The 57,671-nt window shown below is 47.0% G+C and carries 46 protein-coding genes, 1 pseudogene and 1 riboswitch (2 of these 48 only partly in view); of the genes and pseudogenes, 29 read left to right on the forward strand and 18 right to left on the reverse strand.

Annotated features, from left to right (window positions below; all coding sequences use genetic code 11):
* From NSQ57_RS02150 to NSQ57_RS02170, 5 genes are all read right to left on the reverse strand, one after another.
* Nucleotides 1-715, reverse strand: the 5' portion of a protein-coding gene (locus tag NSQ57_RS02150) for a TatD family hydrolase (RefSeq protein ID WP_342426110.1). It extends 98 nt beyond the left edge of the window; 715 of the gene's 813 nt are visible here — the first part of the coding sequence; it begins with the start codon at nt 713-715; its stop codon lies beyond the left edge, outside the window.
* A gap of 55 nt (nt 716-770) precedes the next feature.
* Nucleotides 771-1,721, reverse strand: a complete 951-nt coding sequence (locus tag NSQ57_RS02155; RefSeq protein ID WP_069010756.1) for an ABC transporter ATP-binding protein — start codon at nt 1,719-1,721, stop codon at nt 771-773.
* Nucleotides 1,722-1,765: 44 nt separating this feature from the next.
* Complete coding sequence (locus NSQ57_RS02160; RefSeq protein WP_029514693.1) at nt 1,766-2,542, reverse strand: ABC transporter permease; 777 nt, start codon at nt 2,540-2,542, stop codon at nt 1,766-1,768.
* Nucleotides 2,539-2,832, reverse strand: coding sequence for an MTH1187 family thiamine-binding protein (locus NSQ57_RS02165; protein WP_016818835.1), 294 nt, complete (start codon nt 2,830-2,832; stop codon nt 2,539-2,541). Before NSQ57_RS02165 ends, NSQ57_RS02160 begins: the two co-directional genes overlap by 4 nt.
* Nucleotides 2,833-3,371: 539 nt before the next feature.
* The gene (locus tag NSQ57_RS02170) at nt 3,372-4,415 is read right to left on the reverse strand and encodes an ABC transporter substrate-binding protein (RefSeq protein WP_342425570.1); all 1,044 of its coding nucleotides are present in this window, start codon (nt 4,413-4,415) and stop codon (nt 3,372-3,374) included.
* Between the two features lie 193 nt (nt 4,416-4,608).
* Nucleotides 4,609-4,718: riboswitch (TPP riboswitch) on the reverse strand.
* A 270-nt stretch (nt 4,719-4,988) separates the two neighbouring features.
* On the opposite strand from NSQ57_RS02170, the gene NSQ57_RS02175 reads away from it, so the two are divergent.
* The 6 genes from NSQ57_RS02175 (at nt 4,989) to NSQ57_RS02200 (ending at nt 12,572) form a co-directional block, all read left to right on the forward strand.
* On the forward strand, nt 4,989-5,423 hold the full coding sequence (locus NSQ57_RS02175) for a pyridoxamine 5'-phosphate oxidase family protein (protein ID WP_029514695.1): 435 nt from the start codon (nt 4,989-4,991) through the stop codon (nt 5,421-5,423).
* Between the two features lie 224 nt (nt 5,424-5,647).
* Complete coding sequence (locus tag NSQ57_RS02180; RefSeq protein WP_340931228.1) at nt 5,648-7,750, forward strand: bifunctional 2',3'-cyclic-nucleotide 2'-phosphodiesterase/3'-nucleotidase; 2,103 nt, start codon at nt 5,648-5,650, stop codon at nt 7,748-7,750.
* A gap of 269 nt (nt 7,751-8,019) precedes the next feature.
* A complete protein-coding gene (locus NSQ57_RS02185) occupies nt 8,020-9,081 on the forward strand; it encodes an EAL domain-containing protein (protein ID WP_029514697.1) in 1,062 nt (353 codons plus the stop codon).
* Between the two features lie 359 nt (nt 9,082-9,440).
* Nucleotides 9,441-10,454 carry an NAD(P)-dependent alcohol dehydrogenase gene (locus tag NSQ57_RS02190; protein WP_069010760.1) on the forward strand — a complete coding sequence of 338 codons (1,014 nt, stop codon included), beginning with the start codon at nt 9,441-9,443 and terminating at the stop codon, nt 10,452-10,454.
* A gap of 153 nt (nt 10,455-10,607) precedes the next feature.
* Entirely contained in the window at nt 10,608-11,765 is a 1,158-nt protein-coding gene (locus tag NSQ57_RS02195) for an SMP-30/gluconolactonase/LRE family protein (protein ID WP_029514699.1), read from the forward strand.
* Between the two features lie 18 nt (nt 11,766-11,783).
* Nucleotides 11,784-12,572 carry an SDR family oxidoreductase gene (locus tag NSQ57_RS02200; RefSeq protein WP_342425571.1) on the forward strand — a complete coding sequence of 263 codons (789 nt, stop codon included), beginning with the start codon at nt 11,784-11,786 and terminating at the stop codon, nt 12,570-12,572.
* Between the two features lie 301 nt (nt 12,573-12,873).
* On the opposite strand, the gene NSQ57_RS02205 is transcribed toward NSQ57_RS02200, so the two are convergent.
* A complete protein-coding gene (locus NSQ57_RS02205) occupies nt 12,874-13,965 on the reverse strand; it encodes a hypothetical protein (RefSeq protein WP_029514701.1) in 1,092 nt (363 codons plus the stop codon).
* Between the two features lie 261 nt (nt 13,966-14,226).
* On the opposite strand from NSQ57_RS02205, the gene NSQ57_RS02210 reads away from it, so the two are divergent.
* Entirely contained in the window at nt 14,227-15,927 is a 1,701-nt protein-coding gene (locus NSQ57_RS02210; protein ID WP_342425572.1) for an alpha-glucosidase, read from the forward strand.
* A gap of 152 nt (nt 15,928-16,079) precedes the next feature.
* Here the strand turns inward: NSQ57_RS02210 and pdaA are convergent, their stop codons facing one another.
* Nucleotides 16,080-16,877 (reverse strand): delta-lactam-biosynthetic de-N-acetylase, encoded by a 798-nt coding sequence (gene pdaA / locus NSQ57_RS02215; RefSeq protein ID WP_342425573.1) that lies wholly within the window; start codon nt 16,875-16,877, stop codon nt 16,080-16,082.
* 261 nt (nt 16,878-17,138) lie between these two features.
* On the opposite strand from pdaA, the gene NSQ57_RS02220 reads away from it, so the two are divergent.
* The gene (locus tag NSQ57_RS02220; protein WP_025722905.1) at nt 17,139-18,161 is read left to right on the forward strand and encodes an ATP-binding cassette domain-containing protein; all 1,023 of its coding nucleotides are present in this window, start codon (nt 17,139-17,141) and stop codon (nt 18,159-18,161) included.
* The gene (locus NSQ57_RS02225; protein ID WP_029514704.1) at nt 18,158-18,823 is read left to right on the forward strand and encodes a methionine ABC transporter permease; all 666 of its coding nucleotides are present in this window, start codon (nt 18,158-18,160) and stop codon (nt 18,821-18,823) included. The genes NSQ57_RS02220 and NSQ57_RS02225 overlap by 4 nt, the downstream gene beginning before the upstream one ends.
* Here NSQ57_RS02225 and NSQ57_RS02230 read toward each other — a convergent pair.
* Nucleotides 18,820-19,115 (reverse strand): annotated as a pseudogene (locus NSQ57_RS02230) (MerR family transcriptional regulator). The gene NSQ57_RS02225 and the pseudogene NSQ57_RS02230 overlap by 4 nt on opposite strands.
* Nucleotides 19,116-19,214: 99 nt before the next feature.
* Nucleotides 19,215-20,195 carry an aldo/keto reductase gene (locus tag NSQ57_RS02235; RefSeq protein WP_342425574.1) on the reverse strand — a complete coding sequence of 327 codons (981 nt, stop codon included), beginning with the start codon at nt 20,193-20,195 and terminating at the stop codon, nt 19,215-19,217.
* A gap of 275 nt (nt 20,196-20,470) precedes the next feature.
* Here NSQ57_RS02235 and NSQ57_RS02240 point away from each other — a divergent pair, with 275 nt between their 5' ends.
* The 3 genes from NSQ57_RS02240 (at nt 20,471) to NSQ57_RS02250 (ending at nt 28,447) form a co-directional block, all read left to right on the forward strand.
* Entirely contained in the window at nt 20,471-23,833 is a 3,363-nt protein-coding gene (locus NSQ57_RS02240; protein ID WP_342425575.1) for an S-layer homology domain-containing protein, read from the forward strand.
* Nucleotides 23,834-23,992: 159 nt separating this feature from the next.
* Entirely contained in the window at nt 23,993-27,139 is a 3,147-nt protein-coding gene (locus tag NSQ57_RS02245) for an ATP-binding protein (RefSeq protein WP_342425576.1), read from the forward strand.
* A 156-nt stretch (nt 27,140-27,295) separates the two neighbouring features.
* Nucleotides 27,296-28,447, forward strand: a complete 1,152-nt coding sequence (locus tag NSQ57_RS02250; RefSeq protein WP_342425577.1) for a response regulator — start codon at nt 27,296-27,298, stop codon at nt 28,445-28,447.
* A gap of 141 nt (nt 28,448-28,588) precedes the next feature.
* Here the strand turns inward: NSQ57_RS02250 and rpoN are convergent, their stop codons facing one another.
* Nucleotides 28,589-29,908: an RNA polymerase factor sigma-54 gene (rpoN, locus tag NSQ57_RS02255; protein ID WP_342425578.1), complete on the reverse strand. Its 1,320-nt coding sequence runs from the start codon at nt 29,906-29,908 to the stop codon at nt 28,589-28,591.
* Between the two features lie 251 nt (nt 29,909-30,159).
* Between rpoN and NSQ57_RS02260 the strand changes: the two genes are divergently transcribed.
* From NSQ57_RS02260 to NSQ57_RS02285, 6 genes are all read left to right on the forward strand, one after another.
* Nucleotides 30,160-32,952, forward strand: coding sequence for a sigma 54-interacting transcriptional regulator (locus tag NSQ57_RS02260; protein ID WP_340931236.1), 2,793 nt, complete (start codon nt 30,160-30,162; stop codon nt 32,950-32,952).
* A 200-nt stretch (nt 32,953-33,152) separates the two neighbouring features.
* A complete protein-coding gene (locus NSQ57_RS02265; RefSeq protein WP_013369099.1) occupies nt 33,153-33,572 on the forward strand; it encodes a PTS sugar transporter subunit IIA in 420 nt (139 codons plus the stop codon).
* A gap of 2 nt (nt 33,573-33,574) precedes the next feature.
* Nucleotides 33,575-34,063, forward strand: a complete 489-nt coding sequence (locus NSQ57_RS02270) for a mannose/fructose/sorbose PTS transporter subunit IIB (RefSeq protein WP_013369100.1) — start codon at nt 33,575-33,577, stop codon at nt 34,061-34,063.
* Nucleotides 34,064-34,094: 31 nt separating this feature from the next.
* Nucleotides 34,095-34,865 (forward strand): PTS mannose/fructose/sorbose transporter subunit IIC, encoded by a 771-nt coding sequence (locus NSQ57_RS02275; protein WP_013369101.1) that lies wholly within the window; start codon nt 34,095-34,097, stop codon nt 34,863-34,865.
* Nucleotides 34,866-34,876: 11 nt separating this feature from the next.
* Nucleotides 34,877-35,719: a PTS mannose transporter subunit IID gene (manZ, locus tag NSQ57_RS02280; RefSeq protein WP_275041127.1), complete on the forward strand. Its 843-nt coding sequence runs from the start codon at nt 34,877-34,879 to the stop codon at nt 35,717-35,719.
* A gap of 447 nt (nt 35,720-36,166) precedes the next feature.
* Nucleotides 36,167-36,319 carry a hypothetical protein gene (locus NSQ57_RS02285; protein WP_176715694.1) on the forward strand — a complete coding sequence of 51 codons (153 nt, stop codon included), beginning with the start codon at nt 36,167-36,169 and terminating at the stop codon, nt 36,317-36,319.
* A 130-nt stretch (nt 36,320-36,449) separates the two neighbouring features.
* On the opposite strand, the gene NSQ57_RS02290 is transcribed toward NSQ57_RS02285, so the two are convergent.
* Entirely contained in the window at nt 36,450-38,252 is a 1,803-nt protein-coding gene (locus NSQ57_RS02290) for an alpha-glycosidase (RefSeq protein ID WP_342425579.1), read from the reverse strand.
* A 151-nt stretch (nt 38,253-38,403) separates the two neighbouring features.
* On the opposite strand from NSQ57_RS02290, the gene NSQ57_RS02295 reads away from it, so the two are divergent.
* The 5 genes from NSQ57_RS02295 to NSQ57_RS02315 are packed head-to-tail and all read left to right on the forward strand — an operon-like array spanning nt 38,404 to nt 42,926.
* Nucleotides 38,404-39,078, forward strand: a complete 675-nt coding sequence (locus NSQ57_RS02295; protein WP_029514713.1) for a response regulator transcription factor — start codon at nt 38,404-38,406, stop codon at nt 39,076-39,078.
* Nucleotides 39,078-40,508 (forward strand): HAMP domain-containing sensor histidine kinase, encoded by a 1,431-nt coding sequence (locus NSQ57_RS02300; protein ID WP_029514714.1) that lies wholly within the window; start codon nt 39,078-39,080, stop codon nt 40,506-40,508. Before NSQ57_RS02295 ends, NSQ57_RS02300 begins: the two co-directional genes overlap by 1 nt.
* 59 nt (nt 40,509-40,567) lie before the next feature.
* The gene (locus tag NSQ57_RS02305; RefSeq protein ID WP_069010774.1) at nt 40,568-41,485 is read left to right on the forward strand and encodes an ATP-binding cassette domain-containing protein; all 918 of its coding nucleotides are present in this window, start codon (nt 40,568-40,570) and stop codon (nt 41,483-41,485) included.
* Nucleotides 41,482-42,198: an ABC transporter permease gene (locus NSQ57_RS02310; RefSeq protein WP_342425580.1), complete on the forward strand. Its 717-nt coding sequence runs from the start codon at nt 41,482-41,484 to the stop codon at nt 42,196-42,198. Before NSQ57_RS02305 ends, NSQ57_RS02310 begins: the two co-directional genes overlap by 4 nt.
* Nucleotides 42,198-42,926: an ABC transporter permease gene (locus NSQ57_RS02315; RefSeq protein WP_340884178.1), complete on the forward strand. Its 729-nt coding sequence runs from the start codon at nt 42,198-42,200 to the stop codon at nt 42,924-42,926. The genes NSQ57_RS02310 and NSQ57_RS02315 overlap by 1 nt, the downstream gene beginning before the upstream one ends.
* 71 nt (nt 42,927-42,997) lie before the next feature.
* Here NSQ57_RS02315 and NSQ57_RS02320 read toward each other — a convergent pair whose 3' ends face one another.
* Nucleotides 42,998-43,954, reverse strand: a complete 957-nt coding sequence (locus NSQ57_RS02320; RefSeq protein WP_029514718.1) for an L-lactate dehydrogenase — start codon at nt 43,952-43,954, stop codon at nt 42,998-43,000.
* Between the two features lie 534 nt (nt 43,955-44,488).
* On the opposite strand from NSQ57_RS02320, the gene NSQ57_RS02325 reads away from it, so the two are divergent.
* From NSQ57_RS02325 to NSQ57_RS02335, 3 genes are all read left to right on the forward strand, one after another.
* On the forward strand, nt 44,489-45,310 hold the full coding sequence (locus NSQ57_RS02325) for a MerR family transcriptional regulator (RefSeq protein ID WP_029514719.1): 822 nt from the start codon (nt 44,489-44,491) through the stop codon (nt 45,308-45,310).
* A gap of 139 nt (nt 45,311-45,449) precedes the next feature.
* Entirely contained in the window at nt 45,450-46,016 is a 567-nt protein-coding gene (locus tag NSQ57_RS02330) for an RNA 2'-phosphotransferase (RefSeq protein ID WP_318627652.1), read from the forward strand.
* A 146-nt stretch (nt 46,017-46,162) separates the two neighbouring features.
* A complete protein-coding gene (locus NSQ57_RS02335) occupies nt 46,163-46,282 on the forward strand; it encodes a hypothetical protein (RefSeq protein ID WP_013369112.1) in 120 nt (39 codons plus the stop codon).
* A 162-nt stretch (nt 46,283-46,444) separates the two neighbouring features.
* Here the strand turns inward: NSQ57_RS02335 and gntK are convergent, their stop codons facing one another.
* The 3 genes from gntK to NSQ57_RS02350 all read right to left on the reverse strand — a co-directional run bounded on the left by gntK (nt 46,445) and on the right by NSQ57_RS02350 (nt 50,225).
* Entirely contained in the window at nt 46,445-47,992 is a 1,548-nt protein-coding gene (gene gntK / locus NSQ57_RS02340; RefSeq protein ID WP_341071562.1) for a gluconokinase, read from the reverse strand.
* Between the two features lie 41 nt (nt 47,993-48,033).
* On the reverse strand, nt 48,034-49,395 hold the full coding sequence (locus NSQ57_RS02345; RefSeq protein WP_318627650.1) for a GntP family permease: 1,362 nt from the start codon (nt 49,393-49,395) through the stop codon (nt 48,034-48,036).
* 131 nt (nt 49,396-49,526) lie between these two features.
* Nucleotides 49,527-50,225 (reverse strand): GntR family transcriptional regulator, encoded by a 699-nt coding sequence (locus NSQ57_RS02350; RefSeq protein WP_165147990.1) that lies wholly within the window; start codon nt 50,223-50,225, stop codon nt 49,527-49,529.
* A gap of 193 nt (nt 50,226-50,418) precedes the next feature.
* On the opposite strand from NSQ57_RS02350, the gene map reads away from it, so the two are divergent.
* Together map and NSQ57_RS02360 are read left to right on the forward strand one after the other, a co-directional pair.
* A complete protein-coding gene (map, locus tag NSQ57_RS02355) occupies nt 50,419-51,165 on the forward strand; it encodes a type I methionyl aminopeptidase (RefSeq protein WP_013308498.1) in 747 nt (248 codons plus the stop codon).
* 642 nt (nt 51,166-51,807) lie between these two features.
* A complete protein-coding gene (locus tag NSQ57_RS02360) occupies nt 51,808-52,770 on the forward strand; it encodes a glycosyl hydrolase (protein WP_342425581.1) in 963 nt (320 codons plus the stop codon).
* Nucleotides 52,771-52,926: 156 nt separating this feature from the next.
* On the opposite strand, the gene NSQ57_RS02365 is transcribed toward NSQ57_RS02360, so the two are convergent.
* Nucleotides 52,927-53,424, reverse strand: coding sequence for a cytochrome c biogenesis protein CcdC (locus NSQ57_RS02365; RefSeq protein WP_029514725.1), 498 nt, complete (start codon nt 53,422-53,424; stop codon nt 52,927-52,929).
* A gap of 167 nt (nt 53,425-53,591) precedes the next feature.
* A complete protein-coding gene (locus NSQ57_RS02370) occupies nt 53,592-54,068 on the reverse strand; it encodes a disulfide oxidoreductase (protein WP_039270297.1) in 477 nt (158 codons plus the stop codon).
* 236 nt (nt 54,069-54,304) lie between these two features.
* On the opposite strand from NSQ57_RS02370, the gene NSQ57_RS02375 reads away from it, so the two are divergent.
* Entirely contained in the window at nt 54,305-54,931 is a 627-nt protein-coding gene (locus tag NSQ57_RS02375) for a nitroreductase family protein (protein WP_069010781.1), read from the forward strand.
* 104 nt (nt 54,932-55,035) lie between these two features.
* Here the strand turns inward: NSQ57_RS02375 and mprF are convergent, their stop codons facing one another.
* A protein-coding gene (gene mprF, locus NSQ57_RS02380) for a bifunctional lysylphosphatidylglycerol flippase/synthetase MprF (protein WP_029514728.1) crosses the window boundary here: on the reverse strand, nt 55,036-57,671 show its 3' portion. The gene runs 7 nt beyond the window's last position; only the last 2,636 of its 2,643 coding nucleotides appear in the window; the start codon falls outside the window, past its right edge — the gene reads right to left on this strand; the stop codon is at nt 55,036-55,038.

Here is a 57,671-nt window from a genome sequence, read left to right on the forward strand (position 1 = left end):
TGACGTCGGCAGTCATCCGGGGATGTGTCTGTTGTCCGGTAAAAGGACCCTCGAACGGCCAGGGACCGTCTGTCTCTGCCATGATCTGATCAGACGGATACTGTCTTGCCAAACTGCGGATCTCTTCTTCGTACAGGAGATCCGGTGTGAAGGAGACATAATAGCCGTTCCGGGCGATACGTTCGGTCGTGGCGGCAGAGCCTTTAAACCAGTGAAAATGCGCCTGCATGACGCCGTGACGTTCCAGAAGGTCACAGGCGATGTCTGCGTCTTCATAAACGGCGTGCAGGACAATGGGCTTGCTATGCTTGCTTGCAAACTGGATGAAACGCTCCAGTAGCACTATGTAGGGAGCGAGGTCAAAAGGAGCTCCGCTCTGCGAGGCTTCTAGCCGATTGTAATAGGGTAAGCCGACTTCACCCACGGCGACCATCTGCTGTACATGTTCGTCCATCCAGTCGAACAAGAGGTCAAGCTCAGTTTGCGGTGGAAGGACCTGTTCGGGATGAAAGCCAAAGGCTGGCCGTACTAGCCCAGGGTAACGCTCGGCTAACCGTAGATTGGCTCGGCTGGAGTCCAGATGCATCGACACGGCTATCACAGCTTGGACGCTGCTATCAGCAAGTGAAGCGAGCAATAGCTTCTGTTGCTCGGGCGGGTAGCTGTCTACATGAATGTGCGCGTCGATTAATGGAGCGGGTCTTGTTGTGGTCAAATCCAAGCCTAGCTTTGTTTGGCTGTTCCATTTCGATGCACATCGAACTTTTACGTCACTCATGCCGATTCAATCCATCTTCCGGGATATTCTTGTGAACGCTCTGAGCATTGTCCATGTCGCCGTCCAGTTTGTACTTTTCCTCACGCATCCAGCCGGTCATGGTTCGCTTCCATTCAATAAAGAGAGGATCGAGGGTGATTTCTTCCCTACGCGGGCGGGGAAAAGGGACATCTACGACATGCACCACCGAAGCAGGTCGCGCTGACAGCACATAAATGCGGTCGGAGAGCAGCAGCGCTTCTTCAATGCTGTGGGTAATGAACAGCACAGAGCGGCGGTTCTTCTCCCACATCCGCAGTAACCATTGCTGCATATCTGCACGTGTCAGCGCGTCGAGTGCGCTGAACGGCTCATCCAGCAGCATTAATTCCTGCGGGCTGAGCAGTGCGCGAAGAAAGGCTGCACGCTGTTGCATTCCACCAGACAGCGTATGTGGATACGCCTTGGCGAATTTGCCTAGTCCAACCTGCTCGAGCCATTGCAGGGCTTCTTTGCGACGTTCGCGTTCACTGGCGTACTGAGGGGGGACTGCTGTATTTTTACGTGGAGCATTTTCCTGCCCAAGCAGTACATTATCCAGCGTGGTGCGCCACGGGAAAAGGGCGGGCTGCTGTGGCATATAGCTGATATGCCCACGTTCACCAGTCATGTCTCGTCCGTGCATACGGATACGTCCCTGCTGTGGTTTGAGTAGCCCGCCGATGATGTGAAACAGCGTACTTTTGCCGCTGCCTGACGGACCGATGAGAGAAACGAATTCTCCCGGCTTGACTGTGAGGGATACATCCTGCAGCACGGGCAGTAAGCTTCGCTTTTCGCGGAAGGCGAGGCTGATCCCGTCCAATTCCAGAGCAGAAGGGGCAGTCGAAGGACTCTGCTGGTCCCCGGCTCGTTGTTCATTAGCCACGTTGTGTGATGATAAGTCAGTCGGATGCAGACTCATATGTGCCACGTCCTTTCTTTGCTGTATTTAATTCAAGGAGGAAGCTATTCCTGATCCGGTTTCCAGCGAACCAGCCATTTTTCCAGTAGTACTATGATGACAAACATCAGTAAACTGAGCGCGACAATGATGCCGATGGCGGCAAAAATGAGGTCCGTGCGATAGGCCGATTTTTGCAGCAGCATATAATATCCGATTCCTTCGCTCGCACCAATCCATTCGGCAATAATTGCGCCCATCACACTGTAGGTGGCAGCAATCTTGATGCCGGAGAATACTTGCGGCAACGAGTGTGGCAACTCCAGCTTCATAAAAATAGCCATGCGACCTGCACCCGACATCTGCATATAGTTCATCATCATACGGTCCGTCCGTGTCAGCCCGTCCATGGTCGCTACAGCCACGGGAAAAAAGCATACTAAGGTAATGACCATCAGCTTGGGCAGCATGCCAAAACCAAACCACACCATGAGCAGCGGCCCCAGGGCGATGATCGGAATGTTTTGGCTCAGGATAAGCAGCGGATACAGGGCGGATTTGAGAAAAGGAATGGTATGAAGAACGATGGCGATCAACAGTCCCGTTGCTGTCCCTATAGCGAATCCCACAAGTGTCAGGCGAATTGTAGCCCATGTATGGGCACCAAGCAGCGCCGTCTGGGCCATGCCCTCCTGTACGATGAGGGATGGAGCTGGCAGTAGCCAGGATTCAATATGTAAATAGGAAACCGCCCCCTGCCAGGCTGCTAAAAAGAAGAGGACCGCCACAAGGGGCGGCCATACGCTTTTCCACCAGGATGCGTTCTTGCCTTTCGGATTCATGGGCGATATTTCTCGGTCAGCTTGTTCATGCTGATGCCTTGTGGGTTATGTGCGATTTTGATCTGTGAAATGACGCTGGGACTGCCCGCTTCCGTCAAAGCCTCATGCATTTCTTTAACCACTTTCAGCAACTCGTCGAGCTCGCCCTCCATGGTCGTATCCAATGGGTTCACCTGATGTTTGACACCGGAGCGCTGAATGACCTCAATCGCCTTATCTACATACGGGTAAGAGTCCTCGTTATTAGGAGTTTTAGGGATTACTTGAATACTGAGCAGTGTATTAGCCATGCAAATTCACCTGTCCTTCATTTGGAGTGTTTTAGAGAAAATAGGGTGGTTTAAGGCGTTTGAGACCGCTCCGCGTTTCATTTGGTCTTACGATCGCTGTTGCAGGGGGATTCTTGGATTATTTAAGTTTTCAAAGGTAAGAATTCCCCTGCAAAGGCGAACGCTCCGCTTCTCCAGATTCAAATGAACCGCTCCGCTGCTGCCCGCCTTAAAAGCACCCTATTTTTAAAGCTGGTTTGTGCGGCATTTTTAACACACAAGCGCACCTACTTAGCGCTTAGATAATATGAAACTAAAGAATAAACCAAGTTGAACGAGAACGAAGTGGGCGGAATGGTGCTGTACAAGCGTTAGCGTTCGCTTTAAAAGCTTTCCGTAGGAAAGCTCGCTTCGGAAGCATAACCTCCGCGGATTTCTACATTAATCATAAGTTTTTATTAAGAAATCCGGGGCGGTGGCGATGGGAAGCACCATCCGACTGCGTAGTGGCGCTTCGTTCACTTCTCTAGTTCAGTCTTATTTAGCGTTTTAACAAATGGTCAGCGCTTGGGCAAGAAGTCGTTTGTGAAGGCTTTATCGACTTCCAAAGGCTTGCTGAGCAGCTTGCGTTCGTACATCCAGTCCGAATAGTTTTGCCATACCTCCGCTTTTTGCACACCCCATTGTGCGGCATCGTCCTGATAACGCGGGCTCAGCCATTTTTGGCTGGCAATTACCAGTTTTTTATCCAGCTCCGGTACAGCTTTGCTTAAAATGTCCGCGGCTTCTTCCGGATGAGCGATAGTGTATTCATAGCCTTGTGCGGTAGCATCCATGAACGCTTTAACCAGCTCGGGATCATTTTTTATCGTTTGTTCGTTGCTCACAATTACAGGCGTATAGTAATCGAGGCTTTTGGAATAATCTTTTACATACAGCATATCCAGAGGCTCACCTCGAAGCTGGGCCTCGATTCCGGTCCATGCGTAGAAAATCCAGGCAAAGTCGATATCCCGCTTCACGGCTGTAAAATAGTCTGCATTGCCCATGTTGACGATCTTCACTTTGCTCACATCGCCTTTGTCTGAATCCATGATGGATTTCATGACCGCTTCTTCTACGGGAGAGCCCCAACCGCCGTATTTTTTACCTTCAAAATCTTTCGGGCTTTTAATTCCGCGATCTACCGGGGCTGCGAAGCCTGAGGTATTATGCTGAATCACCGCAGCGATGGATACAAGCGGCACACCTTGCGTGCGGGCCTGTGTGACGCCTTCTTGGTAGCTGATACCAAAAGGTGCAGCATTAGAAGCAACCATTTGATCGGCTCCGCCTGAACCAGGTTGAACAATTTGGACATTCAAACCTGCTTTTTCGTAAAATCCTTTGTCCTTGGCGACATAGAGTCCCGTATGATTCGTATTGGGTGTCCAGTCGAGCACGATTTTAACATCTTTGAGCCCCTTTGCCGGAGTAGACGTTTGAGTGTCGGTAGCGGAAGCTGCTTCTTGGGATGTAGGGGGACTTCCACCGCAAGCGGTCAGGGTCAGGGCCATGAGCCACAGACTGATCAGTCCCAGGCTTAATATTTTCATGCGCTTCATCGTTAGTGTTCTCTCCTTTTGATTACCCGTTATCCATCCAATCAGACAGCTTAAGTTTCCCATTTTCATAAAAATAACATCTGCCGGACGCGATCTTTCCAACAACTTAATCCTCAACAAAAAAGCGCCCCGAGTTTCCGGGACGCTTGCGCTTGTATATACCAAAGTAAGGGATGGTCCTATGTAAAGAAGGCACATCTTGCTTAAGCATTCCTACGCTGGCATTACCCAGATCAGGTTGTAAGGGTCAGTGTCTTGGGACACACTCTCAGCCGGCCGATTCCAGCACCCCTGGCATTGTATGGTTTAATGGGTTCATTTATTCGGGTTTACTACGACGATTATATGCTTTGAATGCGGGTCTGTCCAGCATGAAGGGAGAGATAACGGTTCATTTGCCGAACGACAGGGTACACTTTTACTGTGAGCTTTGATCTGAAAATGAGTATGAATCAATCCGATTCGATCCGGTCATGTTATTTTCAGAACAGCTGCGCAGGTAGGTTCAGATGGGCTGGTGCCCAATGGCATGGCCGTAGAGAATTCTAATTCGTGAAAAGGAGTTGTTGTACTGTGGGTAAAACGGAAACATTGGATCGCAACCAACTGGAACAAGCCATTGTGAAGGCTTTGGATAACAACAAATTTTGTTCGTTAGGTACGGTAGAGGGTGGCAAACCGAAAGTACGCTATATGGCCCTTTTTAACGATGGAATGAACATTCATCTGGCGACAGATCGCAAAACGCATAAAGTGGATGAGCTAAAGGACAATCCGAATGCTTATCTGCTGCTGGGTTATGAGGTTGGCGGTACGAAGGAAGTTGTAGAAGTGGAGGCTACCGTCCAGATTACAGCTGATGAGGGGCTGCGCAAACAAGTGTGGAACGATTCCTTGAAGGAATGGTTCTCCGGACCGGATGATCCCGATTATGTCATTCTGGACGTGAATCCGACTCGCATTGAGTATGTGGGTCAGCAAACGGAGCGCCAGGTGTGGAAGAAATAATACGAATATAAATGGATAAACCAGTGAATCTCCGAGTTTTTATTAGGAGGTTTGCTGGTTTTTTTATGTTTGAGAAAAATAATTATTTTTTCATAAATAATTTTAAGTAAATGACTACTTTTTTGTCTGGCGTTGGATTAAAATAGAAATGGTGGGTTCAAGGCTTACATATATGTGCAAAAGTATGTATATGAGGCATACACCTTAATGAGGAGGGGTATATTTTGTTATTACGTAAAAATTGGTTTAAAGGGTTTACAGCAGCAGTTGTAGCTTGTAGCATGCTGGTGTTTTCGGCCGCTCCATCTTGGGCAGCTAACAAATCCCGCGATGAAGCTACGGTGAATCTGCGGATCATGGAAACAACGGATATTCATGCGTCCCTGATGAACTACGATTACTACTCGGACAAAGAAACCAACGAATATGGCTTGATTAACACAGCCGGACTAATCCAACAGGCGCGTAGTGAAGCGAGAAACAGCATGTTGTTCGATAACGGTGATTTATTGCAGGGCAATCCATTAGGTGATTATATGGCCAGAAATAAAACCTTCGAGAAAGAAGGCGGCGTCCATCCGGTCTACAAGATGATGAACTTGATGGGCTATGATGCGGCTACAGTGGGCAACCACGAATTCAACTATGGTCTAGGCTTTCTGGAGAAATCGCTCAAGGGAGCCGATTTCCCTTACGTAAATGCGAATGTTTATGTTGACAAGGGGGGTCAAGCTACTAAAAATTATTTTACCCCTTATCAGATTCTTGATAAAACAGTAACGGATGAAAAAGGTGATCAGCATACACTCAAAGTGGGTGTAATCGGCCTGGTAACACCTCAAATTATGCAATGGGATGAAGCCAATTTAAAGGATAAGGTCGTTACGAAGGATATTGTGGAAACGGCGAAAAAGTTTATTCCTCAAATGAAAACGGAAGGTGCCGACATTATTGTCGTGCTTGCGCACACAGGTTATGAGGATGTGCCACAAACGCCAATGATGGAGAATGCTGTTAAATATTTGAGCCAGGTGGAAGGAATTAACGCGATTCTGTTTGGGCATGCTCATAAATCTTTCCCAGGCCCTGATTTTAAAGATATGAAGGGTGTAGATCTGGATAAGGGAACCATTAATGGCGTACCGGCCGTGGAAGCTTCTTCATGGGGCAAGGATTTGGGCATTATTGACCTGACTCTGGAAAAGGAAAAGAGTGAATGGAACGTAATCGACTCTCAGTCTCAAGTGCGTCCGGTAGTGAGTACTACCAATCAGACTGTGAAGTTTACGCCTGAATTCAAACTGATTGATGCGGTCAAAGAAGAGCATCAAGGAACGCTGGATTATATTCGCCAGCCTGTAGGAACAACGACGGCGCCAATTACCAGCTATTTTGCATTAGTGCAGGACGACCCTTCCATTCAAATTGTGACGAATGCACAGAAATGGTATGTTCAAAACCATCTTAAAGGAACTGAATACGAAAATCTTCCAGTATTGTCGGCAGGCGCTCCATTCAAGGCCGGCGGTCGAAACGGAGCCGAGTATTACACTAATATTCCTGAAGGTACGGTAGCGATTAAAAACGTGTCCGACCTGTATGTGTACCCGAACACGGTTCATGCTGTAGAAGTGACCGGTGCTGAAATTCAGGAATGGCTGGAGTGGTCTGCGGGTCAGTTCAACCGTATTGATCCAAAGCAAACTGAGGAGCAATCGCTGATCAACAAGGATTTCCCAACCTACAATTTTGATGTCATTGATGGTGTGAATTATCAGATTGATGTAACGCAGCCTGCACGGTATGATGCCAAGGGAACTATTATTGATTCTTCAGCGCATCGTATCAAGGATCTGCAATACAATGGAAAGGCTATAGATCCTGCACAGAAATTTATCGTAGCCACCAATAACTATCGTGCTTCCTCATCCAAACTGGCCAACCCAGATGGCAAACGAATTGTGATGGCAGCACCGGATGAAAGTCGTCAAGTCGTTGTTGACTATATCCGTACGAACGGAACGATTAATCCATCGGCGGATGGCAACTGGTCTATTGCTTCTTTTGGTCAGGCAAAGGTTACTTTCGAGTCCTCTCCTGATGCCAAAGACGTGCTGGCAGGCAATCAACAAATTTCATACTTGAGCAGCGCGGCAGACGGTTTTGCCAAATACAGCTTAAAAGCTGGCGCTAAGCCTAGTACAGCAACGACTTCTGTAAAGGAAGCTGTGGCTCCCGCGAAAGCAACAGCAAAGCCAGCTGTTAAAACGACCAAACCGGCGGTTGTTAAACCAGCTAAAACAACAAAGCCAAAGGCATCCAAATAACTTCGAATTTTAGTTTTCGTTTAATATCAGAATGAAGCAGCAAGTCTCTTTAACCAAGAGATTTGCTGCTTTTTTTAATATCAAAAAACAGCCCCGAATTATTATGAGTGTAAAAAGGTTTTGTTTTTGTCGAATATGTACTTAAGTCCTAAGTTATCGTTAAAAAAAGCTGCTTTTTTGTAAAAAAACGTAATTATATAGTACTTTTGTTCTAGTTATTTGTGATATAATGGTGAAAAAACCGGAAAATTGTTCCGAGGAGGACCATTATGACATGCAGCAATTGCAGCATCATATTACCTATAAAGGATCAAGGATTGCTTAGAATTAGGTATTCCAGGGTGTCGCTTACTCCAGCATTAGATGGTTTGGGTATGCTATCGGAACAAATGAAGCAGCAACATGAGCGTGAGGGCGGCATAGAGTTTCGCTATGAGAGCCGTTCAGAGTTGGAACAGCTGGTTAACGGACTGGCTCGTCTGCCGCAGGAATACTTGAACCATATACAAGTTGTGGTGACTGGCTTGCATCATGTCGAAGGATATGAGGACTGGCTTTTATTTAGTCAATTGCAAGCCAGACTGCAACATCCGGATATCGTGAGTATTATTAAGGATCAAAGTTTTTCCAGCCATATGCAGCCTATTGTTGACCACAAGCTGGATATTATCGGGTTTGAGTTTTTGCTGCGTCCGTCACATGCGGAAAGACCTTTTCAGCCTTTCCGACTGTTTGAAATCGCCCGTGAAGCTGGCTTGCATGCTCATCTGGATCGCTCGGCTCGTTTTTCCGCTATTGAAAAAAGTGCAACATGCCTTCCGGCGGGGATTAAACGTTTTATTAACTTTCTCCCTTCCACCATTTATAATCCGGCTTATTGCTTGAATCACACCTTTGAGACGATTGATCGGTTATCCATGAGTACGAAGGATTTTGTATTTGAGGTCGTAGAAACGGAAGAGATAGACGACCTTAATTTTTTGCATCATATCTTTGAGCAATATCGTAATCGAGGAGTTTCAGTTGCCCTGGACGATGTGGGGGCAGGCTATTCTACGACAGAGCTTATGAATTGCCTTCAGCCGGATTATGTCAAAATTGACCGTAGTATAATTGACGGCTGTCATAGTAACAGTAATCAGAAACGGCAAATCACAGGAATTGTAGAATCGGCTTTTCGTTTTGGAGGCCAAGTGTTGGCTGAAGGAGTAGAGCAGATAGAGGATTTTGAATTTTGTCGTGAAGCAGGTGTGTCACTGGCTCAGGGTTATTTGTTTGGCAAGCCGGAGCCCGGTCCGCCCTCCAATTTTATGCTTAGCAGCGTAATATAGTCAGGAACAAATTTAAGTAGATGTAGTTTATAAAAATTGGAGCTTAAATAAGGCTGTCGTATAAGCATTAATGTAAAAAACGCGAGTGCAGAGGTTATTTCACCCCTGCAACTCGCGTTTTTTGGTCATGCTTGCCCACCTGAACAAGCTCTGGCAAGCAAAGCCATCCAGTCTCCAATTTTACTTGGTAAGGGACGTTAAAAGCCCGGAAGCAGTTTACGACCGTTTTTTTTAAAAGTAAAGATTGACGTTTTGAAGACAATTGGATACAGTGTACTATATAGGAAACAATGTTTCATTTATGATACACTGTATCTATATTAGGTAAAAGGTTTAACAATACAGGGAGGACAACCAAAATGAAAGCAGTGCAACTGAAAAACGGTTTTGGCTTTGAAGAGTTAACCTTGATGGAACTTGACACACCGGTGCCGGGACGGCTGGAAGTTCTGATCCGCATAAAGGCAGCGTCCCTCAATTACCGTGATTTGGTAGTTATCAACGGAGTCATGCCGATCGGCATTCAATTTCCCTTCATTCCGTTATCCGATGGAGCGGGTGAAATTGTAGCTGTGGGCGAAGGGGTGACAAAATTTCAGGTTGGACAAAGGGTAGCGGCAAATTTACAACAGAAATTCATTGGCGGGAGCACGAGAGCGGAGGTCTTAAAGGACAGTCTGGGAGGCCCGCTCAGTGGAGTGGCGGCTGAATATATCGTTCTGCATGAAGAAGGGGTCGTCGCCATTCCGGATCATCTATCTTGGGAGGAGGCTTCCACTTTGCCGATTGCGGCATTAACCGCATGGAGCATGCTGATGGAATCCGGTGGGCTACGAGCGGGAGATACGGTGCTCTTGCAAGGAACAGGCGGTGTTTCCATCTTTGGGCTTCAATTCTCTCTGATGGCGGGAGCACGGGTAATTATCACATCGAGCAGCAATGACAAGCTGGAACGGGCAAAGGCTCTCGGCGCATGGCAGACAATCAACTATTCGGAGGTTCCAGAGTGGGATAAGGTAGCTCTGGAGCTGACAGGCGGCGGAGTCGACCATGTTCTGGATGTAGGGGGAGCGGCAACAATGGCGCAATCCATCAATGCACTTCGTACTGGTGGGACTGTGAGCATGGTCGGATTCTTATCGGGCTTGACCATTCCTGAGTTCGATGTCACCAGCATTTTGCAGAAGGCTGCGACGATTCGCGGCAGCCAGGTTGGTAACCGGGAACATTTCGAAAACATGAATCGTGCCATTTCCCGCCATCGTTTACATCCTGTCATCGACCGGGTATTCCCGCTCAGCCGAATCGGCGAAGCCTTCGCACTTTTGGCTGAAGGAAAACAGTATTTCGGTAAAATCGTCGTTCAAATATAAATGAGCATTTTGCATAAATCCCAAGAGCGATTTCAAATCAGTAATATATAGATCGAAACGGTTTAGTTCGTCTATATAGTGTACTTTCGAGCGTTGGGAATTGAATTATGCAAAATGCTGAAATATTATTCAAATCACATAGGAGGCACTCTAATGCCCAGTAAACCTGATTTATCTGTCAAAGATTCTCAAGAAAGAAAGAATAAAAAACCGCGTAAGTGGGTACGCAGAACCGGATTATCGCTGCTGTCGGTAATCCTTCTGGGAGTGGTTATTTTTATGCTCATCCCTTCCCCTGTACAGCCTGCAAAATGGCTTGCACCTTCGGCCCCCTCTTTTGAACAAGCGGGTCCATGGCAACAAAACAACAAACTCAGCTCCGCCGAGCTTGTTACAGATGCCCCTAAGTTTCCGGAATTTATCACCTTTGACAAGGAAGGAAATTTATATACGGGAGACTCCGACGGGAAAATTTATAAGGTTGCCTTTGATACAAAGGGCAATCCGCAAAAGGCCCAGCTATATGCAGATACCAAAGGAACGCCCAATGGACTTATGTTTGACGCAAGTGGAAATCTGATCGTTACGGATGTTAAGAAGGGGCTACTGTCGGTAGATCCTTCCGGAAACGTGACGGTGTTGGCCAATCAAGTCGACGACACACCGATCTATTTGGCCAACGAACTGGATATTGCCAAAGATGGTACTATTTATTTTTCTGACACCTCCAATTATGGCAGTGTAGTCTTCAAAGAAATCGCCGAGAACAAGCCGCATGGACGTTTGCTGAAATATGATCCAGCGACCAAGCAGACGACAGTTCTGTTGGAAGGCCTTTATTTTGCGAACGGGGTTGCCTTGTCTGCGGACGAAGATTTTGTACTTGTGGCAGAGTCGTATCACTACCAATTGACCCGATACTGGCTCAAAGGGCCGAAGAAGGGGACTTCGGATATTTTTGCGGATAATCTCGCCGGTTTTCCGGATAACATTACGCGTGATGATCAAGGCCATTTCTGGGTCGGTCTCTTCACGACACGTATTCCCTTTGTAGATCAGATGCATGGAAGCCCGTGGCTGGCTGGAATGATGGCCAAATTGCCTCAATCGCTGCTTAGCGGTGCAAGCGCACCTGTGAAGCATGGACTTGCTGTGGAGCTTAATCCGCAGGGTAAATTCATCGGAAGCTGGCATGATCCTGAAGGCTCGCTTTATGGGGTAACCACGGCTGTAAACCATGACGGATATTTATATATAGGTACAGCTCCTGGAGGCAGCCAGGGTGTTCATCGAGTGCTTTTAACCAAATAAGCTTGGGGAGGGTTTAACATGATATTGGATGAGTTGAAATTATCCTGGAAAGCGAAGGAAAGCCTGGCCGGGAAAGTAGCTTTGGTAACAGGCGCAAGCAGCGGCATTGGGGCATCGATTGCAAAAAAACTGGCAAAGCGTGGCGCGTATGTAGCTGTATTGGCGCGCCGTCAGGAGCGATTGGATGAATTGGTTCGCGACTTGCACCAAGAGGAATTGTATGAGGTCATGGCAATACCTGCCGATATCCAAAAGGCTGAAGACATACAGCAGGCGGTCCACGCCATTCTTGAACGCTGGGGGCGGCTTGACATTATCGTTGCCAATGCCGGCTTCGGGTATCGAAGTCCGCTGGCAGAGGTGGAACTGGAACGCTGGGAGGAGCTTTACAAGACGAATGTGCACGGTCTTGTCCTGACACTGAAGTACGGACTTCAGCCAATGAGGGAACAGGCCAAGGGGGATGTTGTCATTGTCTCCTCTATTGCAGCGAAGGAAGTGGTTGCCGGAGGAGGACTATACAGCGCTACCAAGTACGGCGTTAGCGCCATAGCCTCTGCATTGCGTTTGGAGACCAGTACGCAAGGAATTCGTGTAACTGCGATTCACCCCGGGGCGGTGGCGACGGAGTTTTCGCAGGTGGCCGGATATCCCGAGCAGGAAATTCGGGCGTTTGCTTCGAGCGTTTTGCCGCTGCATCCCGATGATGTTGCAGAAACTGCCCTTTATGCACTAGAGCAGCCGGAGCATGTCAATATTCCAGAGTTGACCATTATGCCTTCGAGGCAGGTCCAGCGGTTCAAATAGAGCGATATTTATTCTGACACAAACCGGGTGACCGGGTATGGTCATCGCCGATGCCGGGTATGGCGGCGAGAGGGCTCGTGCCTTCGCTTGACCATAACCTGCTCAAATGGGTGAGCATGAACCAAAGCGCGAGCTACGGGGGGGAATAACCCTTGCACTCGCGCTTTTTTATACTAATGATGAAGCGTGACTGTCCAATAAAGTTTAAAACCACTTTGGGACAGCTCCATTTACTATAGAGGAGACCATATCCCGTAACATTTTGGCCCCACGTTCGCTCATCCAGTCATCGTGAGCACAGCTATAGTGTAATGACGTACAGACCTAGCGGCGTAGTTGCGCTACCTGCAACCATGAAGCTGAGAGAATAGCTGGATCTGCCGGGGGGAACGCTGATATCAGCTAATCGGCATACCTTGGTATTATCTCGTAGCAAAGGGATACCATATACACGATCATCCACGCGTACAGCCCCGGCGAACGCGCCCCCACGTGGATTCGCGTAGATTCTGACGATACGTACCTCGTCACTGTCGTTAACGATGGGAATGGTCGCGTTGTATATGGTTCCGAATTGTCCGCGATTATCTAGCGCAGGCCCCAGCTCGCTGCGTGCCCCGGTAAACAGCAGATCGGCAGGAGCCTCACCGTTCAGCTTTTTGGTGGCACACGCCCGATAGTTTGCGCTCTGTCCCACCACGTACTCTGGCATCCGCGCATTCGTTTCGGAAAAGGACCACACCCCTCGTGGATGCGCCTGTGGTGGAGGTACGGGAGGAAGCGCATCCATATGAATCTGGCGCAGATCGGTCTGCGTGTCCTTGCTGATCACGGTGCGAATCACATAATCCAGCGTACCGTGGCCTTCAGCAAATTCTACGGTAAGGTCATAGATGAATCCGGCCAGCGATCCCTCGGGCAGCTCAAATTCCTCCAGCAGAGCGGTGCCTTTGCCGAATTTATGACGGTCTGCTGGCCTCACACGTTCCATCGTACCCGCCAAACAGCTTTTGGCAATAGACTGCCCGACATCAATAATCCAGTTGCCGTCCTCAGGCACAATCTTAAGAGCGCGTTCAATATGGCGTACTTCCAGTTTAGCAGCGCTCCTGTTCTCTACAGTGATGCCCAGTTTAACAGGGCTGTCGATTTTGTTATAATGCCAGCCGAAAATGCGATGTTTGACTGTTCGGGTTGTCGAGCGAACCATGTCATGCCACAGGGTGGCTTGCTCGGTAGGTACCGTCACATGGGTAAGCGTCTCCGGGTTATCGCTAAGCATCAGGCGGCGTGTTCCGCCCTCAGTGGCTGACTCCACATCCACATGGATGTTGGGCGGGATCACGGCAGTTTCCACAATCAGATCCTTTGGCTCCTTGGATCGATGGTTCATGTAAATTCCTCCTTTTATTCAAAAGTGGGTACATGTATATGGGCAGTTCATAAATATAGGTAACGCCAGATCCATTTATACAACCTGTTTTACAAAATATTTTTTTAAAATAAACCTCCGCAGATTATAGCGGTTCTGCTAATGCGTCGAAGCAAGCTTACAAGACTCTTGTTCCCAATCACCAACGATTCGCAGCCAGGTATTGCGTGTATGTTAAGAGCATAAGCTATTGGATGTACAGAGAAGCTACAGGAGGGAAACATGCCTAAAAAAATATGGTGGAAGGAAGCCGTTGTATATCAGATTTACCCGATCAGTTTTCAGGATTCTGACGGAGACGGTAAAGGGGACTTGCGAGGCATTTTGTCCAGGTTGGATTATTTGTGTGAACTGGGTATTGATGTTATCTGGATTTGTCCGGTATATAAATCGCCCAATCACGATAATGGATATGATATTAGCGATTATTATGCCATTATGGATGAGTTTGGAACAATGGAGGATTTTGACGAACTGCTTCACCAGGCGCATGAACGAGGTATCAAAATCATGATGGATTTGGTATTAAACCATACATCGGATGAGCATCCGTGGTTTACGGAGTCACGCTCGTCCAAGGATAATCCGAAGCGGGACTACTACATATGGCGAACAGGCAAAAATGGCGGATATCCGAACAACTGGGAATCGTATTTTTCTGGCTCAGTGTGGAAATATGACAAGCTTACAGACGAATATTACATGCATCTATATTCCGAGCATCAGCCGGATCTGAACTGGGAAAATGAAGAGATGGTGGGCGAGCTCTACCGCATGGTGGAATGGTGGCTGAAAAAGGGAGTCGATGGCTTCCGTTTTGACGCTATTGCCCATATTGTCAAAGCCGAAGGGCTGCCGGATGCCGATAATCCCGACAAACGAACCTTGGTACGGGCTTATCAGCTCTTTTCCAATCTGGAACAGGTACATGTGCTTCTACGGATGCTGAATGAAAAGGTGCTGGAATGTTATCCCTTAATGACAGTTGGCGAAACGTCTGGCTTAGGACCGGAACAGGCGCTTGATTATGTGGGAGACCAGCGGCATGAATTGAATATGGTCTTCCAGTTTGAACACATGTTTATTGATGCACAAGGGCTAGGGACGGAAAAATGGAAATCCAAGCCATGGACGCTGGTGGAGCTGAAAAAAATAATGAGCAGTTGGCAGACAGTGCTTCATCAAGAAGGATGGAATGCCAATTATCTCAACAATCATGATCAACCTCGGGCTCTCTCCAGATTTGCGAATGATGGACAATATCGTGTGGAATCCGCCAAAATGCTGGCAACCTTCACACATATGCTTGAGGGTACGCCTTATATTTATCAGGGTGAGGAAATTGGGATGACGAATATTGCATTCCCGTCGATTGATGATTATCGGGATGTGGAAACGTTAAACTATTATGAGCAGCAACGAAAGATTGGTGAGCCGGAGGAGCAGATTATGGCGGCAATCTGGCGAAAAAGCCGGGATAATGCACGCACTCCTATGCAGTGGGATGCTGGTCCTGCGGCCGGATTTACCGATGGAGAGCCGTGGATGAAGATTAACGATAACTACACACACATTAATGCAGAGGCTGAAAGAAATAATCCAGGCTCGATTTTCCACTATTATCGTAAGTTGATTGCTCTGCGCAAACAACATGAGGTCATAGTCTATGGCGAATACAAGCTTCTGTTGCCACTGGATACAGAGCTGTATGTATTCACTCGTATGTTGGGAAAAAAGCGTTTGCTGGTCATTTTGAATTTCTTTGACCGTGATCCGGTGTTCCACTGGCCCGAAGGTGAGGAGCTTCCTGCCGCCAAGGCGGAACTACTTCTCTCCAACTACGAACCGGTACAAGGGGAACAACTGCATGCCTTGAAGCTGCGGCCTTATGAAGCCAGAGTGTATAAGCTAACCATGCATTAGGCTTTGCTATCTTTAGAATGGTAAAAGGAAGGGAAGGCCCATAGAGCCTTCCCTTCCTTGGAGTAAACTAAAAAGCCCAATCCACACTGGCTACCATGGGCAGGTGTGGATCGGGCTCATTATGATATGGTCTCATTAAATGTAGTTACTTTTTAGTGATAATGTTTCACCTTAAGGTCGTCTAGACTTTTAAACTCATACCCTTGCTTGCGAGCCTCGTCGATGATAGAAGCAAGCGCCTCGGCATTATCCTTGGATACGGAATGGAGCAAAATGACCGCTCCAGGGTGGAGCTGCTGCATGACTTGACGATAGGCATAGTCCGTTCCTTGCTGAATTTTTGTGTCCCAGTCCTTGTAAGCCACAGACCAGAATACGCTCGTATATCCGGCTTCTCGACAGGAAGCCAATGCTTTTTCACTAAAAATGCCGCGAGGCGGCCGGACATATTTCATTTCTTTTTGCCCGGTTAGCTCTGCCGATGCATTTCGTACCCGATCCAGCTCAGACCGGATCTCTGCCGAAGAAATGGTGCTCATATCAGGATGGCTCCATGAATGGTTGCCGATAATATGGCCCTCACTCGCCATGCGTCGCATCAAAGCTGGCTGGTCTTTTACAAAATGCCCCGTCACAAAGAAGGCGGCCGGAACCCTTTTGGCCTTCAATACATCCAGCACTTTCGGAGTATACCCATTCTCATAGCCGTTGTCGAAAGTGAGAAATAATTCTTTTTTAGTCGTATCCCCCAGAAAGATGCCACCTTGTCTTTCGATCAGGTGCATAAAGCCTTCTTGTGCGATGGAAGGCAGCTCCCCTCCTTTACTTTTTTTAAACCCAAAATGATAAGGCTGTCCGTCAACAGTCTGAGTAGCCCATGCGGGTACCGCCGTAACTGCCAACATACCCGTTACTGCAATGCATAGCCACAAGGTAAATATTCGCTTCATCTATTTTCCTCCGCTTTCGTCCCGTTCGGGTAAGGTGTGTATGCTTCGACATATTTCATACCATCTGCAATATCGTACTGATTTATGCAAGGACATGCTTTGACCGAATGTAAAACTCATATTGACATGAATATTAAATCGAAGTAGTATACTTTATAAAACTCACTAGAATACTCGGATTTAATTCGATCGTTTATGCCGAAGAAAAGCATCAGTTCAGAATATCTTACATACTTGTAAGAACGGAAGGAGTTAGGACTCATGATTGAACTTAGGAATGTATCTAAAACCTACGTGAGAAAAGGCCTAAGTATTGAAGCGTTAAAAAATATAAATATCAAAGTGGATAAAGGAGACATCTTCGGATTTATCGGATTCAGTGGCGCAGGGAAAAGTACGCTAATCCGTTTGGTCAATCGTCTTGAGAAAGTAACCAGCGGAGAGGTTCTTGTTGAAGGGGAACAGTTAAATACCTATTCTACCTCTGGACTGCGGAAGGTAAGGAAGAAGATTGGAATGATTTTTCAGCATTTTAATCTGCTGGAATCAAAAACGGTGTTCGACAACATTGCAATTCCGTTGGTGCTGCTTAAGCGCAACAAACGCGAAATAGAGGGGCGTGTGAAAGAGCTTTTGGCGTTCATAGGATTGTCGGACAAGGCGAACAGCTATCCCAACGAGCTTTCCGGCGGACAAAAGCAACGTGTCGGGATTGCACGGGCGCTTGCGAGCAACCCGTCCATTTTGCTCTGTGATGAGGCGACCTCGGCACTTGATCCGCAGACCACGCAGTCTATTCTCGACTTGCTTCGCAAAATCAACAAGGAATACAAGATCACCATATTGATCATTACCCATGAGATGTCGGTGATTCAGCGAATTTGCAACAAGGTTGCCGTAATGGAAAAAGGGGAAATCATCGAGCAGGGCAATGTCCTGGAGGTATTCGGACAGCCGCAGCACCCAACGACGCAGAGCTTTGTACGCACGGTCATTCACGATGCAGTACCCGAGAGTGTGCTACAAACGTTCGAACAGCAAGAATCACAGCGGATTTACAAGCTGGAATTTATAGGACAGGTTGCTTCTGATCCGGTGGTTCATGAATTAATTCGGCAGCATGATATCCATGTGAACATTTTGTTTGCCAATATGACGGAGATTCAAGAAACGACGATTGGCTATATGACAATCCAACTGCGTGGTGGGCAGCATTCCATTCAGCAGGCTGTTGATTTTATCAAGAGCAAAGGAGTCCATATTCAGGAGGTAGAGAGTCTATGATGATTACAGGAACCACGATAACCTGGGATCAACTGTGGGAAGCTTTGTATGAATCCGTGCTCATGGTCAGCATATCCTTATTCATTGGCGCCCTGATCGGTATCCCTATCGGTATTTTACTCGTCATCACACGCCCGGGCGGAATTCTGGAGAACAAATGGCTGCACAATATTTTGAATCCGATCATTAACATTGTTCGTTCCTTACCGTTTATTATCTTGCTGATTGCGATCATTCCGTTAACCCGTCTGATTGTGCATACATCCATTGGGACCAGCGCGGCAATTGTCCCCTTGATTATATATATTGCGCCATATATCGGAAGGCTGGTCGAAAACTCGCTGTTGGAGGTGAATCCGGGGATATTGGAGGCAGCAGATGCGATGGGGGCGACCCCGTTCCAGGTCATTCGATACTTTTTGCTTCCTGAGGCATTCAGTTCTCTGATTTTGTCGTTAACGACAGCAGCCATTGGTCTGATTGGTGCTACTGCTATGGCTGGTGCGGTCGGCGGAGGCGGAATTGGCGATCTGGCGATCGCATATGGCTATCAACGTTTTGATACGCTGGTTATGCTGATTACCGTCATCATTCTAGTCTTGTTTGTACAAGGTGTTCAGTCCTTGGGGAACCTATTGTCCCGTAAAGCACGCAGGGGTTAAATTAGATGTTTTTTTTCACCTATTGTCTGTTCATAGCTTGTAATTTTATAATCCATGCGTTCCAATACGTTGTTCATATCTTTCATTTTTGCAATGAGCTGCTTGCGCTGCTCTATTAGGAGTTCTTTTCTCGCATACATTTAATATATTCAACCCATCTGCAATCTTCTTCCGTGTAATCTCTGATGCCACTTTTATTACGGTTCACACGCGGAATAAGTCCGATGCGTTCATAATAGCGGAGTGTATCCTGAGATAGTTCGAATTTTTTGCTTACTTCTGCGATCAACATGCAGACTTCACCTCCTGATTTCTGATCAAGAAACGCCCTATGTAAATGGATAGGGCGTTCTTGTCGTTTCTTATTTCGAAACTGTCATTTCATCCATATTTACTGGGCGCCAACTACCGGATGAGGAACATACGGCTCTTCCAGCAATGCGATTTCTTCAGGTGTTAACGTAATCGAAAGAGCAGCTACTGCATCTTCAAGATGAGACGTTTTTGTAGCACCGATAATCGGAGCTGTTACCGGTTCTTTCTGTAGCAACCAGGCAAGTGCGATTTGAACGCGGGGAACTCCACGTTTTTCTGCGATGGCCGCAACCTGCTCCACGATCAATCGATCGGTATCTGCAGTCGCATCGTATTTAGATTTTGCCACTTGATCGGTTTCGGAACGATGTGTTGTTTCCTGCGCATCACGCGTCAATCTTCCACCTGCAAGTGGGCTGTATGGAATCACACCGATTTTTTCTTCCTTACAAAGCGGCAGCATCTCTCTCTCCTCTTCACGATATAAGAGGTTTAAATGATTTTGCATCGATACAAACCGGGTCCATCCATTCTTCTCAGCTATATGCAAAGCCTTTAGAAACTGCCATGCGTACATGGCAGAAGCTCCGATATATCTTGCCTTCCCAGCCTTCACAACATCATGTAATGCTTCCATCGTCTCCTCAATAGGGGTAGTGTAATCCCAGCGATGAATTTGGTACAGATCCACATAATCTGTCCCCAGTCGCTTAAGGCTCTTATCGATTTCACTCATAATAGCCTTTCGAGAAAGTCCCGCACCATTGGGGCCTTGATGCATACGGAAATGAACCTTCGTTGCAAGGACAATTTCATCTCGATTCGCAAAATCTTTTAAAGCCCGTCCGACGATTTCCTCGCTAGTTCCATCTGAATATACATTCGCGGTATCAAAAAAATTAAAACCTAGCTCCAAGGCATTTTTTATAATGGGACGACTGTGCTCTTCATCTAATATCCATGGATGAATCCATCGTTCTGCAACCCCAAAGCCCATACACCCAAGACAAAGCCGGGATACATCCAAGCCGGTATTTCCAAGTTTCACATAGTCCATTTGATTATACCTCGCTTTCCTAGATATTGTTTTCTTCAAATGTAGTCTACTCCAGCTACTTACACCGGATATTATTACATTTGGAGTTCACTCCAAGTCAAGCGATTTTGTTGCGTGATGCCTTCATATAGGACTAATTGTTCAGAATCGGTTCAGTGGGGTTTCGTATAATTCTCTTAGCATAGTTCCTTGGTTGCATAATACGTAGAACTAAACATGACTAAAGACTTTGATAAAACAGGATATATGCCAATAAATAGCGTCTAGGAGTGGAAATGTTGAAACTTATAAATCGAAATAAATGGATTGCATCTGCGATGGTATTGGGGATTGCTTCAGGCTCCATCGTATCTTTGCCTTGGCTGGGGGGCGCTCAGACTGCTTATGCAGCGACAGCAGATACACAAAGTGAAACTGGATTTGTAGCACAAGCTCGTACTTTGGGTTTGATGACAGGTGGGAATCAGGGCGATTTTATGGCACAAAAGAATTTGACCCGCGCTGAAGCGGCCAAAATTTTGTGCGGTCTGTTCCAGTTGGAAGTTAACAATCAGCCGCAGACTTCTTTTATGGATGTATCGTCCGATGCATGGGGCGCTCCCTATATTGAGGCCGTACGTGCAGCCGGGTATATGAGAGGTAACGGAGAACTCTTCCGTCCGGGGGATGCCATTACCAAGGAAGAACTGATTGTTTCGCTCGTACGTGCAATGCACTTGCAGGATACAAGTACTGCGGATGCACAGCAAAATGCAGTTCAGGTTGCCCGCTCTTACGGTCTGTTAACAGAGGATGCTTCTGCAACGGATTTGAAAAATCCATTGAACCGGGAGAGTGGTGCAGAAGTATTCGTCAGCCTGCTGGATCATCCGGTAGGAGAAGTGAAATCAGAGGGCAATACCGTTCGAATCGGAAATATCCCGTACCAGTTGGAAGGATCTTTGCAAGGCTTGTTTGGTGAAAATAACAAAGCTGTATTAAAAGGGGCAAAAATCGATCTTAACCGTAATTTGCGTACACTCACAGGTGTAAATAAGCTGGAAATTAACGCAGACGGTGGTGTATTTGACGGTAAGGGTGTGTCTTTTGATGGACGCCTGATCGTCAATGGTTCGGTAACCTTGAAAAACATGTCCTCCACAGGCGTATTAGAAATCAAAGGCTCAGGGACCCAGCCTGTATCGGCCATTTTGGAAAATACGGCATGGTCCGGTGTGGAGATTGGCTCTAAAGATGCACAATTAACAGCAAGCGGAACGACAAAGATTGACAACTTGACACTGAAAAATGATGCATCCATCGTGACCGAGGGGAATGCCGCGATTAGCCGCGTTTCGTTGCAACAGGGACTGGGCAAGTTACTGATTAGTGGTAGTATTGGTTTGTTGGATGCATCACAATATGTGGGCATTCCTTTTATTACGCTGGCTAAGGGAGCTACAATCAACCAGCTTAACCTGCCGGATCAAAAACAGCCGCAGGATGTTATCATTAACTATGATGCGGTGAAAGAAGCTGTTAGTCTCGTAAATGGTACGAAGAACTCATCCCCTGCTGGATCGGTTGTCACGGACACAGATAGCAAAGATAAGAAAAAACGTGACAGTGATATCGTCAGTATAGACCGCAGTCAGTTGGAGACGGAAGTCCATGCAGCCAAAGAACTGTTGGAGCGTGCAGGTGAGGGTGGACTGGATCAGGCGCTTTACACGGTCGCAGCGAAGGAAAACCTGTCCATAGCAATCAATCAGGCTATGCTGGTACTGAACAATACAGCAGCTACACAGGCAGAAGTAGATCAAGCACTCAGCACATTGAAACAGGATGTTTCTGTGTACACAGCCTCAGCCACAGAACCGGTGATTGGGACACAGGAATTAACTAGACTGGTTCAGTTAGCTTCGACTACCCTTGAACAAAACCGAATGGTTGGTGATGAATTTCCACCTCTTTGGGACGACTCACTAAGTCAAGCGATTCAATTTGGCAACAATGTGTTGGAAGGAAATGCGCCTCAAAATATTGTGGATCGGGAAGCAGAAAGCTTGCGTCGAGTAATAAAGGTATACAAAGCATCAGTAAAACTCAGAGATGCCTATCTGCATTTTGTCGATGTAACGGATCGTGTGGATAATTTGAAAACAGATAAAGCGCGTTACAAGTCCTTAGTAAGAGAAGGATCAAATGTATATGTGAATCCATTGGCTACAACTGAGCAGTTGGAAGAATGGACACAAAAAATAGATCTTGCTACAGAATCATTCTTGGCACTGCAAGCAGCGGACTTCTCGGTGCTTAAGAATACTTTACAAGAAGCGCAGGTTATCTACGATCAGAATGGTTCTCAAAATGCTGAACTAGATAACTTGATTCAGGAATATACAGAGAAGATGCACACTGCTATGACCCAGCAGGACGTATTGAACTTGAACATGGAGCTGAGTCAAAGGCTTACGGAGTTCACTGTGCCATTGCCTGCTACAACTCGGGAAAAACTGCAGCAGCTGGTTCAAGATATTCAACTAAAACTGCTGTCTAACCCTGTGGCTCGTAATTACTTGAATACGGAAATGCTGTCTTTAGAGCAACAAACAGGACAAGCCAACTTTGCACTCATTATGCCATTTACTCCTGAGGAGCAATTGGTCATCTCTTATAATCAATTAAGTCAGGCTAAAGGGACCTATCTTGAAAAATATAACGAGAAAAGACTACAATTGAGAGACAAAGTCATTGAAATGCAGACTTCGATCAATGGAATTTTGCTGCAAAATTCAGGCGCATTAAGCGCTGAGGCTCAGCAAGCCTTGTCTTCTGCTTCAGAGCATGCCTCTACTTTCTTAGGCTTGTCCAGCTTTGAATTACAAGACGTTGTTCCTGTATATGAGGAGCTGCAACAAGTACAGAGCCAGTATGCTGCACCTATAACGGTGGATACTACGTTGTTGAATCACAATATCAATTTGGCCAATAATGAAATTTTGACGTTCGGCCGTCATTATACGGAACAAGATAACGAAGAACTTCAAGGGCAGATTAATCTGGCAAACCTTGTGCTTAATAATCCGGATAGCACACAGGTACAGGTAGACCAAGCTAATACGGATCTGATTACAGCGTTTGCGAACTACCAATTCAAATGGATCGTAACTGATCTTGATATCAATGAGCTTAAGAACATTGCGAACAATCTGCTTACAGTAAATGGTACAGATCCTACGACGGTCTACTTTCACAGAGTAGTGGATGCATTCAATCGTTTGGACCAGTATTTGCCTATGCCAGAACTTAAGAAAAATTACATGGATCTGGAAGATGCGATTCAGGAGTATAAAGATTTTGTAGCCAGCCAGCAACAAAACAGCGGAACAGGAAGCAGTGACAGTAACGGTCGACCAACGCCGCCGAGCGATAGCGACGGGACAGGAAGCAGCGACAGCAGCAGTGGAGCAACACCGCCGAGCGATAGCAGCGGAACAGGAAGCGGCGACAGTAGCAGCGGAGCAACACCGCCGAGCGATAGCAACGGAACAGGAAGCGGTGACAGCAACGGTGGAGCAACACCGCCGAGCGATAACAGTGGAGACGATTCAAGCTCGATTCCTGGCGGTAGTATTGATGGCGTTATGATTCCTTAATAGGAGAGGCTAGAAACTACAAGTACGTATTGAAGGGGACGATTCCGCACAGATTTTATCTGCGGCGGGCGTCCTTTTTTGTATGGACAACGCTTCTAATGTAGCTGAATAGAATAACCGATACAAAAGATAGACGTTATTGAAAAGAGCGGAGGATTTATGAAAAAACAGGGTGTTTTATTTTTTATTATACTTCTGCTTGCTGTTGCGTTACCAGTGTATCCGTTAGTGTCGGGTGTTTTATCCGGAAACAGTCATTGGAAAGCTCATAACGGTATTATTGATTTGCGTAATTGGGACCCTCATAAGGAAGGCCCTGTACAGCTGGGAGGGGAGTGGGAATTTTACCCTAATCAGCTTGTGCAACCTTTATCCTTTCATGAAATGCAACAAGATAAGGATTGGGAAAGTCATCAGAGTTCTTCAGAGTTGGGGATGGAAACGAGATCTTCTGCCAAGATTGTGGATGTGCCAGGTAGATGGAATCAGTGGATGCCTAAGGGACAGGCGACCGGATATGGAACCTATCATATCCGTGTGCTGTTGCCTGAAAAAGCGGAAAATCTGTACGGCATCTATATGCAAAACATTCGCAGTGCCAGCCAAGTATGGATTGACGGAGAAAACGTCGGAGCGAGTGGTATTCCCTCTGTTTCTGCCGACAAGGGTAAGCAGGGCAATGTTCCCTATGTTGGGTTTGCATCGGTAGATGGACATTCGGCTGATATTACCGTGCATGTGGCTAATTATAGCTATTCCTCTGGTGGGATTATTTATCCACTGTTATTTGGGGATTACGAGAGTATTACGCATAGCCGGGAAGTTGCAATGGCAGAGGACACCGTACTGATCGCAGGATTTTTTATTCCTACCGTATTTTTTATCATGCTATACCTTTTGCGTAAAAAGGAGAAGGCATTACTTTACTTAGGATGCTTCTGCATCGCGGCTTTATTTTATATTCTGACACATGGAGAAAAGCTGCTGGTTTGGGGAATACCGGATTTACCTTATGAATGGGTACTGAAAATACAGTCGTTCTCGTCAACGCTGTTCTACTATTTTCTGATCCGCTATGTTCATCTTTCGACGCAGATTGTTATGAATCGGATCGTGCTGCGCTTCTATCATATTACAACCGCACTGATGCTGGGTATGGGGCTATTTTTGCCTACATTGGTACTCTCATCCTTTGAATTGTTTATTCTTCTTTTTGGTGTAGTCAGTGTGGGATACGTGTTACTAATCTTGATTCGTGGGCTTCTTCAACAGACGGATGACGCTGCACTGCTAGTCATTAGTATTATGAGCATTCTTATGATTGTAGTGACTAGTTTTGTGTATATTCTGGGCTGGGGAGATGTACGTGGGGTGACAGCCTATGAAATGCTCATATTCGTATTGGCTCAAACGCTGCTGCTGGCCAAACGTTTTGTACATTCGTTTATGGAGGTTGAGAACCTGTCACGACGATTGCTCACACTGGATGGGTTGAAAAACGAATTTCTGGCGAACACGTCACATGAACTGCGCACTCCTCTGCATGGAATTATTAATATCGCTCAATCCATGCTAGACCGCTACGGGACACAATTCAATGAGCCGCAAAAGCACAATTTGGCCTTGATTGCGAATGTAGGACGCAGACTTTCTTATTTAATTAACGATATTCTGGATTTTTCTAATTTGAAAAATGGCAGATTAGCCTTAAATCGTCGGCCTGTCAATGTACAGGCAGCTGTGAATTCCGTGCTGGAGGTATTGGGGCATACGGTGGGTAAGAAAAAGCTTCAATTCGTCAAAGAATGGCCCAGTTCGTTGCCCAAAGTAGATGCGGATGAGGATCGGCTGATTCAGATTTTATACAATTTGTTGGGTAATGCGGTGAAATTTACGGAGGAAGGCAAAATCGTAATCTCTGCCAAAGCGGGGACCCGTGAAATGGAAATCAGTATAAAGGATACCGGCTCCGGTATTGCCCAGGAGCATCTTTCGCATATATTTGAACCTTTTAACCGAGGGGCGAATGCTGAGGATGAAGGATACAGTGGGACAGGGCTTGGATTAGGCATAGTCCGTCGTCTGGTGGAACTGCATGGGGGTCATATCCGGGTAGAATCTAGATTGGGCAAGGGTTCGACCTTTTATTTTACACTGCCTTTGGCGCAGACCGGAACGTTGGGACATGAAGCTCAAAAAGATGTTTCGCCTGCGGTTATATTGCAGCCTGGCGTGACGTCGGGTCAGAATGTGATTCCGCATGAAGAGGACGCACTGGATCGAGTCCAGACTGTTCCTTACAAAGTGCTGGCTGTAGATGACGACGAGGTTAACCTTCGGGTACTGGAGGAACTATTATATGCCACAGGTTGTAGCGTGGTGGCTGTGGATCATGCCGAGGAGGCACTTCACATGCTGAATGGCCGTACCCGATTTGACCTGGTCATTACGGACTGGATGATGCCGGAAATGTCCGGTATTGAGCTGTGCCGACGGATAAGGGAACGGTATTCCCTGTCCGAGCTACCGGTGTTGCTCCTGACGGCACGCGATCTGCCCGGCGATATCCGCGCAGGTTTTATGGCCGGAGCGAATGATTTTCTACGTAAGCCTGTTGATGCTGAGGAATTAAAGGCACGTGTGCGCACGCTGCTGAACATGCGCCATTCAGCGGAGGAAGCGGTGCGTTCTGAAATGGCCTTTTTACAGGCACAAATCAAGCCGCATTTTCTGTACAATGCCTTGAATGTCATTGTTTCGACCGTAGCCGTAGACCCGGACAAAGCAGCGGAGCTGCTCATGGAGCTAAGCCAGTATTTGCGGGGGAGCTTTGATTTTCAGAACAGGGAGAATACGGTACCGTTATCCAAGGAGCTGGAATTGGTAGAATCGTATGTGGCACTGGAAAAAGCACGATTTGAAGAACGTTTGCAGGTAACCGTAGAGGTAGGGAGGAACATCCGGTCGCTCATCCCGCCGTTAAGTATTCAACCCATCGTGGAAAATGCGATACGGCATGGTGTGATGCAACGGGCAACAGGTGGAACCGTGCGAGTGGTTGTACAGGAGGATGGAACCGATTTTGTGGTCAGCGTGACCGATGACGGCGTAGGGATTCCACCGGAGCGACTGGAACAACTGCTGTCGGATGATCATATATCTTCCAGCGTGGGACTGCGTAATATCCATCGCCGTCTTATCCATATGTATGGAGAAGGATTGAGGATTGAAAGTAATCCTATGCAAGGGACGACGGTAAGCTTCCGTGTGCCGGAAACGATTTCGCCCCGGAATACCGATGAATAAAAAAAGTACAGTACATTCGTCGGAAAAGCTAATGTCACGCCCGCGACGATACGATATATAAAATATAAGAAATTAAAATTCGTAAGGATAAAGCAGATAGCATGTAGATAGAGCATCATGATGGATGGTTGCAGCAGGAAGGGAGCACGGACACAAATGAGGGCGATTTTGATTGATGATGAGAGGTCGGCATTAACCTACTTGGAACGGTTGCTGGAGGCGGACGGACGGTTAACGGTAATGGGGAAATATACGTCTGCACAAGCGGGGCTGGATCATCTGGCGTCAGAACGTGCGGATATTGTTTTTATAGATATCGGAATGCCAGAGATGAACGGTCTGGAGGCCGCCGAGTGGATTCAACAGCTGGATTCCCATATTCATATCGTCTTTGTGACCGCGTACTCGGAATATGCTATTGAAGCGTTCGAGCTGCAAGCACTGGATTACTTGTTAAAGCCCGTTCATGCCCGGCGGCTATCCAAAACGATAGATCGGATTGCAGCCACGCTGGCTGATTCCCGTTCCTCCAGCTTGGGAGTTGCAGCAGAGCAATCCCCCAAGGTACGTTGTTTTCAAAAGCTTGAAATTTTGGAGGTTGGACAGGAAGCCGTAGGAGCGAAACCACTCAAATGGCGCACGTTAAAGTCACAGGAGCTATTTTCCTTTTTACTACACCATGAAGGGGAATGGGTGAGCAAAGAACAATTGCTGGATGCGCTGTGGCCTGAATATCATTTGGACAAGGCTGTTGTTCACCTGCACACGTCCATTTACCAAATTCGCAAGGCGTTGAAAGAACGGATGCAAGATACAAAACTAGAATACAATCTGGATCGCTACCGCTTGAACCGCAATGGCTGGATTACAGATGTAGAGCTATTCGAGCGGGGAATATCCGAATGGGCTGCATCCGGTAGCGGCGGTACGCCGCGTATTGATAGCCTGTTGGCTCTATACCGTGGCAACTACCTGGAGGAGCACGATTACCCGTGGGCGTATGCAAAAAGGGAGAAGCTGCGCAGTATGTATCTGGCATGTGCTTCTGAGCTGGCGAGAGAAGAGCTTCGCTCAGGTCGTACCCGGCAGTCTGTTCAGCGCTTGCTCAGCCTACAGCAGCGGGAGCCGTACTCAGACGATATCTGCAGTCTGCTGCTGACCGCCTATGCCCAACTGGGCGATTATACCGCTGCGCAAAAGCATTATGAAAGCTTCGTCAGAATATTGGAAGATGAGTTGGGTATTGAACCGCAGCAGGTGACGCACCAGTTGTACGTGCAATTGAAAACACAGACGCTACCTGCGTAAACGGCTGTACTGGCTCAGGTCGTATGAATAGGCCAACCAGAGATTACTGGTTGGCCTATTCTATTGGAGATTCTACGAGGGAGGCAGCCGGGAGAATGTGATAGCGCTGCTTTTTAGTTTTCACAACCGCTTGCTGAAGCTTTAATACACTTTTCTCCTGGAGGAGGATAAATACCCCAATTCTTCACGGTATTTGGCTACCGTTCTGCGTGACAGCTCTAGTCCTTCCTTTACCATCAGCTCTGTGATTGCCTGATCTGAAAATGGTTTTTGCTTCTCTTCACTGTCGATGATCTGCTTTATCCGCATTTTTGCGCTCTCTGATGAAGTAGCATCCCCGTCTTTCGATCCTAGGGCGGAGGTGAAGAAATATTTGAGTTCAAACAATCCACGGGGCGTCTGCATGTATTTATTACTGACCGCCCGGCTGATCGTGGATTCATGCAGGCCGGTTATTCCAGCAATCTCCTTTTGGGTCATCGATTTCAGATGATAAACGCCATGCTCAAAAAATTCCCGTTGCCTATCAACAATAGCCTGGGCCACACGCATCAGGGTCAGGCGGCGCTGCTCAAGGCTATGAATAAGCCATAATGCTGTATTCATCTTCTCACGAAGAAATCGTTTCTCTTCCTCCATCACCGGCTTTCGAAGCATACTTTGGTAAAAAGGATTAATCCCGACGCGTGGGACTGTGATATCATTAACTGTCACAACGTAGTCGTTTTTGGATTTCTCCACTGAGATATCTGCTATATGATACTGGCGTTCATATGGAGCAAATGCCGCTCCCGGACAAGGATTCAGCTTGCGTATCTGATCGGTCATTTGTTGTACCATGTGAATGTCGATCCCTAGAGCATCCGCGATTTTTTGTATGCGGTTACATGAAAGATTAACCATGTGATGTCGCACGATTTCTTCCAGGTAAACATCATCATTCCCGGCATATCGCAGCTGCAAAAGAAGACATTCCTCCAGACTGCGGGCAGCGATTCCTGCCGGTTCAAAGCCTTGGATCAGGGCAAGTATATTTTCAACCTCATCGGTGGGGACGTCAAGTATTCCGGCAGCTGTATTTACATCCAGCTCAAGGTAGCCTTTTTCATTTAAATTCCCAATTAGAAACATGCCAATCATCTGTTGTAGTTTGGATAGCCCGCGGACCATCCCAAGCTGCGCTTTGAGATGTCTATATAAATTATCTGCGGGATTAGAGACAAAGTCCAGAAGGTCTACCGGATTATCATTTTTTCGTAGCGAATATTCTTCTTCTGTGTTGATTCTTTCGATGGACATATCGATCTCTGCCAAGTCAATGATCGGATTTTCATTTGCTTGCTCATGAAGATATGACATTAGATCGACCGAAGAATATTGAAGAATCGTGATGGCTTGTCGTAATTCTGGAGTTATAGCCAGCCTGAATGTTTGCTCTTGCTGTAATCCGTAGCGTATCATTTTATCTCAGCTCCTTACTGGGAAACAAAAATAACTTTTTATGCAGCTTATTCGTGAAGCTTATGCAATTATACTGCCAACCTTTGATCTTGGAAAAGAAGTGAATGGAATGGGCTGAATTTGAGTTTTGGATAGATTCAATAAAAAGGGTATCAGATTAATGATTAACTTGTCAGTTTATTTTCTTGTAGAGGATTATTTCTTTTTTTATATACTAATTAAATAAGAACTAGTCAGCATGGGGGAATACCGTGAAACGAATTGATGAGATCTTAGAGTATATTGCCAATGGGACAAAGAAACTGTCAGTAGAGGCCTTGCAGGACGGCGGTGGAATTACGGCTGCGGAAATAGCCGATCAACAGAATATGTTAAGAAATAATGTAAGCAAGGAGCTTAATAGCCTACTTCGCGCCGACTTGATTATTAAAATCAAGGGGAGACCCGTCAAGTTTTTGCACAAGCAGGTGATCGAGGAGACCTTTCGGGTTCAGCTTAAAGAGAAACAAATCCAAGTCAACAGTATTCATGAAATATTGCTGCCTGGAGAGCAAGTGGATCCGTTTCACGCCTTAATTGGTTTCATGGGGAGTATGAGGAACCAGGTTGAGCAGGGAAAAGCGGCAATATTATACCCGCCGAAGGGCCTACATACGCTGATTGTGGGACAGACTGGCGTTGGGAAAACAATGTTCGCTAGGTTGATGTATAATTATGGGAAATATATGAAGCGCTTTTCAGAGCAAGCACCGTTTATCGTATTTAACTGCGCTGATTATTACAATAACCCTCAGCTGCTACTTTCCCACATTTTTGGTCATGTAAAAGGAGCATTTACCGGGGCTGATCGGGAGAAAGAGGGACTGGTCGAGAAAGCGGATGGGGGCATTCTGTTTTTGGATGAGATTCATCGGCTGCCCCCAGAAGGCCAAGAAATGATATTTTATTTCATGGACACGAACAGTTACAACAAATTGGGCGAGTCGGAGCGCAAGCGGGAAGCGAATGTGCTGCTCATCGGCGCTACGACCGAAGATCCCGGTTCTTCCATGCTGAAAACCTTTATCAGACGGATACCGATTACGATCAACATTCCTTCCTTGCAAGAGCGAACTGTTGAAGAGAGGTTTTTGATCCTGAAGCATCTCTTTGCAAACGAAGCCCATCGTGTGAACAAGCCTATTAGGGTTGAATTGGAAACTGTAAAAGCACTGATTGGCAGCGTAACCTATGGAAATATCGGTCAGTTGAAATCGAACATTCAGCTTGTGTGTGCCAAAGGATTTTTGAACAGCATACATGAAAATAAGGAAGAGATTGAACTTGATTTTAAAATTTTGCCCGGAAATATCAAGGAAGGTCTATTTAATATGGGGAAGAACCGCAAGGAGATTGCCGAAATGGAGATGGTCAACTCCTCGCTGTATATTACTCCTGAAGGCAGCAAAGGAATGGATGAAGTAGACGCTTTTGAACTGCCGTTCAACTTGTACAAATTGATTGAAGACAAGATAGGGATGCTCAAAGAAGAAGGACTCGACGACAGTTTTATCAATAAGTTTATTACTACAGATGTCAATATTCACATCAAAAGCTTCTATAACCGATTTTATAACATCAAAGGGGGAAGGGAACGGATCCTTAAGATCGTAGGCAGAAATATCCTAGAGTTCGCTGAACAGGTGCAAGAGATGGCTCAAAAAGAATTGAACAGAAATTACAGCGACAGGTTTGTTTATGCCTTCAGTCTTCATTTAAGTGCTTTTTTAAAGCGAATCCGGGAGAAAAAATATGTCAGTAAACAAATCTATGAACCGATGAATGATCAGGATGAAGAATACAGACTGGCACTTATTATCAAGGATTTGATCGAGTCCAAGTTTGAAGTCAGCGTACCCGATGCCGAGACTACCTATGTGGCGATTCTTCTGAAATCGGTAGAAGAGGAGCACCAGGGAAATGTGGGAATCATTGTAGCTGCACATGGCAACAGTACGGCAAGCAGTGTCGTTAGCGTTGTCGACAGCCTGCTGGGAAGCTCAAATATTTGCGCAGTAGACATGCCTTTGGATGTTAGTCCTAGAGAAATCCTGGAAGTTATTGTGGATAAAGTGAAGGACATTGACAATGGCAGAGGCGTATTGCTGCTGGTTGATATGGGCTCCTTGCTCAATCTTGAAGCAACCATTATGGAACGTGTCGGGATTAAGGTGAAGACTATCGATATGGTTTCAACCCCGCTTGTGTTGGAGGCTGTGCGAAAGGCCAGTATTTTTGATATGAATATAGAGGAAATTTATCAATCTTTGAAGGATTTTCGTGGATATAACACTGGAAATGCTGGAGTGAAAGCGGAAAAGACCAGTAATAAGGTAATCGTGACGGTCTGTTCCTCCGGCAAAGGTGCCGCCGCCAAGCTAAAGGAGTTTGTAGAGAAGGTTGTTTATGACTTAACCGAAGAGAAAATAGTTGTTGTACCGGCAAAGGTCAGGGAATTGGATAAAGTGGTGAAGGATTTACGGGCCAAGCATACGCTTCTTGCGGTGATTGGGGTTAAGCGGCCAAGCGAGCTCAATGTACCGTTTATCCCTTTGGAAAAACTGATCGAGGCAAGCGGTGAACAGGCATTAAGAGAATTGTTGCTCAACAATCAGTTGCCTGTTATGCATGAACACGGAAGCGTGATCGTAAGAGATCTATGTGAGGATACGCTAAAGGAGTTTATGACTTATTTGAATCCTCACAAAATTTTGGGGATTTTGATGAAATTTATCGAGCAGCTGGAACAGGAACTGGAGGCTGATTTCCATTATGCAAAGAAGGTTCAGCTTGCTGTTCATACGGCTCATGCGCTGGAACGAATGGTCATTGGAGAAGGGCTAGTGTATCAGGAGGATGTATCCTTGCTTGACCAACGATTAATCGATGTGGTGAACCGTTCCTGCAATATATTTGCCTCCAGTATTAACATTAAGCTGACTAATGATGAAAAATATTATATTTGCGAAATCCTAAGCGAAGTATATAACTGTATCCCCAAGTAGTGGCGCAAGTGTATAAAACGATGCTGGATGTGTATTAATCATGCGGATAAGGATAATAAGTAGTTGGTGAGAAAAGGCCAAATTCCCGGAGCAGCCGAGGGTTTGGTCTTTTTTTTTGATAGTTAATCGCATCATACAGAATCTTGGCATGAGACTTGCATATAAGTATAGGCGAAGGATGCAAGGAGGGGGTGAAACAAATGATAGGTGTTATTGTTGGCACTCATGGAAAATTTTCTGAAGAGATCCTAAGATCCACGGAAATGATTTTTGGCCATCTGGAAAATGTGGTGGGTGTAACGTTTGAACCAGGTGAAAGTGTTAACGGACTTGTTGAGAAGTACAAAGCGGCCTTGGAAACAATTGATTGGACGGACGGATTGATTTTTCTCGTCGATTTGTTTGGTGGCAGTCCCTATAATGCGGCTAGTAGGATTGTGGCCAGGTATGAAAAAATGGACATTGTAACAGGGGTAAACCTGCCAATGATCGTAGACCTGCTGACTAATAGAGGGCTGGAGAACGTGGAGAATCTAAGTGATCTGGCCATCCGTGCGGGTCAGGATTCAATGAAGTCTTTTCGTGTCATCCGGGACATACAAACAGAGGAGGAATTATAGGTATGGAAATATCATTTGTTCGTATTGATGACCGTCTAATTCATGGTCAGGTGGCTACTGTGTGGGTGAAGGAAACGAAGTGTAACAAAATTATCGCCGTCAGCAATGAGGTCGCTGCGGATACGCTGCGCAAAACCTTATTGTTACAAGTGGCGCCGCCGGGGATTAAAGCTTATGTTGTCACGATTGCGAAAGCGATTGAAGCTTATAACAATCCTAAATATAACGATTTCAAGACCTTGTTCCTGTTTACCAATCCCACGGATGTACTGCGGGTTGTAGAAGGTGGGGTACCGTTTACATCGGTAAATGTAGGTGGAATGTGCTTCAAAGAAGGCAAGACACAAATTACCGGAGCAGTGTCCGTAGACAAGCAGGATGTAGAGGCATTTTATAAATTGCACGAAAAGGGGATAGAACTGGAGATTAGAAAAGTGGCCAGTGATCCTAAAATTAATTTGATTAACAAGCTCCAAAATGTCCAGTTTTAACAACACGTACGCATAAGAGAGGGGGTCAAACATGAGTGTTTTTGAAATCGTAATGGTCACGCTGGTTGCAGCCATTTGCGGAATGGGCAGTGTTTTGGATGAAGGACAGACTCATCGTCCTATAGTTGCGTGTACACTGATCGGTCTGGTCCTGGGAGATCTCAAAACCGGTATTATTCTAGGCGGTACGCTGGAATTGTTGGCTTTGGGCTGGATGAATGTCGGAGCGTCCATGGCTCCGGATGCGGCTTTGGCCAGTGTAGTCTCAACCATATTGGTTATTGTCGGGCACCAATCGATCGGTGCGGGAATTGCCGTTGCGATTCCGATTGCGGCTGGCGGACAAGTGTTAACTATCTTTGTTAGAACGATTACCGTGTTCTTTCAGCATCTGGCAGATAAATATGCCGAATCTTCAAATTTCAAAGGAATTGAATTATGTCACTTCATAGCCCTCCTTCTTCAGGGATTACGCGTCGCTTTGCCTGCCGTATTGGTGGCTATTGCAGCAGAAACCGGTCTGGTTACGACTTTGCTGGACGCGATCCCGGAGGTCATTACAAAAGGGCTGCAAATTGCTGGGGGATTCATCGTCGTTGTAGGGTATGCCATGGTTATTAACATGATGGCAGCCAAATATCTGATGCCTTTCTTTTTCTTGGGCTTTGTCATCGCAGCATTTACAAGCATCAATCTGGTTGGCTTTGGAATCATGGGGGCGGTTCTGGCTCTGCTGTATATCCAGCTCAATCCTAAATATAGCCAGCGCAAAGATCAAGTGGGTGAAATTGAAGAGCTCTAAAGAAATTCTTAATGAAAGAGTGGGGTACTATGGAAGAAAAAAAGTTGACCAAAAGCGATTTAAACAAAATGTTTTTCCGTTCATGGTTCCTGCTGGGCTCGTTTAACTTTGAGCGTATGCAGTCGATTGGTTTTTGTGTCACCTTGATTCCGGCAATCAAGCGGTTATACAGCAAGAAGGAAGACCAAAAAGAAGCACTAAAGCGGCATTTGGAGTTTTTTAATACTCAACCGTTTATCTCTGCACCGATTATGGGGGTAACGGCCGCTATGGAGGAGCAGAAAGCCAATGGCCAGCCGATTGATAATGCTACCATAAGTGGTGTGAAAGTTGGCTTAATGGGACCTTTGGCTGGAGTAGGAGACCCTATTTTCTGGGGAACATTACGCCCCGTTCTGGCTGCATTAGGAGCTTCCATTGCGTTGTCCGGAAGCGTTATCGGGCCTGTCCTATTTTTCTTGCTTTTTAATGTTATTCGCCTGGCCACTAAGTGGTACGGACTGAAATACGGCTACAAAAAAGGGACGGAGATTGTGTCCGACATGTCCGGAAACCGACTGCAAAAGCTTACGGAATCGGCCTCCATCCTGGGACTATTTGTTATGGGCGCCCTCGTATCCAAATGGACTACTCTGAATATACCACTCGAAGTATCCCGATATACCCGTTCGGATGGAGTAGAGGTTGTTACGACGATACAGATGATTCTGGATCAATTGATACCTGGTCTGTTACCTCTCTTGCTGACTTTTTTATGCATGAGACTGCTCAAAAAGAAAGTAAATGCTATAGCTCTGATTTTTGCTTTATTCGCAATAGGAATTATTGGATACGCTCTTGGTGTATTGGCTTAAGCCAATTTGTAAAGTGATCCGGTCAAGCAGCCGTCTCTGACCGGCAACCTGCCGCTTAACTTGTAAACGCTTTAAATTTTACGGATTAAAATATTCAATCATCTACAAGCGAATCTGCTAGCGTTCAACGATAGTCATGAAAGGCTGCTGGCTTGTTGATAGCTGATATAAGCAATGATTCTATATCATTAATCACTACAGGCTCAATGATGGTTTTAAAGCCACATTGAGCCTGTAAAAGCAGGTTCCGCTCTTTTGCTGTTAGTATGTTCGTTGCAATTTCTTGGAGGAGCTTGCCAGCTCGGGTACTAATAGCCTCTTTTCTCTATGATCTGATATTCGCCGAGACCTGTTTTCTTCAGCGGCATATGCATATAGCATATCTCTCCACAGTTAGGTCATATTGAGAGGTTTATGAAGCCATGAAGACTTAAGGAGGCCACTGCATTGGGAAAAAGGAGACGAACTGGCTTTAAGGGCAAAAGAATTAGGGTGGACGTTAGACAATCTTCTTCAGCTCAAACAGGGCAAGGCGGCAACCCCATTTCTATCAATGCTTCAGACGTTGGGGTAGTAAGAACAGATGTTAAAAACAAATAATCGACTTGGATAGAAGCTCATATTTAACGTAAAAAGACCACCAGGAACAAGTTAACTATCTTGTTCCTGGTGGTTTCGCTTTTTTGCCGTATTCGGCAGGTACTTTCATCAGCATCCGCGTCTACATAGCCTATGCCTTGCTTTGCGTCTTGTTGTCGACTTCTTTTGCAGAGTTGATTGATCGCACAGGCATTGCCTTCAGCACAGCATATCCGTAAGGAGGAAGCTCGGCATGCAGTCCCTTCGGTCCTACGGACCACTGGCTTTCGCCAAAGGTTAATTGCCATTCCTGCTCAGGAATGTCCAATTCAAAAACGTGATCCTCATCGGAACGATTGAGCAGTACGAGCAGCACTTCTTCCCCGCTGCGGCGCTCGTAGGCAAGTGAGGCACCCTCCGGCTGTGCCTCCAGGAAAGTGATGCTTCCTTGGTCACGGAGGACCGGGTGCCCCTTACGAAGCGCAATCAGCTCGCGGTAAAAGTCGAACAGCTCGTGGTCCTGCTTATCGGCATCCCACTCCATGCACTGGCGGCAGCCTGGATCGGCATCTCCATCCAGGCCGATCTCATCGCCGTAAAAAATGCAGGGTGCGCCCATATACGTGAACTGGAACAAAGCAGCCAGCCGCATCAGTCGCTTGTCGCCCCCGCACAGCGTCAGTAGGCGCGGTGTATCATGGCTATCCAGCAGATTGAAAGCAACCTCGGATGCTTGCTGTGGATAGCGGGCCAGCTGTCGTCCGATGGCGTAGGCAAAGCTTTGGGCATCGGTCACTTTTTTGACGAAAAAATCATTCACCGCGTAGGTGAACGGATAATTCATCGTTGCATCGAATTGGTCCCCCTGAAGCCATTCAGACGATTCATTCCACATTTCACCCAAAATGTACGCATCCGGATTGGCCTGCTTGACCGTAGTGCGGAATTCCCGCCAAAAGGCGTGGTCCACCTCGTCTGCCACATCCAACCGCCAACCATCGATGCCGATTTCTTCGATCCAGTGCTTTGCCACATCCAGCAGGTACTTTTTTACCTCAGGATGTTCGGTGTTCAGCTTGGGCATCATCGGTTCCAGCCCGAATGTATCGTACGTCGGTATGCCATCCACCACTTTCAGGGGAAAGCTATGTACATGGAACCAGTCCTTGTAAGGCGAGGCTTCGCCTTTTTCCTGGACGTCGACGAACGGTTTAAAAGTACGCCCTGAATGGTTGAACACCGCATCAAGCAGCACCCGAATTCCTCGATCGTGGCAGGCATCGACCAGTTTTTTCAATGTCTTTTTGTCCCCGAAATGTGGGTCCACCTCCATATAATCCTCTGTATCATATTTATGATTGGTCGTCGCCTTGAAGACAGGAGTCATATATATGGCGTTAATTCCCAGCTCGTTCAGGTGGTCCAGGTGATCCAGAATCCCCTGTAGATCGCCACCGAAAAAATTGTCTCTTTGTGGGGTTCCACCCCATGTCTCTGCACCTTCTGGGCTGATGGAGGGGTCACCGTTCGCAAAGCGTTCCGGGAAAATCTGATAAAATACCGCATCCTTCACCCATGCAGGTGGCTTCAGAATATCAATCGGGTTCAAGAACGGATATTGGAACAGTTTATCTGCATTTTCGGGTTCTTGGGTAGTAAAGTCGTCCTCGTTCATCCAAATACGTTCCTCACCGTCTTCTAGCAAAAATCCATATTTCAGCCGACGGTGAGTAGGTTTTATACTGCACTCATAGTAATCAAACCTGCCATCAGTAGCGAATTTGGACATCGGGACAAGCTGTCGGGTGCGGTCCCAATCGTATTTATCTCCGGTGAGAGCATGAACGGTGTTCAGGTCATTTTTCTTCGCACGTAGCCGTAGAAATATCGTTTCATCATTATAACCAAAAGCCCAATTGCGTTTCGGGTGATGGTATATAGCTTCCAGCAGCATCGGGTAGGCCTCCTTTTTTCATAAGCATTCAAATTTGAAAATGTGAAGCGTATGTCGTATAAGATAGTTATTAACCTTTTTAAGTGGGTTATGTACCATAAATGCTATAATGCCCATTACATAAAAGAAAAACGATAAGTAGGTGCCCATGATGAAAACAAATGTGTTATACATCGAAGATGACCAGGATATCGGTGCTTGGACGCATCAGTATTTGGAAGAGCGGAATTACGCTGTAGTATGGCTTCGCAGCGGGGATGGGGCTGTGGAGGCAGCCCGTACGTGCCAACTCGTGATTTTGGATGTGATGTTACCTGGTCTGGATGGATTCACCATAGGGAAACGGCTCAAGAAAGAGTACCCGGAGCTTCCCATTCTCATGTTGTCTGCTCGTACCTCCATAGACGATAAACTGCAAGGACTGGATTTCGCCGACGATTATGTAACCAAGCCCTTTCACCCGGACGAGCTCATCGCACGTATGGAGATTTTGCTGCGCCGATCAGGAACCGTGCCCGAAGAATCCTTACAACTGGGGCATCTCTCTGTGTTCTCTCCTGATAACCGTATTGTGAACCGTGACACCGGGGAGGAAATTACACTGACAGGCAAGCAATATCACATTTTTGCTTATTTACTGCGGCATTTGGGCCAGATTATGACGAAAGAGCAAATGTATGAAGCGGTATGGGGAGATCCATATATCGACGGAGACAAAACTTTAATGGTTCACATCCGACACCTGCGCGAAAAGCTGGAGATTGATCCTGCGACACCTCGCATCATTGAGACGATCCGTGGTGTAGGATATCGGGTGAAAGCATAATGAACAGGACGCGCAAGGGTTGGAGGAGGCTGCATCCCAGCTCTAAGCCGGATCAGGGAGGTCGGTTTCGCAGTTCACTGTTGTTCCGTTATCTGGTCATCATTGTGGTTGCTATGATGCTGTTGCCCATTGTGTTGCCTGCTACAGCCTTGATATATAGCGTGTTATTCAATTGGGGGGCGGGGTCCAAGCCTAAAAACGCTTACTATCCCTCTGCTACCCATACCGAAAATAGCTGGCATCGCGAAGCTGTAGCCTTGAAGGGAGCCACACCAGAGCAAATCTCAGTCCATCTGCGCAAAATACAACAAGATATGTTCCCTAAATCCCAAATATTTTGGGTGGATACCGCAGGGTTAACTAGGTTGGAGTTACCGACCCAACCTAACCTGCCAAAACAATGGAACGCTGCGCAGGCTATAGCTTTTATGAAGCAAGCAAGCTATGAGGGGCCGTTTACGGTAGTAGCCTTTATTGGCGGGGGCAAGAATGATGTAAATCAGGGCTATATGGTATTAAAAGTGCCTCGTTCGTTCTTTGAACAGCCACCTACTGATAGTAGTATGTTGATGTACTATTTCTTTTTTATTGTATTGATTTTGGGCGCTTTTATATCCGTATCTCTTCTGTTTTTTGGAGACATTCGGCGTAGACTGTTGCAGCTTCAGGCCGCCATGTCGCAGCGAGGAGAGGACGGCTTGCCTATTCTTGTTGCCACTGGACGCCCGGATGAAATCGGCAAGCTGGAAGAAGCATTTAATCAGATGGTCGAGCAGTTGGCAGAGAGTCGGGGACGTGAGCGTCAGGAGGAAGAGCTACGGAAGAGACTGGTCGCGGATCTGTCACACGATATTCGGACGCCGCTTACGGTCGTGCGTAGCCATCTGTATACACTAGATGGTGAAAATCTCAGCAGCAGAGGGAAACAGTCGATTACACTAATGGAAAACAAGCTAAAGGACCTTGGGAGTCTGATCGACAACTTGCTGACCTATAATCTCCTATCCAGTGGCAAATACACCATGAATAACACACCGCGTGATATCCTGCGGCTAGTGCGGGAGTGTGTAGCCAGCTGGTATCCGGTGTGGGAGAAGGAGGGCTTTGAAGTGGATATCGACCTGCCTGAGCATAGTATGGTGTGGAATGTCGATGAGCAAGGCTTCCGTCGTCTGCTGGACAATCTCTTTCAAAATGTAGTTCGCCATGCTGCCTCAGGCCGATATATTGGTGTTCAAGTCCAGAAGGATAATGGGACAGAGGCATTGGTTATCACAGATAAAGGGCCTGGTATGGAGCAACAGTCCAGTGAAAAAGGAGCCGGGATTGGGTTGGCGATTACAGAACTGCTGGCTCGCGAAATGAATTTGGAGAGGGAGATTTTCAGTTCATCAGCCGGGACCCGAATCCGTTTTTTAAACAAAACTTAAACTCAGAGTTTCCTTGGCTTTAAACTTGGCACGTTACGATAGGTGTCGAGGTGAGGAACTTGAACGAATACATTATTGAAACGAACAGTCTCAGCAAAATATACAAAGGCCGCGCGGCGGTTAATCAGCTGGACCTGAAAATAGCTCGGGGAGATATTTACGGATTTCTGGGTCCAAATGGAGCAGGGAAAACGACAACGATCCGCATGCTGCTTGGACTTATTCGCCCAACTCGAGGAACGATCCGTATATTCGGCAAAGATATTCGCAGACATAAGCTTGATATTTTGCGTAAAGTCGGCTCGTTGGTGGAGTATCCTTCGTATTATGGTCATTTGAACGCCATTGAAAATCTGGAGGCCATTCGCCGTATTTTGAATGTACCCAAGCAAAACATTGCGGAAGTGTTAGAGGTCGTCCGACTGACCAAGCATGCCAAACGTCCAGTCAAAGGCTACTCGCTGGGCATGAAGCAGAGACTTGGTATTGCAGCAGCCCTGCTTGGGAATCCAGAAGTGCTCATTTTGGATGAGCCTACGAATGGTTTGGACCCGGAGGGTATTCAGGAAATGCGCACATTGATTCAGGCGATGCCCAAGCAACGGGGGATCACCGTACTGGTATCCAGCCATCTGTTGAGCGAGGTAGAGCATATGGCGAATACCGTAGGTATTATTCGTGAAGGAGAGCTGGTCTTTCAAAACACGATTCATAATCTCCGTCAGGAATCCGCGGGCGGAATTCGGATCGTCGTGTCGGAACCGGAAGCAGCCCAATTGATTGCGCGTGAGCAGGGCTACCATTCGGTGAAGGACGGATCGGCGCTGGAGTTCGAGAACATGAATGATGCGGCTGTTGCGCTGCTGGTCAGAAGATTGGTCGAAAATACGCATGCCGTATACCGTGTGGAGGAACGCCGCAAATCGCTGGAGGATATGTTCATGCAGGTGGTGGGCAAAGGAGGGGCTTCCTTATGATGCTGCGAGCACTCACGGCGGATCTGCTCAAAGCACGCAGAAAGGGAATCTGGTTCTTGGTGTTCCTCGGTCCCCTTGGGCTGGTGGCCATGCAGGCGCTCAACTTTGGACTTCGATATGACTATCTGATTCCGCGTAACAAGGGTCATCTGTGGAATGTTTTGATGGATAACATCGCTCTTTTTGTACCCCTTGCGCTGGTGCTAGGAGCTACTATGGTGGCTTCCATGTTGGCGAATGTGGAGCATACATCTAACTCATGGAAGCAGTTGCTGGCCTTGCCGATTTCCAAATTCAGCGTCTATATGGCCAAGCTGACGTTGGCGATTGGGATGCTGTGTGTGTCCTGTCTACTCCTGACGGTAGGGACTTGGGTGTTGGGAATGATCCTTGGCTTCGGGGGAGAACCTGCACCCGTAGGAGAACTGCTACGACTCGGATTTTGGCCCTTAGGCGGCACGTTGCCTATGCTCGTATTATTGTTGTGGTTAACAGTCACATTCCATAATCAAGCGCTACCTGTAACACTGGGCATTACGTTAGGCATTGGCAGCTTGTTTGCTTCACAGCTGTCCGAATGGTTTCCATTGGCCTGGCCTCAATTCGCCTGGGTTGCACCTCAAGCGTGGATGTTTGCGTCCGTCGGGTGCGGAACGGGTATGCTTCTCAGCCTGCTGACAGCGGCCCATTTTAGCCGAAAGGATGTGGCGTAATGTTCGGAGGATATGCACGGTTACTTTCTGTTGAACGGTTGAAAATGGCGAAATCGCCCGTCTGGCTGCTCGCGCTCGTCAGCCCGGCGATTGCCGTCCTGATTGGTTTGCTGGCGAATCCGGGAGGGAACTGGCTGTTGCTGTTGTCAGCCATGCTTACAGTTCATGCGCTGCTGTTCATGCCGATGCTGACGGCCGTGTTTGGGTCTCTAGTCTGCCGTTTCGAGCATGGGGGCGGCGGCTGGAAGCAGCTGATGTCATTGCCATTGTCCCGCACCAGTCTGTACGCAGCTAAGCTGACTATCATTATGGCCTTGGTCGGATTGACCCAGCTACTGTTCGGAGGAGCGTTGCTGAGTGTTGGAGCTGTGCAGGGGATGAACGGACCGATTCCTTGGGCTGTGATCGCCCAAAGTCTGCTCGCAGGCTGGGTAGCCTGCCTGCCGCTGGCTGCGTTGCAGTTGATGGTATCCTTCTTGTGGTCCAGCTTTGCCGCACCGCTTGCGTTGAATTTTGTGTTCACCGTGCCGAATATTCTGGTCGCCAATTCTCAAGCCTACGGTCCGTACTATCCATGGACACAGCCTTTATTGGCGATGATGCCGAGTGGAAGAGATAACTTTGGGGCGTTCATGGTGCCAACTGATACACTATTGACGGTTATAATGGGCAGCTTTGTCGTATTTACGTTGGCGGGACTGACGGTATTTCGTTATAAAGAGATATAGGGCGAAATACGGGGATTGCAAAAACTCCTTATCCTCAATGAGGGTAAGGAGTTTTTTTCTATGCTATTGGTTTACACTAAGTCTGAAATGGCACGGATATTATTGCTGATAAAGTGGCAAGAGGCGTCGAACTTCGCTTGTTCCTCTGGACTTAGTTCCAACTCGATGACCTCTTGAATTCCTCCGCTGCCGATAATCGCTGGAACGCCCGTGCAGACATCGGTGTGCCCGTACTCGCCGTCCAATACAGCAGAGACCGCTATAATTTTACCATCATCATTTAAAATGGAACGGGTAATGTATGCCAGAGCATTGGCAATACCAAAATAAGTGGCGCCTTTGCGGGTGAAGATTTCCCAGCCTGCATCCCTGGTTTTACGGGCAATGTCGTCCAGATCGACGTGGCTGAATCGTTCCTTATGCTGCCGTAAAATGTGTAAAAGCGGCTTACCGCCAATTGTTACGTGTGACCAGGCAACGAATTGGGATTCGCCATGCTCGCCAAGAGCATATCCTTGTACGCTGCGCGGATCTATGGAAAACACCTCAGAAAGCAACGTCTTGAGCCGGGACGAGTCGATAGAGGTGCCCGTGCCGATCACCTTGTTGCGCGGCAGACCGGATATACTTTGTACCATATACGTTACAATGTCGACAGGATTAGCGGCAATGACGAATATACCGTCGAAGCCACCCTCCATAATCGCTGTTACAATCTCTCTGGTGATAAGCACTGCGTCGTCCAGTACAGACAGGCGGTCTTGACCTGGTCTAGGGTTGGCTCCAGCCGTTATAATCACCACGTCCATATCCGTGCAGTCTGCATACGTGCCTGCACGTACCTTAGTGCGTGTGGACGTAAACTCCATACAATGGGACAGATCCAGTGCATGGGCCAAAGCCCGATCATACGTGCGGTCAATCATCATGATTTCATCACAAATGGACTGATTAACCATTGAGTAGGCACAGCTCGAACCGACCATTCCCGCGCCGACAATAGCTACTTTCCTTGCCTTCCCCTTCATCTATGTTGCCTCCTCGTTCCAGCGAACGTTAATATGCTACAAATTATGCCTGAAATCCATTTTACGTTACATAACATAACATATTGCTGATCTTTTGAAAATATCCATTTTTTTGTCTCCATTCCGGAAAATTAAAAATGAACTGTGAAAGAGGTGTCTTTCTGCGATTAATTGTAGAATGAACGTAAATTATCAATACTTTTACTGGAAGGTAGGAGAGTGCATTTCAATTTATATTTAAGGTGACCGCTGTATAAATTATAACATGAACTATGTTGATGGAAGGAATAGTGCCATAGGAATTATAAAAGTATGACATTTATGTGATGCTCTTTAAAGAGTCTTTAGTGTACATAGAACGAAGTATTCTCTGCAATGTCGTTTCTTGTATTTCTACAAAGATTCCGTTATGACAAAGGTTCTTAGCAGTCTGCAATATTAGAACATTTTTGCCAAAGGGTTTCCAATGGATTTCGCGAATTCTACATATACAAGCTTATTTCTTTCCATACCATCCGGGGAGGTAATGATTAAATGGAAGAAATCAAATCGACGACGGAAGCAGCAAAACAGTTGGGAATCGGGGCGAGTACCCTTCGTAAATATGCAGCGGCGCTGGAGGAGCAGGGGTATGTGTTTCAGCGTTCCGCGAATCAATCAAGAATGTTCAGTGCTGAGGATGTTGAGTGCTTGAAGGTGATGCGGAGGGCGTTGCGTGAGCAGCATATGACGATGGAGCAGGCGGTTCAGGTGGTGCTTGAGAGAGTGACCGCTCCCTTTCCAATGGAGGATGAGGAATTCCGCTTGCCACCCATCTCGGATGCTGAGTCACTGACCGCAACCTGGGAAGAAATAATGGCGGCGGCTGAAGGCAGGGAAGAGACGGTCATGCAGGCTCAAGTCGCTGCTACGGTTGAACTGACAGAGTTACAGGATGAAATGAATGCTCAGACACTGTCAGAAGAACCCATGCAGCTACAGTTGCAGGAAGAGTTCCAGACTTTGGCATCAACTATTGAGTATAGATTGAAGCAAGCGCCTGTATCTGTACAAACACAGGAGTCCGTAGAGCCACAAGAACTGGCGCAGATGCAGGACATGGTGCAAAACGCTTTGTTGGAAATGCGGAGCCGTTTGGAGGAACTGGAAGCAGAGCACAGCCGTTTGGTGGAAAAGAATATCAACTTGTCTAACCAACTGGAGGATCAAAAACGCTGGATGAAAGAAAAGATCGACGAGGAACGGGATCGGCAGTTAATTACGAATTTGCGTACCTACCAGGGCAGACAACGAAAATCGCGCAGTTCGTTGTTGTCCTGGCTTGGTCTGACACCACGCAGACGCAGAGAGGCATAACTAGCATCTTTTCTGATAAAGACCATCAGACCTTCCCGGTTCTGATGGTCTTTTAGCGTATAAAGAAGAAATAAGAGGAATCCTTAATTTTATGTAGAAATATCTTTTGATCTACTATATTAAAGGAAGGAGAAATTCAATGAAGAAACAAAAGGAAGATATGAAGCTAAGTAAAATAATGAGCAAAATGCTGCGACACAAACCCGAGGAATCCGGGCTAAAGTTAGACATTACAGACGGCTCTTGTACTGTGGAACACTTACTTCAAATCATTCAAAGCTTGCCAGGCTGGTCAGGTGTAGAGCAGACTGATATTGAGCGGATCGTGCGCAATTCAGATAAGCAGCGTTTTGAAATCCATAACGGTAGAATCAGAGCTAGATATGGACATAGCTATCAAAAGATAGAGTATACTCCCGGGAATCCACCAGATGTACTATACCATGGTACGAATAAGCAAGCATTGCCATTTATTATGGCGGATGGTTTAGATCCTGTTGGCAGAAAGTATGTACATTTATCTGAAAGCACTAACTTTGCAGCATTAGCAGGGAGCCGAAGAGGTGAATTGGTCATGCTCAAGGTAAACACGATTAAAGCAAGAGAAGAGGGAATCGCATTTTATTATGCAGGGCATGAGGTGTGGCTTGCTGAGTGGATTCCTTGGGACTTGTGCAGTATTGATGATGAAGAGAGCAACACTTGAGGGGTTCTATAATTTTGAGGTTAATACATAATGCTAGTCTCCAAAATAAACAGGCATTCGCCGTAAAAATGGGGGAATGCCCCCCTTACGCATTTGACCAGGTCTACATACAATGATCCTGTAAATGAGCGAAGGGAGTGTTGTAAATGAGTCATATGTGCGGAGTAGGCGGTATGGGTTGCGGCGTAGGCGCATGGACCTCTGTAGGAGCGATTCTGGTTCTGTTTATTTTGTTGGTGATCATCTCTAAAACCCTGTTTCTGTAATTTCGGTCTTGGCCGATTTCCTGTAAAATGCACGAATGCTGCTCTACGTGACGAAGGGCGCACAACAATAAAGCGAAGACCCTTGATGAGAAGGGTCTTCGCTTTACAAGTTTAAGGACCTATGGCTTCGCTGCTGTAACTCCATTCGGTTTACCTTGTAACTCAAGACTGTAGGGACTTGGCTTGAAATTCCGCAATATCCTTGAATTCTTCTTCGAATTTACGTGAAATGCGAATATAAATCGGCAGTAAATCGCGATAAATATCCACGTGTTCTGCTACCGGTTTGTGCTGGTGAGTGGTACCAATCATACCAGACACAGCATCCAGCGAATCAATCCGTCCCAGTGCGTACAAGCCTAGAATAGCTGCACCCAGACATGAGCTTTCCAGACTTTCGGGAATAATGACTTCCTGATCAAATATATCTGCCATGAGCTGTCTCCATAGCTCCGAGCGTGCAAATCCACCCGTGGCGTGAATGACTGACGGTCTGTCGATGACTTCTTCCATGGCGAGCATGACGGTATACAAATTGAACAGCACACCCTCCAGAGCGGCGCGAATCATATGCTCTTTTTTGTGACGCAGGGACAGACCGAAGAAGGAGCCGCGAGCATTCGGGTCCCATAGGGGCGCACGTTCACCGGATAAGTACGGAAGAAAGAGCAGACCGTCGGAGCCAGGACGTACCTGTTCCGCAATTTGGGTCAGCACATGATATGGATCAAGTCCCAGTCGTTTGGCCGTTTCCACTTCGGAGGCTGCAAATTCATCCCGGATCCAGCGGAAGACTATACCTCCGTTGTTCACTGGTCCGCCGATGACCCACAGCTTTTCGGTCAAGGCATAACAGAAAAAGCGCCCTTTGGCATCCGTGAGCGGCTTATCAACTACGGTGCGGATGGCTCCGCTGGTGCCGATGGTAACAGCGATAACTCCAGGCTTGATCGCATTCACACCGAGGTTGGACAAGACACCGTCGCTGGCCCCGATCACAAAAGGAGTCGTCTTCAGTAGGCCCATGTCATGTGCATAGGTCTCATCCAGCCCTTTGAGCACATGAGTTGTCGGCACCAGCTCGGATAGCTGCTCCTTCGTCACACCTGCAATATGCAGCGCTTCCTCGTCCCAGTTCAACTGCTGCAAATTCATGAGTCCGGTTGCAGAGGCAATCGAGTGGTCCACGACATATTGGTGGAATAACCGGGCAAAAACGTACTCCTTAATGGAAATGAATTTGTACGTCTGGGTCGCAACATCTGGTAAATCCCGTGTAATCCACATTAGTTTTGTGAGCGGTGACATAGGATGAATAGGCGTTCCGGTACGTAAGTAAATATCGTGTCCGTTGTATTCATGTTTGAGCGCTTCGGCCCATTTGGCGCTACGGTTATCTGCCCAAGTGATAGAGGCGGTCAGCGGTTTTCCATTCTTATCCACCGCCAGTACACTGTGCATGGCCGAACTGAAGGAGACGAACAGCACATGCTCGGCTGACACTCCGCTTTGTTTCATGACCTCTTGCACCGTCGTCACAACAGCTTTGAAAATATCTTCCGGATCTTGTTCTGCCGCATCCGGCTCAGGTGTATGGAGCGGATAACCCACATGGTGCTGGGCGGCAATATTGCCGTTTTCTTCGAAAAGAACTGCTTTGGTACTGGTCGTACCGATATCGACGCCGATCATATATCGGGTGTCTGTCATATTCAATCTCCCCTTCACTTACCGTTATTAGCTCATTAACGTTAAGTTAACACACTCAGCAGCATAATCAAACCGAAAGCGACCAGGGAGAGGATGGTTTCCATAACGGTCCATGATTTTAGAGTCTGCGGAACCGTCATATTGAAAAATTCTTTAATCATCCAAAAACCGGCGTCATTCACATGAGACAAGATCAGCGACCCTGCTCCTGTAGCAAGGACGACCAGTTCGACATTCGCGCCGGGTGTAAGTGCCAGCACAGGTGCGACAATACCGGAGCCTGTCGTCATCGCGACTGTCGCTGACCCAGTGGCTACACGAATGAGCGCAGCGACCAGAAAAGCAAATACAATCACATTCATATGGGCTCCTGTAGCGACCGCTGCAATGGCCTGACCTACACCGCTGTTGATCAATACCGTTTTAAATGCACCACCGCTCCCGATAATTAAGATAATAGAGGCTGTTGGTGCCAGACATTCACTGGTAAAACGGGACAAGTCCTCTTTCTTTAGACCACGTGCATAGCCTAGCGAGAAAAAAGAAAACACGGCCGCAATCAGTAATGCCATAACCTCATCACCAATGAATTTGAAAAATACAGTGAGCGGATGTGTATTGGCCGGGTCTACAATTTCAGCGACTGATCCGCTAAGCATTAGAATAACAGGTAACAAAATGGTGAACAAAGTAATCCAAAAGGGAGGCAACGACCGCCCCGTCGTATTTCTGAACTGCTCGTCCAGCCTCTCGGAAGGTCTGACCATGATTCTTTTGCCAATCCAAGCGCCAAAGACCGGGCCTGCAATAATGGCGGATGGGATGCCCACGATGAGTGCATATCCTATCGTGCGTCCAATATTGGCGTTAAAGGCTTCAATCGCGATCATCGGAGCCGGGTGGGGTGGTAAAAGGCCGTGTACCGTCGATAGTCCTGCCAGCATTGGAATACCGATTTTCAGCAGAGACATGTTCATTTTACGGGCAACCGTGAACAGGATGGGAATTAATAAAATAATACCAACCTCAAAAAACACCGGAATTCCCACGATAAAGCCTACGATCATCATCGCCCAATGAACGCGTTTTTCACCAAAACGATCCATCAGTGTAGTCGCGATGCGTTCGGCACCGCCAGATTCTGCCATCATTTTACCGAGCATTGTGCCTAAACCGATCACGATGGCGATGGAGCCAAGTGTACTGCCGAGCCCTTTGGTGATGGAGGCAGTAACTTCATGACCAGGCATCCCGTTAACCAGTCCGAGAAATACCGACGAAAGCAGCAGTGAAACGAAGGGATTCCATTTGAATTTAGCAATCAGCAAAATCAAAAGAATGACGGTAACTAGCGCCCATATGAGCAGGGACGCGTTATGGCTTAAGCCGAATAATGTGTTCATGAAGGTCTGCCTCCTTATTCTTATATGTATAGCTAAATGTATACTTGTCGACAACTTCAATTAAAAGAGAGCCGCGCCAGCGAGAAACGCATAAAGCGCGGTACATCTGCTCTTTGTCACGCATATTGTGGCTAGGACGATGTCTTTCTTCTGTAGGGAGACAGGACGCTATCGTTAACCGCGTTGCGGGTATCTCGATAATGATCCTCAATAAATCCTGACAACTCCTGAGCATCCCCCTGATTTAAAGCGTTTGCAAAGGTTCGATGTTTGTGAATCGTGACTTGTGATTCTTCGATGTTGGACGCAAATCGTTGTTCTGTTGCAGCTAACATGACCGTCAGGATTAGCTGTCTCATGCCATTCCAGGTATGAAGAATACGGGTATGGCCAGCTTCCAGAACCAGAGCTTCATGAAAATTAAAATCCTGAAGGGAAAATTCAACGACATCCCTGTACTTGAGAGCGACTTCCATTTTGTCAATCATCTGATTCAAAACAGTCACCAATGTGGCATTATCACTATGTACATACCTTTGTACAACAAAATGTTCAATCAGCATTCGCACATCGAATAGCTCCTCCATATCACCGGGTGTCATGCCGACGACAATCGCCCCCATGCGCTCCAGACGGATCAGTCCTTCGCCCGAGAGTGCCTTCAAGGCTTCACGCACCGGAGAACGACTGGTACCAAAATCGGCAGCAATCTGATTCTCAGATAGCACAGTGCCTGGTGTCTGAACGCCGCGTATAATCTGAAGCCGAAGTTCACAAGCAATCCTTTCCCCAAGCGATGCGCCCTGCAACCAGGTTGTTGGATATTTCATAGGATACTCCTATCTAGGAAATGATTTTGCATACTGGTATACAAGTTATGGAATATTATATACCCCGTTTAAGATCCTTGTAAACGGTATCAGTTGACATCGGTTCCATTTCGCTGCTTTTAGCGTTACAATAGAAGTAGAAAAAAGAAGCAGTGAAAAGTGGAACGAACACGGAAAAGAAGGAGACCGTTTAATGATTATCATTAAAACCAAAGAACAAATTGAAAATATGAAAAAAGCTGGAGACATTTTGGCTGCTTGCCACCGGGAAATTGCCAAAATGATCAAGCCGGGCATTACGACACTGGAAATTGACGCCTTTGCGGAATCCTTTATGAAGAAGCATGGCGCAACACCGGAGCAAAAGGGCTATAACGGCTACCAGTTTGCAACTTGTGGCTCACCTAACGATGTGATTTGCCACGGCTTTCCGAATAAGACACCGTTGAAGGACGGGGACATCGTGACGATCGACATGGTTGTGAACCTGAATGGCTGGCTGGCAGATTCCGCTTGGTCGTATGCGGTGGGTAATGTGTCTGAGCAGGCGCAAAAGCTGCTGGATGTTACCAAGGAATCGCTGTATAAAGGGATTGAGCAAGCCGTTATCGGTAACCGGATCGGTGATATTTCCCATGCGATACAAACCTACGCGGAAGCGGAAGGCTTCTCGGTCGTACGCGAATTTATTGGGCACGGTATCGGAGAAGAGATGCATGAGCAACCGCAGGTTCCACATTACGGACCTCCACACCGTGGACCACGCTTAAAAGAGGGTATGGTCATTACAATTGAGCCGATGCTCAACACAGGCACATACCGCAGTAAAATTGATGCGGACGGCTGGACCGCACGCACGTTGGACGGCGGCTTGTCTGCGCAATACGAGCATACGCTGGCCATTACAGCAGAGGGTCCGATCATTTTGACCCAGCAATAATAAAAGCAGGCATCCACCGCAAGCATACAGACTACCGTGGTGAATGGTCTGGACATATTACAGAAAAGGGGCTGTCCAGAGGACAGTCCCTTTTGCTACGTGCATTCTATAAAGGTCCAGTACATGCGGGGAATAATGGTTTCATCTCCAAAAACCGATTTTGTCCAAAAGGCGAATATCGGTTTTTTCATTTCATGAGTGCCAGGCCACCATTTTAACGAAATGTACACCATGCCATCAGAGTGATCAGCTTAGTTCTGATAGACGCTAGGATACGCTAAGTGTGTGATTATGAATCTTCTACATAGTACAAAAATAACAATAATTTGAAAACAAATTCATAAGAATGAAATGAAAAAAATTCCTTTATTACACATTTAGTCCCTACCACATTTTGCATAAATTGTTCGTTCATTGTTATATGAATTATTTTTTTGCTCTAATAGAACTATTTCAACTTTTTTCCTTGATGTCGATGTAATTGAGGATCACAAAAACGTATTCCTTTAGGAAGATGGAGATCCACTCGCTAAAACGAAAAACATGTAGGTTGCGAGTCAGATTGTCCTAGGGGAATATCGGTCACATCTTAAGTCTTGCGATTACAAACAGCAAGATATAAACATCAGGAGGATAACCATTATGAATTCATTCAAGAAAACGAAGAGCTTGATCAGCGCCCTGACCGGGGCTGCATTATTATTCTCGCTACCAATGACGGCAGGCGCGGAGAGCAATATCAACTATACTGGCATGTTCCTGGGCTATGACGGAAGTGTAAACACCAGTCCTGTCTGGACCTACAACCCTGACATCGTCTCCTATGATCTGCTGAACTGGAACCAGGGGGGAACCGATGCAGCCTCCATTACCTCCAATAGCGCCTCCGCCATCCAAGCCTTGGGGAAAATCGTCACCGTTTCCACCCACATGCCCAATCCCCAGGGTGGAAATGTAAACGCCCCGATGTCTGATTCCGATTTCGAGATCTTGGCTAATACAGACATTTCATCCATCAATTCGTCCAGCCCCGCATGGCTGCAAAATTATAAGGCCCAGGTTGACAATGTAGTGACCGGCCTGCAAAAGTTTAACTCATCCCCCGTTTACTACAGACCCTTCCATGAAATGAACGGAGGCTGGTTCTGGTGGGGGGACAAGAACACGACGGACTATAAGAACCTGTACATCAATCTGTACAATTACATTGTGACGACCAATGGCATGTCCAACGTCAATTTTGTCTATGCTCCAAATAAAGGAGCCAACGCGGCTGCTTATTACCCCGGCTCCAGCTATGTCACCTGGATTGGCATCGACGCTTACAGCGACGATCCGTCCAATGACAATGAAATTAAGATGGCTTACAATGACATCAAAGGACTTGGAAAAACTTATGGCTTCTGCGAAATTGGACCAGCCGTGGGTGGCGACCATGTGGATCGCAACAATAATCAGCTCAAGGAATTCGATTATTCGCTTTGGAACAAGGCCCTGAATGAAATCTACACCGGAGCAAGCTTCTTTATCACCTGGGACGGCGCTTATGCTCCGCAGAACAACATAAACGGCAGCACGCTGTTTACAAAAGAAAGCTCCCAGTAAGTGCCTAGCGCCCGGCGTCCGGGCAAGGCGGAAATGTAGCCTCCGATAGACTAAAAAGACGAAAAGACCAAAAAGGCACGGCCTCCTGGCTGGGAGAACGTGTCCTTTTTTGGTCTATACAGCAATATGCTAGCAAGCATGTTAAAAAACCGTTGGTCAGATGCGGACTTCTGTCTCGTCCGGAACGAATTGACGATATTGAAAATACATACGGAGCCGCCAGTGTAACAAGGTGCCGAAGGCTAGGATGAAAAATAGCCCTGCTGTCTGCGGAATGGTAATGTAATGCTGAATAAATTCATGCAGCAGCAATCGGACGATCAGCAGGCTGAATAGGATAAAGAAGAAGGTACGTGAGCGTTGCACGAAAACCAGCCCTTCTTGCAACTCAAATTTGGTGCTGCGGATCAACGGGTAAGAAAAAATAAACCAGCCGACCAGAAAAGCGCCCAGCGCCCAAAGCCAGGGAACCCGTACTTCCGGTACCACGAACATCATAAAACCGGTGCTCATGCCGAGCGGAGGGATGATGATTTTTTTGGCATTAATCGGGCGATGACCTGTCTTCATACGGATGAAAATAGCCGATATAGCGATTAAGATCATACCGAAGGTTGCGCCATATTGCAGCAATGGGGTGCTAATATGAAACATGGACTGGCCCCCTCTATAAGGAATATAAGCGTTATTGGACAGACTGCAAACCTTTCACATTATACCACATATGCAATGGATATATTTAGTTACAGTCTCTCCCCCGGCAAGCGGATTATACGCCTCTTGGTGATAACACTGGCCCTATAATTGGGTCTCTTTCATACTTATGCGAGTTCTGTTGCTTGTACCTCTCCCTGAGCTGATTTTTTCTCCTTTCGCATGATATAACCCATGGCTACAATAATAAGGATAAAGGCGATCAGTGCGAGAAAAGGAATGGTGATGAAATCGAACCAGTTTAGGTAATCCTGTTCACAGGATACTCTGCCGCAGGAAGTTGAAGTTTGCGTAGCTGCTTTGGCGGCTGCATGGATGCGCTGAATGGTAAAATGATAGGCCGAAATCGCACCTCCAATGATAGCCAACGGCATGACATAACGGCGTATCCCCGAATCCCCTCGAAAATAGGCGATCCCGAGTAGAAGGGTCAGGGGATACATCAGAATGCGCTGAAACCAGCATAGCTTACAAGGCTCATACCCCAAAATCTCGCTGAGATACAGACTGCCCAAAGTTGCCACACAAGCTACAACCCAGGCGGCAAACAAAGCAATATCTGTTTTTTTAAACGATCCAATCATAGTAACGCTCCTTTTTTAATTCAAATGAGAACAAAATGAACTCATTATGTCTTGTCCCATCGGCAGGCATCTGCCGATATGTATGTCTTTATCCGTATTGTACTGTATTTTGAGTGCAGGGTCATACTTAAACATATTGACATGACTAACTATCATTTTTATAATTGCAGTAGTTTGGGAAGTTAATGAGGATTCAAGTTAGATATATATCATAAGAAATTAGGAGTGTGCCCAGAATGTCGAGTAGTCCAAAAAATGAAACCCTATCTACGATTAGTGAAAGACACGCGGTAAAGAGCTATGTTAAGGATTTTAAATTGCCAGAGGAAGATTTGGAGGCTATTTTGACTGCGGCGATAGAAGCTCCTTCCGCTTGGAACCTTCAACATTGGAAATTCCTTGTTATCGAAAGCGAAGCGGACAAGCAAAAATTGCTGCCTATCGCCTACAATCAGGGTCAAGTAGCGGAAAGTTCCGTTACGATTGCCGTATTGGGTGATTTGGAAGCGAACCGTAACACCGTCATTTATGATCAAGCGGTAGAAGCAGGCGCACTGCCAGCGGAAATCCGTGACGCATTGGTAGGTCAAATCAATGGCGCGTACCAAAACCCGCAAGTAGCTCGCGATGCAGCCATCCTGAACTCTGCTCTTGCAGCACAAAATATTATGTTGGCTGCTAAATCTCTGGGCTACGACACTTGCGCAATGGGCGGTTTCATTCCAGCACAGTTGATCGAGCAATTCAATATTCCAGCACGTTACCTGCCAACCCTGCTTATTAGTGTAGGTAAGGCACAAGTGCCAGCACGTCCATCAGGACGTTTTCCACTCTCTGAAGTTGTTGTAAAAGGCAGCTTCTAAGAAGATTTGTGAATATAAAAGGGTGTTCCAGCAACCGTTCGTGGTTGGGGAACACCCTTTTTTACGTCGTGTTAGACTATTAAAGTCCTGTTGTCAGCCCTTGTTTAGTCCGAGCGTTTGGATACGAGATATACCAGCTCCAGCGTCAGGATCGGTAGAAAGACAGAAGCTGGATAGGCCAGATAGCGCGGCTCCCATTGCGGCTTGAATTTATCCTTAAAGCGCCGCAGCCCCTGAAAACCGTAAAAATGACCCCCGTATTGGAAAACAAGTCGGGCCAGCTTTTCCTCGCGCAATGCCTTTTCACTTTGTCCTACCTGGGACAGCGGTGCCATTCCCAGATTAAATGTCGTATACCCACTCTCCTTGGCCCACTCAATGACCCGTGTGAATAAATAATCCATCGTGCCATTTGGCGTGTCAGACAAGTGGCGCATCAGGTCAATGGAGACCGTCCGTCCATGATCATAGGCAGGGGCCATCGTAGCGAAAGCGATGACCTTCCCTTCAGAGTCCTTTAGCAATGCAATCGGAGCCAACTGAAGATAGGGTTCTTTGAACCAGCCGAGTGAATATCCCTTCTCCTTGCGCCCATCCAGCCAAATATTCGAAACCTGACGAATCTCCTCAATCAGTGACGCCTCTAGAGGCGGTTGGATGATTTCGAACGAGTAGCCCTCGCGGTCAAAACGGTTTTTGGCGCTGCGTAGCGCTTGATTGCTTTTGCCCGTCAGTGTAAATGATTCCAGCGGCACCAGTGCTTCCTCGCCCAGTTTGAAAAAGCGATAGCCGTTCTCGTGATAGATGGACAAATACTCCGGCGAGGCCTGATAAAATACAGCCGTTAACGCATACCGATCTGCGAACCGCTGAAATTCCTGAATGGCTTCACTCACACGTTCTTTTGGACCGAGTGGGTCACCTAATACAATCAGTTTGTCCCGGCTACGAGCGTAGGGAATGACAACCTGTTCATTTTTGGTCCAATACAGATATTTATCGCCCAGAAAAAGCATATGAGAGACGAGATTACCACCCTGCCGTTCCAAAAATTCTTTTAGCTTATCCAGCTCCTGCTCGTCGGGTAGATTAGCGATGCTACGCTGAGGTCGAAGAAAGAAATATACCGTCAGGAATACCCATGCCAAAATCAGACTAAACACGGCGGTAACTCCGTAATCGCTGCGGTTCATAAAAAAGTCTAGATGGACCTTGGCATGCAAATGGCGCATAAAGGGAGTGTTGGAGCCTGCCCCAATGATAAAATAAGCCCCGGTTACGAGTAGAGATAATCCACCCCATATTAAAATGTTGTGCCGATTCAGCGGCGCACTGACCCGATAAAACCGCGAACGCGAAATCCATAGCATTAAAGCCACAAACAGTAGGAATAAAGCTTCTTCAAAATCCAGACCTTTAGTGAAGGTGAAAATAGCTCCTGTCAGAAGCAGTATCAATGTCAGTCGTAATGCTCTGCGAATACGCAGGGAGATTCCATGGGACAGGACGACAAGCATAATTCCGATGATGACCGAGATTTCATGCGACAAGCGCATGACGGGCAGGCTGAGCAAATGCTCAGCAAAACGAAGCCGATATAACAGACCGGGCGTAGCTGCCGACAAAAGAAGCACCACGCCGGATATGAGTACCAGCTTACCAAGCGCCCATACCCCTAGATCGGCCAAAAACCGGAATTGACCAGGCCAGCCCCATACCTTCTGCCAGGCATTAAGGGAGTAATCCCAACCTGTCTCAGCTAGCTGATTCAGGCGCTCGTTACGCGGAATCATTTCCAGCGCGGCTAATACCAAGCCGATGAGCCACGGGATGATGTAATAAAAGACGCGAAAGACCAGTAGGACAGCCAGTGCCCGATCTGAGTTGGCTCCCGCCATTTGCAGCCCGAGCAGGGCAATGATGTCGAATGCCCCGACCCCTCCGGGTGCAAGACTGATTAACCCGGCAATCGCGGCTATTACATAAATACCGAACACAGCATGCATCGGCAGTTCATGGAGCAAGTGCGAGCCGATCCATGCAAAGGTAAGGCCAGCCAGCAGCCATTCCAGCAGGGAAGCACTGATGGAAGCGGAGATGGTGGACCAGGAAAGCTGTCCTTCTCCCTTGTTGAACCATGTGGAGTACCGTTTGGAGCGCTGCATGATCAGGAATAGCGGTAGGTACAATGCCATTCCCCACAGCGCCCAATGAAGCCACGGGTGAGCATCCAGTACAGGCTGTACCGGATACAGATGAACAATGGCTCCCCAAGCCAGCAAAGATAGTCCGGTAATGACGACTGGCGAAAGAAACACGACCGCAGAGGTGATGACACCCAACGGCACACCGCTTTTCTTATACAGTACTGTGCGAAGTCCCGCTCCTGTAAAGCCTGCAAAACCAAAGACATTATTAAAGGTATTGGAGATCCAGGCGTAGCGAAATGTTGTTCCAGGCTTGACCTGAAGCTTGAAATGATGTCTGATTACGTAATCATATGCACTCATAGCCGCCACAGCAACCAGTGAGAACAAGCCAATCTCGATGAGAAAGGTGGCATCCATTCGCCGCAGCTCATGAAGCATACGCGCCAGATTAAAGTCTTTTAGTTCTCGTCCGGCCTCCCATATAATAAAAGCCAGTACAGCCAACGGTAGCAAAATACGTGTCAATCGCTGCCTGTAGATGGTCATTATGAACTGTACGATTTTAAAAGATTGAATCGGTTTGTGATTAG

It is taken from the genome of Paenibacillus sp. FSL L8-0502, assembly GCF_038593055.1.
Taxonomy (GTDB): Bacteria; Bacillota; Bacilli; order Paenibacillales; family Paenibacillaceae; genus Paenibacillus; species Paenibacillus polymyxa_D.

Coding starts and splice junctions, on each gene's coding strand:
- NSQ57_RS02155 (WP_069010756.1), bottom strand. CDS start 1,721: ATGAGTCTGCATCCGACTGACTTATCATCACACAACGTGGCTAATGAA.
- NSQ57_RS02160 (WP_029514693.1), bottom strand. CDS start 2,542: ATGAATCCGAAAGGCAAGAACGCATCCTGGTGGAAAAGCGTATGGCCG.
- NSQ57_RS02165 (WP_016818835.1), bottom strand. CDS start 2,832: ATGGCTAATACACTGCTCAGTATTCAAGTAATCCCTAAAACTCCTAAT.
- NSQ57_RS02170 (WP_342425570.1), bottom strand. CDS start 4,415: ATGAAGCGCATGAAAATATTAAGCCTGGGACTGATCAGTCTGTGGCTC.
- NSQ57_RS02185 (WP_029514697.1), top strand. CDS start 8,020: ATGACATGCAGCAATTGCAGCATCATATTACCTATAAAGGATCAAGGA.
- NSQ57_RS02190 (WP_069010760.1), top strand. CDS start 9,441: ATGAAAGCAGTGCAACTGAAAAACGGTTTTGGCTTTGAAGAGTTAACC.
- NSQ57_RS02195 (WP_029514699.1), top strand. CDS start 10,608: ATGCCCAGTAAACCTGATTTATCTGTCAAAGATTCTCAAGAAAGAAAG.
- NSQ57_RS02200 (WP_342425571.1), top strand. CDS start 11,784: ATGATATTGGATGAGTTGAAATTATCCTGGAAAGCGAAGGAAAGCCTG.
- NSQ57_RS02205 (WP_029514701.1), bottom strand. CDS start 13,965: ATGAACCATCGATCCAAGGAGCCAAAGGATCTGATTGTGGAAACTGCC.
- NSQ57_RS02210 (WP_342425572.1), top strand. CDS start 14,227: ATGCCTAAAAAAATATGGTGGAAGGAAGCCGTTGTATATCAGATTTAC.
- pdaA (WP_342425573.1), bottom strand. CDS start 16,877: ATGAAGCGAATATTTACCTTGTGGCTATGCATTGCAGTAACGGGTATG.
- NSQ57_RS02220 (WP_025722905.1), top strand. CDS start 17,139: ATGATTGAACTTAGGAATGTATCTAAAACCTACGTGAGAAAAGGCCTA.
- NSQ57_RS02225 (WP_029514704.1), top strand. CDS start 18,158: ATGATGATTACAGGAACCACGATAACCTGGGATCAACTGTGGGAAGCT.
- NSQ57_RS02235 (WP_342425574.1), bottom strand. CDS start 20,195: ATGGACTATGTGAAACTTGGAAATACCGGCTTGGATGTATCCCGGCTT.
- NSQ57_RS02240 (WP_342425575.1), top strand. CDS start 20,471: ATGTTGAAACTTATAAATCGAAATAAATGGATTGCATCTGCGATGGTA.
- NSQ57_RS02245 (WP_342425576.1), top strand. CDS start 23,993: ATGAAAAAACAGGGTGTTTTATTTTTTATTATACTTCTGCTTGCTGTT.
- NSQ57_RS02250 (WP_342425577.1), top strand. CDS start 27,296: ATGAGGGCGATTTTGATTGATGATGAGAGGTCGGCATTAACCTACTTG.
- rpoN (WP_342425578.1), bottom strand. CDS start 29,908: ATGATACGCTACGGATTACAGCAAGAGCAAACATTCAGGCTGGCTATA.
- NSQ57_RS02265 (WP_013369099.1), top strand. CDS start 33,153: ATGATAGGTGTTATTGTTGGCACTCATGGAAAATTTTCTGAAGAGATC.
- NSQ57_RS02270 (WP_013369100.1), top strand. CDS start 33,575: ATGGAAATATCATTTGTTCGTATTGATGACCGTCTAATTCATGGTCAG.
- NSQ57_RS02275 (WP_013369101.1), top strand. CDS start 34,095: ATGAGTGTTTTTGAAATCGTAATGGTCACGCTGGTTGCAGCCATTTGC.
- manZ (WP_275041127.1), top strand. CDS start 34,877: ATGAAAGAGTGGGGTACTATGGAAGAAAAAAAGTTGACCAAAAGCGAT.
- NSQ57_RS02290 (WP_342425579.1), bottom strand. CDS start 38,252: ATGCTGCTGGAAGCTATATACCATCACCCGAAACGCAATTGGGCTTTT.
- NSQ57_RS02295 (WP_029514713.1), top strand. CDS start 38,404: ATGAAAACAAATGTGTTATACATCGAAGATGACCAGGATATCGGTGCT.
- NSQ57_RS02300 (WP_029514714.1), top strand. CDS start 39,078: ATGAACAGGACGCGCAAGGGTTGGAGGAGGCTGCATCCCAGCTCTAAG.
- NSQ57_RS02310 (WP_342425580.1), top strand. CDS start 41,482: ATGATGCTGCGAGCACTCACGGCGGATCTGCTCAAAGCACGCAGAAAG.
- NSQ57_RS02315 (WP_340884178.1), top strand. CDS start 42,198: ATGTTCGGAGGATATGCACGGTTACTTTCTGTTGAACGGTTGAAAATG.
- NSQ57_RS02320 (WP_029514718.1), bottom strand. CDS start 43,954: ATGAAGGGGAAGGCAAGGAAAGTAGCTATTGTCGGCGCGGGAATGGTC.
- NSQ57_RS02325 (WP_029514719.1), top strand. CDS start 44,489: ATGGAAGAAATCAAATCGACGACGGAAGCAGCAAAACAGTTGGGAATC.
- NSQ57_RS02330 (WP_318627652.1), top strand. CDS start 45,450: ATGAAGAAACAAAAGGAAGATATGAAGCTAAGTAAAATAATGAGCAAA.
- NSQ57_RS02335 (WP_013369112.1), top strand. CDS start 46,163: ATGAGTCATATGTGCGGAGTAGGCGGTATGGGTTGCGGCGTAGGCGCA.
- gntK (WP_341071562.1), bottom strand. CDS start 47,992: ATGACAGACACCCGATATATGATCGGCGTCGATATCGGTACGACCAGT.
- NSQ57_RS02345 (WP_318627650.1), bottom strand. CDS start 49,395: ATGAACACATTATTCGGCTTAAGCCATAACGCGTCCCTGCTCATATGG.
- NSQ57_RS02350 (WP_165147990.1), bottom strand. CDS start 50,225: ATGAAATATCCAACAACCTGGTTGCAGGGCGCATCGCTTGGGGAAAGG.
- map (WP_013308498.1), top strand. CDS start 50,419: ATGATTATCATTAAAACCAAAGAACAAATTGAAAATATGAAAAAAGCT.
- NSQ57_RS02360 (WP_342425581.1), top strand. CDS start 51,808: ATGAATTCATTCAAGAAAACGAAGAGCTTGATCAGCGCCCTGACCGGG.
- NSQ57_RS02365 (WP_029514725.1), bottom strand. CDS start 53,424: ATGTTTCATATTAGCACCCCATTGCTGCAATATGGCGCAACCTTCGGT.
- NSQ57_RS02370 (WP_039270297.1), bottom strand. CDS start 54,068: ATGATTGGATCGTTTAAAAAAACAGATATTGCTTTGTTTGCCGCCTGG.
- NSQ57_RS02375 (WP_069010781.1), top strand. CDS start 54,305: ATGTCGAGTAGTCCAAAAAATGAAACCCTATCTACGATTAGTGAAAGA.